54 protein-coding genes (1 of these 54 only partly in view) are annotated in these 56,475 nt (G+C 64.1%); 24 read left to right on the top strand and 30 right to left on the bottom strand.

The annotated features are described in order from the left end of the window. Positions 1-374: 374 nt before the first annotated feature. From FHS02_RS19630 to FHS02_RS19640, 3 genes are all read left to right on the top strand, one after another. Positions 375-1,784 (top strand): sensor histidine kinase, encoded by a 1,410-nt coding sequence (locus FHS02_RS19630; RefSeq protein ID WP_137316708.1) that lies wholly within the window; start codon positions 375-377, stop codon positions 1,782-1,784. An 88-nt stretch (positions 1,785-1,872) separates the two neighbouring features. Then, positions 1,873-2,634, top strand: a complete 762-nt coding sequence (locus FHS02_RS19635; protein ID WP_137316707.1) for a LytR/AlgR family response regulator transcription factor — start codon at positions 1,873-1,875, stop codon at positions 2,632-2,634. Between the two features lie 100 nt (positions 2,635-2,734). After that, positions 2,735-3,496 (top strand): sensor histidine kinase, encoded by a 762-nt coding sequence (locus tag FHS02_RS19640; RefSeq protein WP_307722179.1) that lies wholly within the window; start codon positions 2,735-2,737, stop codon positions 3,494-3,496. Between the two features lie 131 nt (positions 3,497-3,627). Here FHS02_RS19640 and FHS02_RS19645 read toward each other — a convergent pair whose 3' ends face one another. The 3 genes from FHS02_RS19645 to FHS02_RS19655 all read right to left on the bottom strand — a co-directional run bounded on the left by FHS02_RS19645 (position 3,628) and on the right by FHS02_RS19655 (position 6,441). Next, positions 3,628-4,713, bottom strand: coding sequence for a porin (locus FHS02_RS19645; protein ID WP_137316705.1), 1,086 nt, complete (start codon positions 4,711-4,713; stop codon positions 3,628-3,630). A gap of 130 nt (positions 4,714-4,843) precedes the next feature. Continuing rightward, the gene (locus FHS02_RS19650) at positions 4,844-5,503 is read right to left on the bottom strand and encodes a class I SAM-dependent methyltransferase (RefSeq protein ID WP_137316704.1); all 660 of its coding nucleotides are present in this window, start codon (positions 5,501-5,503) and stop codon (positions 4,844-4,846) included. Further along, complete coding sequence (locus FHS02_RS19655; protein ID WP_137316703.1) at positions 5,500-6,441, bottom strand: CysB family HTH-type transcriptional regulator; 942 nt, start codon at positions 6,439-6,441, stop codon at positions 5,500-5,502. The genes FHS02_RS19650 and FHS02_RS19655 overlap by 4 nt, the downstream gene beginning before the upstream one ends. 195 nt (positions 6,442-6,636) lie before the next feature. Here FHS02_RS19655 and FHS02_RS19660 point away from each other — a divergent pair, with 195 nt between their 5' ends. The 6 genes from FHS02_RS19660 to cobA all read left to right on the top strand — a co-directional run bounded on the left by FHS02_RS19660 (position 6,637) and on the right by cobA (position 12,723). Beyond that, positions 6,637-8,328, top strand: a complete 1,692-nt coding sequence (locus tag FHS02_RS19660) for a nitrite/sulfite reductase (RefSeq protein WP_137316702.1) — start codon at positions 6,637-6,639, stop codon at positions 8,326-8,328. Continuing rightward, positions 8,321-8,875 (top strand): DUF934 domain-containing protein, encoded by a 555-nt coding sequence (locus tag FHS02_RS19665; protein WP_137316701.1) that lies wholly within the window; start codon positions 8,321-8,323, stop codon positions 8,873-8,875. Before FHS02_RS19660 ends, FHS02_RS19665 begins: the two co-directional genes overlap by 8 nt. Positions 8,876-8,892: 17 nt before the next feature. Further along, positions 8,893-9,609 (top strand): phosphoadenylyl-sulfate reductase, encoded by a 717-nt coding sequence (locus FHS02_RS19670; RefSeq protein WP_137316700.1) that lies wholly within the window; start codon positions 8,893-8,895, stop codon positions 9,607-9,609. Between the two features lie 25 nt (positions 9,610-9,634). After that, positions 9,635-10,576 (top strand): sulfate adenylyltransferase subunit CysD, encoded by a 942-nt coding sequence (gene cysD / locus FHS02_RS19675; RefSeq protein WP_137316699.1) that lies wholly within the window; start codon positions 9,635-9,637, stop codon positions 10,574-10,576. Then, positions 10,576-11,877, top strand: a complete 1,302-nt coding sequence (locus FHS02_RS19680; RefSeq protein ID WP_137316698.1) for a sulfate adenylyltransferase subunit 1 — start codon at positions 10,576-10,578, stop codon at positions 11,875-11,877. The genes cysD and FHS02_RS19680 overlap by 1 nt, the downstream gene beginning before the upstream one ends. A 126-nt stretch (positions 11,878-12,003) precedes the next feature. After that, entirely contained in the window at positions 12,004-12,723 is a 720-nt protein-coding gene (cobA, locus tag FHS02_RS19685; protein WP_137316697.1) for a uroporphyrinogen-III C-methyltransferase, read from the top strand. A 60-nt stretch (positions 12,724-12,783) separates the two neighbouring features. Here the strand turns inward: cobA and FHS02_RS19690 are convergent, their stop codons facing one another. After that, positions 12,784-13,518 carry a CPBP family intramembrane glutamic endopeptidase gene (locus tag FHS02_RS19690; RefSeq protein WP_175424932.1) on the bottom strand — a complete coding sequence of 245 codons (735 nt, stop codon included), beginning with the start codon at positions 13,516-13,518 and terminating at the stop codon, positions 12,784-12,786. A 106-nt stretch (positions 13,519-13,624) separates the two neighbouring features. Between FHS02_RS19690 and FHS02_RS19695 the strand changes: the two genes are divergently transcribed. From FHS02_RS19695 to FHS02_RS19705, 3 genes are all read left to right on the top strand, one after another. Next, positions 13,625-14,098 carry a DUF6328 family protein gene (locus FHS02_RS19695; RefSeq protein ID WP_137316695.1) on the top strand — a complete coding sequence of 158 codons (474 nt, stop codon included), beginning with the start codon at positions 13,625-13,627 and terminating at the stop codon, positions 14,096-14,098. Positions 14,099-14,166: 68 nt separating this feature from the next. Continuing rightward, positions 14,167-14,913, top strand: coding sequence for a hypothetical protein (locus tag FHS02_RS19700; RefSeq protein WP_137316694.1), 747 nt, complete (start codon positions 14,167-14,169; stop codon positions 14,911-14,913). Further along, positions 14,913-15,665, top strand: a complete 753-nt coding sequence (locus FHS02_RS19705) for a hypothetical protein (protein WP_137316693.1) — start codon at positions 14,913-14,915, stop codon at positions 15,663-15,665. Before FHS02_RS19700 ends, FHS02_RS19705 begins: the two co-directional genes overlap by 1 nt. Before the next feature lie 3 nt (positions 15,666-15,668). On the opposite strand, the gene FHS02_RS19710 is transcribed toward FHS02_RS19705, so the two are convergent. Genes FHS02_RS19710 through lptF form a run of 4 tightly spaced genes read right to left on the bottom strand, consistent with a single transcriptional unit; the run spans position 15,669 to position 19,082 of the window. After that, the gene (locus tag FHS02_RS19710; protein WP_221403909.1) at positions 15,669-16,427 is read right to left on the bottom strand and encodes a carbon-nitrogen hydrolase family protein; all 759 of its coding nucleotides are present in this window, start codon (positions 16,425-16,427) and stop codon (positions 15,669-15,671) included. Further along, positions 16,424-16,804: a sirohydrochlorin chelatase gene (locus tag FHS02_RS19715; RefSeq protein WP_229422407.1), complete on the bottom strand. Its 381-nt coding sequence runs from the start codon at positions 16,802-16,804 to the stop codon at positions 16,424-16,426. Before FHS02_RS19715 ends, FHS02_RS19710 begins: the two co-directional genes overlap by 4 nt. Next, on the bottom strand, positions 16,804-17,967 hold the full coding sequence (gene lptG, locus FHS02_RS19720; RefSeq protein WP_137316692.1) for an LPS export ABC transporter permease LptG: 1,164 nt from the start codon (positions 17,965-17,967) through the stop codon (positions 16,804-16,806). Before lptG ends, FHS02_RS19715 begins: the two co-directional genes overlap by 1 nt. Further along, on the bottom strand, positions 17,964-19,082 hold the full coding sequence (gene lptF, locus FHS02_RS19725; RefSeq protein WP_137316691.1) for an LPS export ABC transporter permease LptF: 1,119 nt from the start codon (positions 19,080-19,082) through the stop codon (positions 17,964-17,966). Before lptF ends, lptG begins: the two co-directional genes overlap by 4 nt. Before the next feature lie 266 nt (positions 19,083-19,348). Between lptF and FHS02_RS19730 the strand changes: the two genes are divergently transcribed. Then, positions 19,349-20,842 carry a leucyl aminopeptidase gene (locus FHS02_RS19730; RefSeq protein WP_137316690.1) on the top strand — a complete coding sequence of 498 codons (1,494 nt, stop codon included), beginning with the start codon at positions 19,349-19,351 and terminating at the stop codon, positions 20,840-20,842. 178 nt (positions 20,843-21,020) lie between these two features. Here FHS02_RS19730 and FHS02_RS19735 read toward each other — a convergent pair whose 3' ends face one another. Both FHS02_RS19735 and FHS02_RS19740 read right to left on the bottom strand, forming a co-directional pair. Next, positions 21,021-21,596, bottom strand: a complete 576-nt coding sequence (locus tag FHS02_RS19735; protein ID WP_175424931.1) for a hypothetical protein — start codon at positions 21,594-21,596, stop codon at positions 21,021-21,023. 7 nt (positions 21,597-21,603) lie between these two features. After that, complete coding sequence (locus FHS02_RS19740) at positions 21,604-21,999, bottom strand: phiTE_015 family protein (RefSeq protein ID WP_137316689.1); 396 nt, start codon at positions 21,997-21,999, stop codon at positions 21,604-21,606. Between the two features lie 414 nt (positions 22,000-22,413). Between FHS02_RS19740 and FHS02_RS19745 the strand changes: the two genes are divergently transcribed. After that, positions 22,414-23,178, top strand: a complete 765-nt coding sequence (locus FHS02_RS19745) for an exodeoxyribonuclease III (protein WP_137316688.1) — start codon at positions 22,414-22,416, stop codon at positions 23,176-23,178. A gap of 15 nt (positions 23,179-23,193) precedes the next feature. Here FHS02_RS19745 and FHS02_RS19750 read toward each other — a convergent pair whose 3' ends face one another. The 5 genes from FHS02_RS19750 to prpB form a co-directional block, all read right to left on the bottom strand. Further along, the gene (locus FHS02_RS19750; protein ID WP_137316687.1) at positions 23,194-26,142 is read right to left on the bottom strand and encodes a sensor domain-containing protein; all 2,949 of its coding nucleotides are present in this window, start codon (positions 26,140-26,142) and stop codon (positions 23,194-23,196) included. A 135-nt stretch (positions 26,143-26,277) separates the two neighbouring features. Beyond that, entirely contained in the window at positions 26,278-27,471 is a 1,194-nt protein-coding gene (gene prpF / locus FHS02_RS19755) for a 2-methylaconitate cis-trans isomerase PrpF (protein ID WP_371861440.1), read from the bottom strand. Further along, on the bottom strand, positions 27,468-30,080 hold the full coding sequence (gene acnD, locus FHS02_RS19760; RefSeq protein ID WP_137317743.1) for a Fe/S-dependent 2-methylisocitrate dehydratase AcnD: 2,613 nt from the start codon (positions 30,078-30,080) through the stop codon (positions 27,468-27,470). The genes prpF and acnD overlap by 4 nt, the downstream gene beginning before the upstream one ends. A gap of 91 nt (positions 30,081-30,171) precedes the next feature. Further along, entirely contained in the window at positions 30,172-31,317 is a 1,146-nt protein-coding gene (prpC, locus tag FHS02_RS19765; RefSeq protein ID WP_137316686.1) for a bifunctional 2-methylcitrate synthase/citrate synthase, read from the bottom strand. 10 nt (positions 31,318-31,327) lie between these two features. Then, a complete protein-coding gene (prpB, locus tag FHS02_RS19770) occupies positions 31,328-32,215 on the bottom strand; it encodes a methylisocitrate lyase (RefSeq protein ID WP_137316685.1) in 888 nt (295 codons plus the stop codon). Positions 32,216-32,381: 166 nt separating this feature from the next. On the opposite strand from prpB, the gene prpR reads away from it, so the two are divergent. The 6 genes from prpR to FHS02_RS19800 all read left to right on the top strand — a co-directional run bounded on the left by prpR (position 32,382) and on the right by FHS02_RS19800 (position 38,545). Further along, positions 32,382-33,995 carry a propionate catabolism operon regulatory protein PrpR gene (prpR, locus tag FHS02_RS19775; RefSeq protein ID WP_137316684.1) on the top strand — a complete coding sequence of 538 codons (1,614 nt, stop codon included), beginning with the start codon at positions 32,382-32,384 and terminating at the stop codon, positions 33,993-33,995. A gap of 104 nt (positions 33,996-34,099) precedes the next feature. Next, positions 34,100-34,957 carry an alpha/beta fold hydrolase gene (locus FHS02_RS19780; RefSeq protein WP_137316683.1) on the top strand — a complete coding sequence of 286 codons (858 nt, stop codon included), beginning with the start codon at positions 34,100-34,102 and terminating at the stop codon, positions 34,955-34,957. Between the two features lie 76 nt (positions 34,958-35,033). Next, positions 35,034-36,077 (top strand): sensor histidine kinase, encoded by a 1,044-nt coding sequence (locus tag FHS02_RS19785; RefSeq protein WP_229422406.1) that lies wholly within the window; start codon positions 35,034-35,036, stop codon positions 36,075-36,077. After that, the gene (locus tag FHS02_RS19790) at positions 36,074-36,790 is read left to right on the top strand and encodes a LytR/AlgR family response regulator transcription factor (protein ID WP_229422405.1); all 717 of its coding nucleotides are present in this window, start codon (positions 36,074-36,076) and stop codon (positions 36,788-36,790) included. Before FHS02_RS19785 ends, FHS02_RS19790 begins: the two co-directional genes overlap by 4 nt. Before the next feature lie 122 nt (positions 36,791-36,912). After that, on the top strand, positions 36,913-37,728 hold the full coding sequence (locus FHS02_RS31635) for an NF038132 family protein (RefSeq protein ID WP_137316682.1): 816 nt from the start codon (positions 36,913-36,915) through the stop codon (positions 37,726-37,728). A gap of 121 nt (positions 37,729-37,849) precedes the next feature. Further along, positions 37,850-38,545, top strand: a complete 696-nt coding sequence (locus FHS02_RS19800) for a PEP-CTERM sorting domain-containing protein (protein WP_229422404.1) — start codon at positions 37,850-37,852, stop codon at positions 38,543-38,545. An 81-nt stretch (positions 38,546-38,626) separates the two neighbouring features. On the opposite strand, the gene clpA is transcribed toward FHS02_RS19800, so the two are convergent. Both clpA and clpS read right to left on the bottom strand, forming a co-directional pair. Then, positions 38,627-40,927 (bottom strand): ATP-dependent Clp protease ATP-binding subunit ClpA, encoded by a 2,301-nt coding sequence (clpA, locus tag FHS02_RS19805; RefSeq protein WP_137316681.1) that lies wholly within the window; start codon positions 40,925-40,927, stop codon positions 38,627-38,629. After that, complete coding sequence (clpS, locus tag FHS02_RS19810; RefSeq protein ID WP_130185626.1) at positions 40,924-41,226, bottom strand: ATP-dependent Clp protease adapter ClpS; 303 nt, start codon at positions 41,224-41,226, stop codon at positions 40,924-40,926. The genes clpA and clpS overlap by 4 nt, the downstream gene beginning before the upstream one ends. A 328-nt stretch (positions 41,227-41,554) precedes the next feature. On the opposite strand from clpS, the gene cspE reads away from it, so the two are divergent. Then, complete coding sequence (cspE, locus tag FHS02_RS19815) at positions 41,555-41,758, top strand: transcription antiterminator/RNA stability regulator CspE (protein ID WP_107141363.1); 204 nt, start codon at positions 41,555-41,557, stop codon at positions 41,756-41,758. A 112-nt stretch (positions 41,759-41,870) separates the two neighbouring features. Here cspE and icd read toward each other — a convergent pair whose 3' ends face one another. Then, on the bottom strand, positions 41,871-43,124 hold the full coding sequence (gene icd, locus FHS02_RS19820) for an NADP-dependent isocitrate dehydrogenase (RefSeq protein WP_137316680.1): 1,254 nt from the start codon (positions 43,122-43,124) through the stop codon (positions 41,871-41,873). Positions 43,125-43,311: 187 nt separating this feature from the next. Here icd and FHS02_RS19825 point away from each other — a divergent pair, with 187 nt between their 5' ends. Both FHS02_RS19825 and FHS02_RS19830 read left to right on the top strand, forming a co-directional pair. Then, positions 43,312-43,869 (top strand): pseudouridine synthase, encoded by a 558-nt coding sequence (locus FHS02_RS19825; RefSeq protein WP_137316679.1) that lies wholly within the window; start codon positions 43,312-43,314, stop codon positions 43,867-43,869. 97 nt (positions 43,870-43,966) lie between these two features. Then, positions 43,967-44,413, top strand: coding sequence for a DUF192 domain-containing protein (locus FHS02_RS19830; protein WP_137316678.1), 447 nt, complete (start codon positions 43,967-43,969; stop codon positions 44,411-44,413). Positions 44,414-44,520: 107 nt separating this feature from the next. On the opposite strand, the gene rpsT is transcribed toward FHS02_RS19830, so the two are convergent. Continuing rightward, positions 44,521-44,787: a 30S ribosomal protein S20 gene (gene rpsT / locus FHS02_RS19835; RefSeq protein ID WP_131147094.1), complete on the bottom strand. Its 267-nt coding sequence runs from the start codon at positions 44,785-44,787 to the stop codon at positions 44,521-44,523. A 269-nt stretch (positions 44,788-45,056) separates the two neighbouring features. Here rpsT and murJ point away from each other — a divergent pair, with 269 nt between their 5' ends. Next, positions 45,057-46,607: a murein biosynthesis integral membrane protein MurJ gene (gene murJ / locus FHS02_RS19840; protein ID WP_137316677.1), complete on the top strand. Its 1,551-nt coding sequence runs from the start codon at positions 45,057-45,059 to the stop codon at positions 46,605-46,607. A gap of 106 nt (positions 46,608-46,713) precedes the next feature. Here the strand turns inward: murJ and FHS02_RS19845 are convergent, their stop codons facing one another. From FHS02_RS19845 to FHS02_RS19895, 11 genes are all read right to left on the bottom strand, one after another. After that, complete coding sequence (locus FHS02_RS19845; RefSeq protein ID WP_137316676.1) at positions 46,714-47,217, bottom strand: FxDxF family PEP-CTERM protein; 504 nt, start codon at positions 47,215-47,217, stop codon at positions 46,714-46,716. A 308-nt stretch (positions 47,218-47,525) separates the two neighbouring features. Next, positions 47,526-48,332, bottom strand: a complete 807-nt coding sequence (locus tag FHS02_RS19850) for a type II secretion system protein (RefSeq protein WP_137316675.1) — start codon at positions 48,330-48,332, stop codon at positions 47,526-47,528. Then, the gene (locus FHS02_RS19855) at positions 48,298-48,687 is read right to left on the bottom strand and encodes a type II secretion system protein (protein ID WP_137316674.1); all 390 of its coding nucleotides are present in this window, start codon (positions 48,685-48,687) and stop codon (positions 48,298-48,300) included. Before FHS02_RS19855 ends, FHS02_RS19850 begins: the two co-directional genes overlap by 35 nt. Before the next feature lie 19 nt (positions 48,688-48,706). Continuing rightward, entirely contained in the window at positions 48,707-49,192 is a 486-nt protein-coding gene (locus FHS02_RS19860) for a type II secretion system protein (protein ID WP_137316673.1), read from the bottom strand. After that, entirely contained in the window at positions 49,192-51,270 is a 2,079-nt protein-coding gene (locus FHS02_RS19865; RefSeq protein WP_307722178.1) for a secretin GspD/PilQ domain-containing protein, read from the bottom strand. Before FHS02_RS19865 ends, FHS02_RS19860 begins: the two co-directional genes overlap by 1 nt. Beyond that, on the bottom strand, positions 51,267-51,824 hold the full coding sequence (locus tag FHS02_RS19870; protein ID WP_137316672.1) for a hypothetical protein: 558 nt from the start codon (positions 51,822-51,824) through the stop codon (positions 51,267-51,269). Before FHS02_RS19870 ends, FHS02_RS19865 begins: the two co-directional genes overlap by 4 nt. Then, positions 51,821-52,384 (bottom strand): hypothetical protein, encoded by a 564-nt coding sequence (locus FHS02_RS19875; protein ID WP_229422403.1) that lies wholly within the window; start codon positions 52,382-52,384, stop codon positions 51,821-51,823. Before FHS02_RS19875 ends, FHS02_RS19870 begins: the two co-directional genes overlap by 4 nt. Further along, positions 52,381-52,926: a hypothetical protein gene (locus FHS02_RS19880; protein ID WP_137316671.1), complete on the bottom strand. Its 546-nt coding sequence runs from the start codon at positions 52,924-52,926 to the stop codon at positions 52,381-52,383. The genes FHS02_RS19875 and FHS02_RS19880 overlap by 4 nt, the downstream gene beginning before the upstream one ends. Next, complete coding sequence (locus tag FHS02_RS19885) at positions 52,923-53,732, bottom strand: hypothetical protein (protein WP_137316670.1); 810 nt, start codon at positions 53,730-53,732, stop codon at positions 52,923-52,925. The genes FHS02_RS19880 and FHS02_RS19885 overlap by 4 nt, the downstream gene beginning before the upstream one ends. Further along, positions 53,725-55,431: a GspE/PulE family protein gene (locus tag FHS02_RS19890; RefSeq protein WP_217496865.1), complete on the bottom strand. Its 1,707-nt coding sequence runs from the start codon at positions 55,429-55,431 to the stop codon at positions 53,725-53,727. The genes FHS02_RS19885 and FHS02_RS19890 overlap by 8 nt, the downstream gene beginning before the upstream one ends. Beyond that, positions 55,428-56,475 carry the 3' portion of a type II secretion system F family protein gene (locus FHS02_RS19895; protein ID WP_137316669.1) on the bottom strand. Its footprint extends 137 nt past the window's final position, so 1,048 of the gene's 1,185 nt are visible here — the last part of the coding sequence; its start codon lies off the right edge, out of view; its stop codon occupies positions 55,428-55,430. The genes FHS02_RS19890 and FHS02_RS19895 overlap by 4 nt, the downstream gene beginning before the upstream one ends.

The raw sequence follows: 56,475 nt of genomic DNA on the forward strand, positions 1-56,475 counted from the left end.
CGCCCACACTTATCGACTGTTGATTGTTAAAGAATTCTTCGCTTTTCAGCGGTGCCGCGTTGTCGACAAATCGTTGTGTTTGTCAGCAGCAGAGAAGCGAGATTATCGGGTGTTTCTTACGAACCGTCAACCCCACTTCTGCCTCACATCAACTTGCTTGTTTCACTTTCGTGACAGCTGCGTTGCTGTGAGGGACAGAACTATAACGGCCCATCAGCAGTCGCGCAAGTGCTTTTTTTGCGCCGCCGGCCATCCGCCCCGTTTTCGTTCCAGCCCTGCGATTGCGCAGACTGTCGCACGCCCCTCGCGCCAGTGGACAGTTTTGCGTAACGTTATCTACACTTGCTGCCCTATATAGAGAACGGAAGCCTTCGATGTTCCCCACGCCGAAAACACAAGAGCTCCTGAAGACCCTCCTGGCCTCGCTGCACACGGGGTTCGACCGGACCGCCACCTGGGTCACCCAATTGTCCTGGTGGAAGTTCTTCCTGTTTGCCGCACTGGCGCTGATCGCAGCGTCGATCCTTCAGGATGAGCTGTTCTCGCCCAATGTGGATGAAGATGTGGTCATTCGCTCGCACAAGCGGCCGAGTGCCGGCAGCGATACGAGCATCGTCATCGATGACAGTGGCATCCACTTCAACCCCCGCGGAGGGAAGCTGCGCAATCCGGCGCCGGCCGACGTCCCTGACGCCCCTGAAAGTGCGGGAGCCGAGGGAGCCGCGGGTGCCGAAGGAGTTGCGGGAGCACCTGGAGCACCTGGAGCCCCTGAAGCCGCCGAGGCGCCAGCAGCCCCTGAAGCACCTGAAGCACCTGAAGCACCTGAAGCCGGCGGTGTAGCACCCGTCGCCCCCGTCGCCCCCGTCCCACCCGTCGCAAAAGCCCGGTCAACCCCTGTCATTACCGCACTACCGGGCGAAGAAGTGCACATCGAACTGCCGCCGCAGATCGGCGAAGAACTGTCGAACGCGCTTGAGGAAGCGGTCGACAACGCAGCAGAAGAAAAAGTGTCGCGTTACCACGAACAGGCATCGACGTGGTTCCAGAGCTTCATCTTCCTGCTCGTGCTGACACTGTTCGGCATGAAGGCACTGATGGGCGGGAAGAAAAAGGCGGAAGCTGAAACACAGACCGCCAACGCCGCCGCCGAGCGCGCCGCCATGCAGCGCCAGCTGTCCGAAGCCAAGATGCAGATGATGCAGGCCCAGGTCGAGCCGCACTTCCTGTTCAACACGCTTGCCTCGGTTGAGCACCTGATCGAGACCGATCCGCCGCGGGCCTCCGCGATGCAGCGCAGCCTGATCAAGTACTTGCGCGCCGTGCTGCCGCAGATGCGCGACAACACGCTGATCACCAACCTCGGCCGTGAAGCGGACATGGTGCTGGCCTACCTCGCGCTGCTGAAAATGCGCATGGAAGAACGGCTGACGATCGACTTCGACATCCCCGACGGCCTGCGCAGCGCGGCATTCCCGCCGATGATGCTGCAATCGATGGTGGAGAACGCCATCAAGCATGGCCTGGAAGGCAAGCCCGAAGGCGGCACGCTGACGGTGCGCGCGGATGTGGCGCACAGCAAGCTGCGCGTGATCGTTGCCGATAACGGCCTCGGCTTCGGTGCCAAGCCCAGCGACGGCACCGGCCTGGGCCTGATGACGATCCGCGAGCGCCTCAAGCTGCTGCATGGCGATGCCGGCCAGCTGCGCATCGAGCCGAACCAGCCAAGCGGCGTGATCGCCACGATCGAGGTGCCCTACCAGCTGTCCGAAGGAGCGCGCAAATAAGCCGCGACACGCGGCACTCAGAGAGCCATTGCGCGGTACACCGATTCATTGAATAATTGGCACCCACTGCCCCTTACTTCTGCCAATTATGCCTACCGCGATTTTAGCCGACGACGAACGTTTGATGCGCGACCAGCTGCGCATGCGCCTGGGCCAGGTGTGGCCGGAACTGGAAATCGTGGGCGAAGCGAAGAACGGCGACGAAGCGATCGAACTCGTCGACGAGCTGAAGCCGGACTTCATCTTTCTCGACATCCGCATGCCCGGCAAGACAGGCATGGAAGCAGCCGCGATCATCGGCAACAAAAGCCACGTCGTGTTCGTGACGGCCTACGATGCGTATGCGGTGGAAGCCTTCGAGCGCGGTGCCGTCGATTACGTGCTCAAGCCGCCCGAGCAGGAACGGCTGAAGATCACCGTGGAGCGCCTGAAGGAAAGACTCAACAAGCCGGCAGGCGACGTCAATGCCAGCGTGAGCGCCATGCTGTCGCAACTGGCGGAAAAGATCGCAGCCCCCAAGCCGAAGTTCCTGCAATGGATACAGGCCAGCATTGGCCAGGACCTGCGCATGATCCCGGTCGAAGAAATCCTGTTCTTCCGGTCGGATGAAAAATACACGTGCGTGCAGACCGACAAGTTCGAAGCACTGATCCGCAAACCGGTGCGCGACCTGGCCGACGAGCTCGACCCATCGCTGTTCTGGCAGATCCACCGTGCCACGCTGGTGAACGTGAATGCAATCGAAGGCGTGACGCGCGACATTCGCGGCCGCCACCTGGTAATGGTCAAGGGCCGGCCGGAGAAGCTGGAAGTCAGCCGCAGCTTCCTGCACCTGTTCAAGCAAATGTAGATCCGCCGGTGCGATTGCGCCACATCAATCCTTCCAAGCCCAGCTGTAATAGGGTCTTCGAGCGGCTGTCCGCCATCAGCCGAAGGGAGAACCGATGTCCATGCCACGACCATTACTGGTGGCCGCGTTGCTCATTGCCGCGCGCATTGCCTGCCGTCTCGATGCACGGCCGGCCACGATCGCCGAGCAGCGCGAGGCCGATGCCCGCGCACGCATGGCCGGGCGGCGCGCCACCGACTATGCGCTGGAAAACATCCGCGAAGAAGAGCGCGCCCATATCGCGCGCGAGCTGCACGACGACCTGGGCCAGTTGCTGGCCACGCTGCGCGTGGATATGAGCCTGCTGATGCGCCAGCCGGTTGCCGACGAGGCCACGCGCGAACTGCTGGCCGGCATGGATGGGCGCCTGCTGTCGGCGATCACGTCGCTGCGGCGCATCGCCAGCAACCTGCGACCGCACGCACTCGATGAAGGGGGGCTGTACTTCGCGCTGCAGTCGCTGCGGCACGAATTCGAAGAGCGGCATGGCGTGGCCTGCGAGCTTGTCGGCCGTGAAGACGAGCTGGTGCTGAACGACCGCTACAGCACCGCGATCTTCCGGATCGTGCAGGAATCGCTGACCAACATTGCGCGCCATGCACAGGCCCGGCGCGTGCGCATTACGCTGCGGCGGCAGAGGGCCACGCTGTTCCTGACGATCGAGGACGATGGCCGCGGCATCGCCCAGGCCGATATGGAGAAGCCGTCGTCGTTCGGCCTGCTCGGCATGCGCGAGCGGGTCTGGGCGATCCGTGGCGACATCTCGATCTCCGGCAGCTGCCGCGGCACGAAAATCGAGATCCACCTGCCGTTGCCGGAGTGAGCATGGCTTCGCCGCGACTGCGAACCCGAACCGCATGGATCGGCTGCCTCGCCATCAACCGACCGGCCGCAGAATAAAAAACGCCCGGCTGGTGCCGGGCGTTTTTCGGTCATGCGGTCAGGCGTCCAGCATCAGAACGTGTGACGGATACCCAGGTTGAAGCCGGTATCGCCGCTGCCCACTTCGTTGTTGTTACCCACGGTATAGCCGGCGCCGTTCTTGTTGTCGATCTTTGCATAGGCGACATAAGCGCTGGTGCGCTTCGACAGCGCGTGCGTGTAGCCCACGGCCCACTGGCGCGCATCCTGGTTGCTGACAGTCTTGTCGTTCTTGTTCATCCACGATGCGATGATCGTGCCGGCGCCCACCGGCACCTGCACGCCCAGCAGCGCGTCGTCGGCTTCGGTCGAAGCGCGCGGCGCCACGGCGTAGCCGAACGCGTTGGCAACCGGAATCGGCGAGCTGTTCAGGCCCTTGTCGCGCTCGAAAGCGGCAAACACCTTGACGACCTTGAAGTCGTAGTTGACGGCCAGCAGCGTATTCTTGCCGTCCTCGCGGCTGGCAGCCGGGGTGGTGCCGGAAGCAGCAACATCGTTATTGCGGTTGTTGTACACCAGGCTCGCGTTCAGCGGGCCCTGCGAGTAGTTGAAGCCCACCGAGAACAGGCGGCCAGCTTCGCTGTCGCCGGCCTGTTCGCCCAGTGCGTACATACCTTCGATCGAGAAACCGGACCATTTCGGAGTGGTGTACACGATCGCGTTCGACACGCGGGTGTTCACGCCACCGGCCGGGAACAGGTTCTTGGCGCTGCCTGCGTAGCCGGCGCCGAACGGATCGGCAACCTTCGACAGTGCGTTGTACAGCGGGTTGTACTGGCGACCCAGGGTCAGCGTACCCAGCGTCTTGCTGGACAGGCCGACGAAGGCCTGGCGGTTGAACAGCGTGCCCGAGCTGTCGATCGTGCCATCGTCCACCTTGTAGCCCGATTCCAGCGTGAAGATCGCGGACAGGCCATTGCCCAGGTCTTCGGTGCCGCGGAAGCCGATACGCGACTGGCTGCCGATGCCGCTCGTCACCTTGGTGACGTCGCCGGCCGCGCCGCCGGTCTCGCGAACGATACCCGCATCCACGATACCGTAGATGGTCACGTTCGACTGGGCGGAAGCAGTGGCTGCGAAGCTGCCGGCGATGAGTGCGGCCAGGGTAAGTTTTTTCACTTTGATGTTCTCTTGTTGAGTTGGTCGGACTGTGAGACCGCTGGGGGTCTGACGCGGCGTATCATGCCTTCCAAATACTTCAACAATATGACATCAATAACTTGTTACCAAAACACAACAGCCATTGCGTTTACTTCAGGCGTGCCGTCAGCAGCCAATAATATTGCCAGCGTTCGATGCGGATTTCCTTGACTGCCGCCGCCAGTTTCTTGCGCAGGTAGCTGTCGGTCGGGAAGTTCTTGACGATCTCCAGGCGCTCTCCGGACGGCAGCGTGCGGAACTGGTAAGTATTTCCCTCCAGGTCCGTGCGGGCGATGACGGTGCTGCTGCCGTCGACATAGACGTTATCGAGCAGCACCAGCAGCACATCCTTGCCCAGCTTCGCGCGCAATTGCGCCAGGAAACGCTCCTGTTCTTCGCGTTTTACATGCGACCACCAGAAGCCGGCGAAGACGGCGGTGTATTCGCCGATCGCCGCCGGCAGGTCGAACGCATCGGCCTGCGCGAAGGTGACGTTACCGCCTTCGTCATTGGCCGGCTGCCGCGCGCGGGCCAGCGCCAGCGCTTCCTCATTGACGTCGATGGCATGGACCGACGCGGCGCTTGCGCCGATCAGCCGTGTCCAGTAGCCGGTACCGCAGGCGATTTCCAGCACCTTGTGGCCGCGCAGCAGCTCCGGCAGTTTCTGGCGCAGCACGGCCAGGTCGGCCTGGCGCTCCGGCTTGTCATAGACGTTTTCGATGGCGGCCGCGTTCAACGCGTAAAACCGCTGTAAAGTTTCATGATTCATAATTCGTAGTTTTCCTGCTCGCCGCGCATCGCCTGCTCCACCAGCTTGCGGTTCAGCGTGGGCGCGAGCAGCTCGATGAACGTATAAATATAAGAGCGCAGATAAGCGCCCTGCTTCACCGCCACGCGCGAGACGTTCATGCCGAACAGATGCCCGACCGAAATCGCGCGCAGGTTGCGGTCCCGCTCGGCATCGAATGCCATGCCGGCAATGATACCGATACCCATGCCCAGTTCCACGTAGGTCTTGATCACGTCGGCGTCGATCGCTTCCAGCAGCACGTCCGGCTTCAGGCCGCGCAGCGAGAAAGCATGGTCGATCTTGCTGCGGCCGGCAAATGCGCTGTCATAAGTGATGATCGGATAGGTAGCGATGTCTTCCAGCGTGACGGACTTACCTTTAAGCAATGGATGTTCGGGCGGCACCACGACCACGTGTTCCCATTGATAGCACGGCAGCGTGATCAGGTTATCGACACCGGCGATCGATTCGGTGGCAATCGCCAGGTCCGCCTGGTCGCGCTGGACCATTTCGGCGATCTGACGCGGATTACCTTGCAAAAGCGACAACCTTACCTTTGGAAACTTCACCATAAAGGCCTGCACCACCTTCGGCAGCGTGTAGCGCGCCTGCGTATGGGTGGTGGCAATCGTGAAGCTGCCGCTGTCCTGTGCGGCATACTCCTTGCCGATGCGTTTCAGGCTGTCGATCTCCTGCATGATCAGTTCGACCGACTCCAGCACCAGCCGGCCTGGTTCCGTCAACCCGCGGATACGCTTGCCATGGCGGGTGAAGATATCCACCCCCAGTTCCTCCTCCAGCTCGATGATGGCCTTCGACACGCCCGGCTGCGATGTAAACAGCGCCTTGGCGGCATCGGTCAGGTTGTAGTTCTGGCGGACGGCTTCCCGTACGAAACGAAGTTGATGAAGATTCATGTAGTTCCTGGCGGTAAGTCCGCTATTTTACGCTGAAGCTTATACCGCCCACGCATATAAGCAAATAAAGACTAAGTAGTTTGGAATAAAGCGTGAGTTTATTACGATACGGCCTACCTTGGGGACAACCTGCCGGTAGAGCCCCGCTGGCAAGCCCTGCCGGTAAGCTCTCGCTTTTGCGATTATAGGAACGCTATGTACCAATACGATCAATACGACCATCTCATCGTGCGGGAGCGCATCGCGCAGTACCGCGACCAAGTGCAGCGCCGGCTGTCCGGTGAGTTGACCGAAGAAGAATTCCTGCCGCTGCGCCTGCAGAACGGCCTGTACATGCAGCGCCATGCCTACATGCTGCGGATCGCCGTGCCCTATGGCCTGCTGTCCTCCGCGCAAATGCGCATGTTCGCCCATATTGCCCGCAAGTACGACCGCGGCTATGGCCACTTCACCACGCGCCAGAACATCCAGTTCAACTGGATCGAGCTGGAACACACGCCGGACATCCTGGCCGACCTGGCTTCCGTCGAGATGCACGCGATCCAGACCTCCGGCAACTGCATCCGCAACGTGACCTCGGACGAGCTGGCCGGCGTGGCCGCCGACGAGATCATCGATCCGCGCCCTTATGCGGAAGTGCTGCGCCAGTGGTCGACCTTCCATCCGGAGTTCATCGCCCTGCCCCGCAAGTTCAAGGTGGCAATCAACGGCGCCCTGGAAGACCGCGCCGCGATCGCGATCCACGACATCGGCCTGACGGTGGTGAAGAACGAGGCCGGCGAGATCGGCTTCAAGGTGATGGTCGGCGGCGGCATGGGCCGCACCCCGATCATCGGCACCACGATCCGCGAGTTCCTGCCGCGCGAACACCTGCTGACGTACACGGAAGCGATCATGCGCGTGTATAACCAGTACGGCCGCCGCGACAACAAGTACAAGGCGCGCATCAAGATCCTGCTGAAGGCCATCGGCGCCGAGGAATTCACGCGCCAGGTCGAAGAGGAATGGACGGACCTGAAGGGCACCGAGGAAACGCTGACGCTGGAAGAAATGGAGCGCGTGATCGCCTACTTCCAGCCGCATCCTTATGAAGCGCTGCCGGCCATCGACCCGCGTGCCGGGCACGAAGACAACAAGGCCTTCGCCAACTGGCTGAACCGCAATGTGAAGGCCCACAAGCAGCCGGGCTATGCCGCCGTGATCCTGTCGCTGAAGAAGACCGGCGTGCCGCCGGGCGACGCCACCGCGGAACAGATGGACTTCATGGCCGACCTGGCCGACCGCTACAGCTTCGGCGAACTGCGCGTGACGCACGAGCAGAACATCGTGCTGGCGGACGTCAAGCAGGCGCAGCTGTTCGACCTGTGGCAAGAGATCAAGGCGCATGGCCTGGCCACGCCGAACATCGGACTGCTGACGGACATCATCTGCTGCCCGGGCGGCGACTTCTGCTCGCTGGCGAACGCGAAATCGATCCCGATCTCGGCTGCCATCGCGGAACGCTTCGACCACCTCGATTTCCTGCACGATATCGGCGACATCGAACTGAACATCAGCGGCTGCATCAACGCCTGCGGTCACCACCACGTCGGCAATATCGGCGTGCTGGGCGTCGACAAGGATGGCAGCGAATGGTATCAGGTGTCGATCGGCGGCGCGCAGGGTAACGCGACGGCCATCGGCAAGATCATCGGCCCGTCGTTCTCCGCGCACCAGATGCCGGAAGTGATCGACCGCCTGCTGCAGGTCTACCTGCGCGAACGCACGCCGGACGAGAAATTCGTCGACACCGTGCAGCGCCTGGGGATCGCCCCGTTCAAGGAACATGTTTATGCCACGCCAATCAACGAACCGGGCCGCCTGGTAGGAGAAGACGAGTATGCCTGATCAAAAAATCATCAAGGGTCAACAGATCGTCAATGACGACTGGACCGTCTTGCGCCTCGAGGAAGGCCAGGAAGCCGCCACCGTGGAAGTCGCCGAAGGCAAGGTCATCGTGCCGCTGAAAGTATGGCAGGCGCAAAAGGATGCGCTGGCTGCCCGCCCCGACATCGGCGTGTGGCTGCAGTCCGACGAACGGCCCGAAGAACTGAAGGGCGAACTGGACAAGTTCGGCGTGATCGCCGTGAACTTCCCGAAGTTCACCGACGGCCGCGGCTACTCGATCGCCTACAACCTGCGCATGCGCCTGGGCTACCAGGGCGAGCTGCGCGCCATCGGCGACGTGCTGCGCGACCAGCTGTTCCAGATGAAGCGCACCGGCTTCGACGCGTATGCACCGCGCCCGGACCGCAGCATCGAGGATGCGCTGAAAGGCCTGACCGTGTTTTCGGAAACGTACCAGGCTTCGGTCGATGACAGGCTGCCGCTGTTCCGCCGCCATCCCCGCGTGGCAGGCGTGCGCGAGCACAAAGACATCGGCTCCGGCATCTGAAAGGCTGGGGAAATCACATGAGCAAGCTCGATTCTCTCGTTGCGTCCACCAGGCAGACCCTGGAGCTGATCGCACGCGAGTACACGCCAGCCGTGTTCGCCTCCAGCCTCGCCGCCGAGGACATGGTGCTGACCGACCTGATCCTCAAAGCGAAACTGCCGATCGGCATCTTCTCGCTGGAGACGGGCCGCCTGCACAAGGAAACGCTGGCGATGCTGGACCGGGTGAAGGACCACTACGGCTACGAGATCGCGCTGTATCGCCCGCAGCAGGACGCGGTCGACCAGTACGTGGCGCAGAACGGCCTGAACGCTTTCTACGACAGCGTGGACATGCGCAAGGAATGCTGCCGCATCCGCAAGGTGGAGCCGCTCGGCCGTGCGCTGGCCGGCAACAAGGCCTGGATCACGGGCCAGCGCCGCGCGCAGTCGAACACCCGCACCACGCTGCAGGTCCACGAGGACGATCCCGGGCACCTGATGGACAAGTTCAACCCGCTGGCCGACTGGTCCGAGGAAGACGTGTGGGAATACCTGCGCGCCAACGATGTGCCGACCAACGCGCTGCACGAGCAGGGCTTCCCGTCGATCGGCTGCGAACCGTGCACTCGCGCGATCCAGCCCGGCGAGGATGTCCGCGCCGGCCGCTGGTGGTGGGAAAATCCCGAATCGAAGGAATGCGGGCTGCACGTCGTCGACGGCAAGCTCATTCGAATCAAATCCGTGGCGGCGTAAAGCGGGCCACAACAAGAGAAAACAAATGAACGCACTGGCAGAAAATCAGATTACCGGGCTGGAGGACGTGAACGCGCGTCACCTGGATGCCCTCGAATCGGAAGCAATCCACATCCTGCGCGAAGTGGCGGCGGAATGCTCCAATCCGGCCCTGCTGTTCTCGGGCGGCAAAGATTCGGTCGTCCTGCTGCGCCTGGCCGAAAAGGCTTTCCGTCCCGGCAAATTCCCGTTCCCGCTGGTGCACGTCGATACCGGCCATAACTTCCCGGAAGTGATCGAGTTCCGCGACCGCCGCGTGGCCGAACTGGGCGAGCGCCTGATCGTGGGTTCCGTCGAAGAGTCGATCCGCAAGGGCACCGTGCGCCTGCGTAATCCGGCAACGGACTCGCGCAATGCCGCGCAAGCCGTCACCCTGCTGGAAACGATCGCCGAACACGGCTTCGACGCCTGCATCGGCGGCGCCCGCCGCGACGAGGAAAAGGCCCGCGCCAAGGAACGCATCTTCTCGTTCCGCGACGAATTCGGCCAGTGGGATCCGAAGGCGCAGCGTCCGGAACTGTGGGACCTGTATAACACCCGCGTGCATCCGGGCGAAAACATGCGCGTGTTCCCGATCTCGAACTGGACGGAACTGGACGTGTGGCAGTACATCGCCCGCGAAAAACTGGCGCTGCCGTCGATCTACTTCGCACACGAACGCCAGGTCATCCCGCGCAACGGCCTGCTGGTGCCGCTGACGGACATCACGCCGCCGCGCGAAGGCGAAACGGTCGAGACCCAGGTGGTGCGCTTCCGCACCGTGGGCGATATTTCGTGCACCTGCCCGGTCTCCTCCGATGCGGCGGATGTCGATGCGATCATCGCCGAGACGGCTGTTACCCAGGTCACCGAACGGGGCGCGACGCGGATGGACGACCAGACCTCCGAAGCCTCGATGGAAAAACGCAAGAAAGCCGGATACTTCTGATGAACGCCATGAACGAAAAACTGTCCCAATCATCCCTGCTGCGCTTCATCACCGCCGGTTCCGTCGACGACGGCAAGAGCACGCTGATCGGCCGCCTGCTGTTCGACAGCAAGGGCATCTTTGCCGACCAGCTGGCCGCCGTGTCGCGCGCCAAGCACAAGCGTACCGTCGGCGACACGATCGACCTGTCGCTGCTGACGGATGGCCTGGAAGCGGAACGCGAGCAAGGCATCACGATCGACGTGGCCTACCGCTACTTCGCCACGCCGAAGCGCAAGTTCATCATCGCCGACACGCCGGGCCACGAGCAGTACACCCGTAACATGGTCACCGGCGCGTCCACGGCCGACGCCGTGATCATCCTGATCGACGTGTCGAAAGTGAAGCTGCGCGAAGATGGCGGCGTCGATCTGCTGATCCAGACCAAGCGCCACTCGACGATCGCGCACCTGCTGCAGATCGAGCACGTGGTTGTGGCCGTCAACAAGATGGACCTGGTGAACTACGACCAGGACGTCTATGACCGCATCGTCAAGGCGTACGGCGAATTCGCGCAGACGCTGGGCCTGAAGGACATCACGCCGATCCCTCTGTCCGCCCTGACCGGCGACAACGTGGTCGAGAAGAGCGCCAACATGGCCTGGTACGAAGGCCCGACCCTGATCGAGCTGCTCGAGTCGCTGTCGGTCTACGACGAATCGCACGCCTCGCCGTTCCGCTTCCCGGTACAGCTGGTGGCGCGCCACAACGGCCACGAAGCCAACGACTTCCGCGGCTACATGGGCCGCATCGAAGCCGGTAAAGTGTCCGTCGGCGACAGGCTGGTGGTACAGCCTTCCGGCCATACCGCGACGGTCAAGGAAATCGTCACGTTCGACGGCGCGCTCCAGTCGGCGACCGCCGGCCAGTCGGTGACCATCGTGCTGAACGAATACGTGGACGTATCCCGGGGCGACGTGCTGGCCTCCGCCGAACAGCCGGCCACGCTGCTCAAGCAGGTCAGCGCGGACGTGTGCTGGCTGTCCGAAGAGCCGCTCGACCTGCGCCGCAAATACTGGCTGAAGCACGGCACCAAGCAGACCGCCGCCAAGATCACGAAGATCGACTCGATCCTTGACATCAACACGCAGCAGCGTCACGATGCCGAAGCGCTGAAGCTGAACGACGTGGCCCGTATCGGCCTGACCGTCCAGCAGCCGCTGGCCGCCGATGCCTATGCCGACATCCGCGCGACGGGCGCCTTCATCCTGATCGATGAAGTCACGCACCAGACCGTGGCGGCCGGCATGATCAGGCTCTGATTCTCAGCTCTGATTCACAGCTTTGGATCGCGGCCTTGATTCGCGGCCTTGATTCGCGGCTTTGATTCGCGCCTCGGCGACCAGCCGGTCCAGTAATTTTCACAAACGCCAGCACGGGAGTCCGCTTTGCCAGCAGTCGGAAAAGTTTATTTGGTGGGCGCCGGTCCCGGCGCCGCGGACCTGATCACGGTACGCGGTGCACGCCTGCTTGCCGAAGCGGAAGTGGTGCTGTACGACGCACTGGTCACGCCCGAGATGCTGGCGCTGTGCCCGCAGGCCGACCTGATCTCGGTCGGCAAGCGCGCCGGGCAGCGCTCGGCGGCGCAGGACTTCATCAACAGCCAGCTGGTCGAGTGCGCCCGCAAGTACCAGCGCGTGGTGCGCCTGAAAGGCGGCGATCCGATGCTGTTCGGCCGCGCCGACGAGGAATTGACGGCGCTGGAAGCGGAAGGCATCGAGGTCGAAGTAGTACCCGGCATCACCACAGCCGTTGCGGCGGCGGCGGCGGCCAAGCAGCCGCTGACGAAGCGTGGCATCGCCCGAAGCGTGGCCTTTTTCACGTCGAGCACCGCCCCTGGGGAGGACGACCTGTCCGGCATTCCTTCCACCGACACCCTGGTGCAGTACATGGGCGGCCGAGAGGCCATCGCCACGGCGCAGCGCCTGCTGCTGCAGGGCCGCCGGCCGGAAACGCCGGTGCTCGTGCTGGAGAATGTGAGCCGCCACGACCAGCGCATCGAGCGCATCACGCTGGCGAAACTGGCGCACGGTCTCGACACGCCCCATGGTCCCGTGCTCGTGATGCTGGGCGAGGCGATGGAAGCGCGGCCGCTGCAGGGCGCCTGATCCGCGCCCCCTCCACCGTGCTTTTCACCGTGCTTCTTACCGTGCTTCTCACCTGGCCGGTTACACCGGTACCGGCCAGAGCACGCCGAAAATCGCCCCGTTCATGACGCCGTTGAAGGCCATATGCGCTGCAATGGCCGGATAAAGCGAGCCGCTGCGCCGGCGCAGCGTGGCAAACAGCCACGCGGTGCAGAACATCAGCAGCATCCATAACGTTGCCGAGAGCGGCATCCACTCCAACCCCGTCGCGGTACGCACGACGCCGTGATGACACAGGTGCACGACCGCGAACAGCGCGCACTCCAGCGCCGTGGCCTTGTGGGCGCTCATCCTCTGCTCGAGCGCATCCTGCAGCACGCCGCGAAAGAAAATCTCTTCGCCGACCGGGCTGAAAACCAGCGCCGGCAACGTAAACACGAGGTGCAGCATCAGCGGCGAAAAGGCGCTGGTGTCCATCATGCCCGCATAGCTGCGGCCGATGGTTACGTACCAGTTTCCGTGGCCAATGCCGAACAGTGCCAGGCCAACGGCAAAGCACAGCAGCGCGGCCAGCATGCCGCCCGCCAACGCCCAGCCATACCAGCATCCTGCGGCACTGCGCACCAGGCCGATACGCCGCCGCCCCGCCGCATCGAGCAGCAGCCAGGGTGTCGCGGCCATCAGCAGGAAGCAGGCTGGCAACAAGGGCCTCAAGCTGGCGGGACCTTGCGTTCCCACTAATCGAAGCGCTGCGAACGCCAGTGCAAGCGCCAATGCGGCAACGAGGATTCGGGGTCGGCTTGCAATGGAATGCATGGTGGATGCCCGTGGTATGGCGGATCGGCAATATTGACACGGACGGTTCCGTACTGCAATCGAAGGTGGCGCCACTGTCGCGCAGCGATGCCTATAATGAAACGTCATGAAAGCCGATCCCGCACACAATACCGATGCCGACCTCCCCGAGGACGGCGACTTCTCCGACATGCTGAGCGAAATGCGCATCGTGCTGCCCGGTGCGCAGACGCTGGCCGCGTTCCTGATCATCCTGCCTTTCAACGGCGGTTTCCAGCACATCGTGAAGTCGGAAAAATATGTCTTCCTCGCAACGCTGTTCTTTGCGCTTTCCAGCCTGATCCTGCTGTCGGGACCCGCGGTACAGCACCGTGTGATGCGTCCACTGATGAATCGCGAACGCTTCAAGCGTTATGCGACGCGGCAGATCGTCGCCGGCTCGGTTGCCCTCGGCATCGCCCTCGTGCTGGGCACGAACCTCGTCGTTTCCGAAGTATTCGGCAATCGCGTCGGCCTCGGCGTGGCCGGGGCGATCGGCTTGATCGTTGCCTCGGTTTGGTGGCTGCTGCCGCTCTGGCTCAAGCGCAACAAACATCTCTAGTCCAGCGGGCGGATACAGGGCAGATACAGCGCTGCTAGAATATCGCCTTTCAATTTCGCGGGGGCAGCATGGGACAAGCACACGACGTACTGGAGCGGGCGCGTACGGCGCGGCTGGAGGGCCGGTACGAGGATGCGTTGCGCGACCACCTGTGGTTCCACGAGAATGCGCTGGCCGTCGAGCCGGGCCTGGCCGGCGTGCGCCTGTCGTTCGCACTGCGCGACTGGATCTACCTGGCCGAGCAATTCCCGCTGGCGCGCCGCGCCCTGCAAGGCCTGCGCGATCGCGACACGGCGCGCATGCTCGATGGCGGCCAGACGCGCGAGCTGTTCCGCGACATCGTCGCCATCAACAGCGCACTGGGCGAGGAACGGGCCACGCACGACCTGTTCGTGCGGATGGATATCCAGATGCCGGAACTGGCTCGGCAATGTGCCGATTTCGCGCTGCCGGCCCTAGTTGCCGCGGAGGACTTCACACTGGCGCGCCGCTACCTGGGCGACCCGGCCAAGCGCGTGCAGGCGCTGGCGGCCAACCTGAACGCCTACACGGCAGAGCTGGTGAAGACCGCGGGCACGTCGTCCGCCCCTGCCCTGCTGTCTTTCGTGCTGAACTACACGAAGGAAGTAAGGCTCGTGGTGGAAGTTCTCCGGCGCCAGGACGAGGAGGACGTGGCGGAACGGGTGTCGCGCGCCGCGCTGGACGAGCTGAAATCCGATGCGCTGCGCGACGCCGTGGAGCGCGAGTTCGAAACCCCGGGTGCGACGATCCAGGCCATGGTGGCGCACGCGCGCGCCAACGTGACGGAACACTGATGGAGCCGGTCAGGCAGGCCATTGCGGCGCGCGATGCCGGCGATTACGCCGAAGCCCTGCGCGTGCTCCAGGGCATCGCCGATGACCTGCGCCGCGAGAACCCGGGACTGCCGCCCCTGCCGTTCCGCGTGATGTTCGAATGGGGCCGGTTGATCGAGGTCCACCCGCCCGCCCGCGCGGCACTGGAGGCATTGCGCGACGAGCATGTACACCGATTGCAGCAGGGCGACGCGGACAGCGCCCAGGTCGAATTCGACGGCAGCCGGCATTCGCGGTTCTGGGATATCGCCTGGTTCAACGACACGCTTGCCGATTCCCGCTCCACCTACGAAGTCTTTCTCCACCTGCTGCGTGCAACGCCCGAGGTGGCAGCACGGTGTTCGTCCCGGGCCCTGCCCGCGATTGTCGAACAGGGCGACTATGCACTGGCCGGGCATTACCTGCCGGATCCTCTGGCGCGACTGGGCGAACTGAATGCCACCGCGCAGTGGTCACCCTTGCTGCCAGCCGGCTCAAGAGCGCCACACCTGGCGGCAATGTTGACGGGTTACACGAACGATCTGCGGCTGCGCAGCGCGATCCTGCATGGCCTGGGGCGCCATGCCGAGGCTGCGGCGTTACGCGTGACCGGGCTGGCCGGCATCGAATCGGAGGAGTTGCGGGCATTGGCGGAGAGGAATCTGGCCGATCCGGACGCGATCGGCCGCCTCATCGGCGAACACCAGGTATCGCTGCCCCCGCCCACGGAGTAAATGTCAGGTGGCCGGATCGATGGCCTTGCCGTGCCAGCCATCGCGATCGCGCCGCGCCAGCAGCAGGCATTCGCCGGCACCGCCGGCGGCGATGACGATATTGCCATTCTCATCCCACAGCGCGCTGCGCCCGGCGCAGGCCCAGCCACCGGTCGGGCCGCCATGGTTCGCCATCGCGACCGGCATGCGGTGTTCGCGGGCGTAACCGCGCAGCAGGCCTGCGTCGGTCTCATAGCCATTTTCGGACACCAGCATGCTGGCGGCATACAGGTCGGCCCCGCAATGGGCCGCCGCGGCCGCGTGGTCGCCATGCGCGATGTCGGCGCAGACGGCCAGCGCAACAGATGCGCCGCCCAGCCGCAGGCCTGCACCGCCGTCGCCCGCGGCAAAGGCGGCTTCCTCGCCCGCATGCAGATACTGCTTCGTGTACACCTGCAGCGTGCCGTCCGGAAGGAACGACAGCGCGGCGATACGCGGCAGGCCGGCCGTTTTCCACGGCGCACCTGTAACGACCGCGATACCGAGCCGCACAGCGGCCTCGCGCAGCGGCTCGAGCGCGGGAGCCCCGGCATCCAGAGCCAGCGCCGCCGCCAGCGAAGGCTCGTAGCCGGTCAGCGCCAGTTCGGGAAACAATACCAGGCGCGCGCCCTGGCGTGCCGCCGCTTCCACCAGCACCAGGTGGCGCGCGACGTTGGCCGCGATATCGCCGCGGGCGACGACCGGCTGGGCAATCGCGAAGGGACCGATGTCAACGGGCGTCAAGGCACCGATCCGCTGCAGTAATCGGCAATCGCCTGCAGCACGGCGGCATTCTCGCCTGCCGCCTCGGCAACGCGCACCGTCAGTTGCGGATGGTCGGCGCGCACCTGGTCGATCATCAGCGGCAAATCACGCAGCACGTGGCCGCCCTGCCCCAGGAATACCGGCACCACCGTCAAGTCGGTGACACCTTGCGCCACCAGCTCGGCGGCCCGCTCCGGCAACCGCGGCGTCATCAGTTCGAGGAAAGCCAGCGACACATCCACATCCGGCTCGCGCGCGGCCACCAGGCCGCGCAGTCGCTCGAATGGCGCTGCCCACCCGGCGGCGCGGGCGCCGTGGGCAAACAGGATCAATGCACGTTTCTTTTGCTGTTCCACTAATGTCTCTCCACCCAGTAAAGCGCCCCCACCGCGAGCGCAAGGAAAATCAGGCTCGGCATCACTGCGATCAGGTACGCAGGCAACGTGGACAGTGCGCCCACGTGCGAGAACAGCGTATTCACGAGCAGGAAGCTCACGCCGATCATGATGCCCATGAAAATCTTCAGGCTCACGCCGCCGCTGCGCGTGTGCAGGTAACCGAACGGCAGTGCCAGCGCCATCAGCACGAAGATCGCCAGCGGATCGATCAGCTTCTTCCAGAATGCGATCTTGAAGCGCTCGGTCTGCTGGCGGTTTTCCTGCAGGTGGCGGGTATATACGGCCAGCTCGTTGGCCGACATGCGTTCCGGATCGGATGCAGCGACGGACAGGATCTTCGGCGTGATTTCGGAAACGAGTTCCTTCGTCGCATGCCGCCGGGTTTCGATCGCGCTGGTCTCCTGCGCGAAATTGTTCTGCGGCGTGGCCTCGCCCTTCAGCAATCCCGGATTGGTGAAATGGTTCTCCGTCACATCCTGCAGGCGCCACACATTGTTGCCCTGGTAGGTGCCGCTTTTCGCCACCGTCAGCGTGCGCAGGCGATAGCTGTTGTCGAATTCGTAGAGCTTGACGTCCACCAGGCTGCTGTCCGGACGCACCTGGCGCACGTTGAAGAAGCGCGACCCCTGCACGCTGCCGGTCAGGCCTTCGCTCTTGACGATGTCCTTCGTCCACAAGCCGGAACGGAATTCGGACGACACCGTCGTTCCCCGCCCCGTCAGGTGCAGCCGCTCGGCCATCAGCGCCGTGCGCGGAGCGATCAGTTCGCCGAAGATGAAGGTGACGACGACGAACAGGATGCCGGTCTTGAACAGCATCCAGCCCGCCATCCGCGTCGACATGCCGGCGGCGCGCATGATCGTGAATTCGGACGACGACGCGAACTGCGCCATCGTGTAGATCGTGCCGATCAGCGCGGCGACCGGCATCACTTCGTACACGTGCTGCGGAACCATCACCAGTACGAACAGCAGCGCATCCTTCAATGAATACCCGTTGCGGCCCACCGACGACAGCTCGTTGGTCAGGTCCATGAAGGCCGTCAGTCCGAGGAAGGCCAGCAGCACCATCACGACCGCTTTCGTGATGGAGACGGTGAAATAGCGTTGCAGGACACTCATGGCGCCACCTTGCCGCGCTTGTGCGACGAGAACAGCGCGCGTGGATGCCAGCGGCTGTTCACGTTCAGGCGCCACAGGAACAGCGCGACGACCGTCAGCAGCGCCGCCACGTGCAGCGGCCACCAGCCCATCATGAAGCTGAACCTGCCCTGCTCGACGCCCTTCCTGAACAGTTCGGTCAGGTTGTAGTACGTGAAGAAGATCAGGATCGCGATGATCAGGTTCGTCGAACTGCCGGCGCGGGGATTGACGAAGCCCAGCGGGATCGCCAGCAGCATCAGCACCAGGCAGGTGATCGGTGCGGAGATGCGCCACAGCAGTTCGGCACGCGCCTGGTTGGTCGGAATCTTGACCAGCGTGGCCGTCGGGATCGCGTTCACCTTCTGGATCGCTTCGAGCTTGGTTGCCTGCTGCGCCACGCGCATCTTGTAGCTGTCGAATTCCATCGTCTGGAAATCCGCCTGGCCCGGCTCGCCCTGGTAGCGGCGGCCGTTCTTCAACACCAGATAGCGCTGGCCGTTGTCGCCCGTCTCGATGACGCCTTCCTTGGCCACGATGACGGAGGTGCCGCGCTCATCGATCTGGTTGACGAACACGTTCTGCACCGAAGCCGTCTGGCCGGACGTGCCTTCGACGAAGAAGATGCGGTTGCTGGATCCCGATTCCTTGAACTGCCCGGGCGAGACCTTCTGCAGGTCTTCGCGCTTGGCAAAGCGCTCCACGTACTCCGCATACTGCTGCTTGGCCCACGGCCCCGCATAGAATGCCAGCGCCGCGGTAGCCACGATGATCGGAAAGCCGAATGTCAGCACGGGGCGGATCCACGCCGTCAGGCTCTGGCCGGAAGCGAACCACACCACCATTTCGGAGTCGCGGTAGCTGCGGGTCACCACCATCAGCACGGCGATGAAACTGGTCAGGGCCAGGATCAGGGGAAGATAGTTCAGCGAAGTGAATGCGATCAGCGCGATGACATCGCCCGATGCGACCTTGCCGCCGGCGGCCTGGCCGAGGATCCTGATCAGGGTCCACGTCAGGATGATGGTGAACAGGATCGTGAAGGTAGCCCCGGCGGAGCTGAGCAGCTCACGCCTCAGGGCGCGTTGGAAAATCATTCGAAGCTTATAATTCGATTAGTAAGGTCATGTGACCGGCTCAATCGAGCGGCTGATGCAGCCGGCTCGATTCACCGGATCACGTAACTGGGTTAAGCTACCGCGCTTTGGTGTTCGTCCATGAGACGAACATTCAACGAACACTCAACGAACACTCGACGAACATTCGACGAACATTCGACGAACATTCAGCGAACACTCGAAGAACTCTCGAAGAACATTCGGCGACATTCCGACGAACATCGGCGCACCTACGGAGAACAAAAATGGACTTTAGCATAAAAGCATTCGACAACAAGAACACCATCGCATCGGCCAAGACCGGCTGCGTCGCCGTGGCCGTATTCGAAAACAGGAAGCTCTCGCAGGCGGCCCAGGCGCTCGATGGCGCCGGCGCCATTACGCAGGCACTGAAGTCAGGCGACATCACCGGCAAGCCCGGCTCCACCCTGCTGCTGCGTGGCCTGGATGGCGTGGCCGCCGAGCGCGTGCTGCTGGTCGGCCTGGGCAATGCTGACGGCGTGACCGAAAAAGCCTTCACGAGCGGCGTGCAGGCAGCACTGAAGGTGTTTGCCACGCTGGGCGCGGCGGACGCCTTTATCGCATTGCCGCTGGCCGAACTGAAGGAGCGCGACGTGAACTGGGCGATCCGCGCAGTGGTGGTGTCCGCGCGCGACAGCATCTACCGCACCGATGCGCAGAAGTCGAAGAAGGATCCGGCCCCCGCCGGCGTGAAGAAGATCGCCCTGGCCGTACCGAACAATGCCGGCACCAAGCTGGCGCTGGCGCAGGCGATCGCCGTGGCCAACGGCATGCAGCTGACGAAGGACCTGGCCAACCTGTCGGCCAATGTCTGCACCCCGACCTACCTTGCCGAGACCGCGAAGAGCCTGGGCAAGGAATACAAGTTCAACGTGGAAGTGCTGGAGCGCAAGCAGCTCGAAGCGCTGAAGATGGGCAGCTTCCTGTCGGTGACGAATGGCAGCGAGCAGCCGCCGAAGTTCATCGTCCTGAAACACATGGGCGGCAAGCCGAAGGATGCGCCGGTGGTGCTGGTTGGCAAGGGCATCACGTTCGATACAGGCGGCATCTCGATCAAGCCCGGCCCCGGCATGGATGAAATGAAATACGACATGGGTGGTGCGGCTTCGGTGCTGGGCACCTTCCGCGCGATCGGCGAAATGGGCCTCAAGCTGAACGTGATCGGCATCGTGCCGGCGTGCGAAAACATGCCATCGGGCCGCGCCACCAAGCCGGGCGACATCGTCACGTCGATGAACGGCCTGACCATCGAGGTGCTGAACACGGATGCCGAAGGCCGCCTGATCCTGTGCGACGCGCTGACCTACGCCGAGCGCTTCAATCCCGCCGCCGTGATCGACGTGGCCACGCTGACCGGCGCCTGCATCGTGGCACTGGGCCACCACCATAGCGGCCTGTTTACTCGCGACGACGACGAGCACAACGCGCTGGCCGAGGAAATCGCCGCGTCTGGCCGCGCCACCGGCGATACCGTGTGGCGCCTGCCGATCGGCGAGCAGTACAACGAGCAGCTGAAGTCGAACTTTGCCGACCTGGCCAATATCGGCAGTCCGGGCGGCGGTTCGTGCACCGCCGCAGCGTTCCTCGAAAACTTCACCCGCAAGTATCCGTGGGCGCACCTGGACATTGCCGGCACCGCGTGGAAATCGGGCGCCGCCAAGGGCGCTACCGGCCGGCCGGTGCCGCTGCTGGCGAACTTCCTGATCAATAGGGCCTGAATCGTCAGGGCTTGAATCGGCAAGACCTGCATTAAATAAAAACGCCGCCGGGCTTGCGCCGGGCGGCGTTTTTTACATTGGCAGACCGGTTGCCGCGCAGCGCCATTCTTTACTCTCGACGCCACGGCGCGCAACGGGACCGCGGTCCCGTGGGCTCGCAGGCAACCCGTGAAAACAGTCAATAAATAGCGGAACCGCCCGGCGGCTGTGGCGCCGAAGGCGGAGGCGGCGGTGCCGCGGCAGGCGGTGGTGCCGGCACGGTTGGCGGCTTTGCCGGCGCGACCCGCTTCAGCAATACAGTGAGCGTGCCGGGATAGTCGAACCCCGCGCCGGTCTGGCGATCGACGAACTGGCCAGTGCCGGCGGTGAGCAGGATATTTCCCCAGCGGGAACTGTTCTGCTTCGGGCCGATCTGGTCATAGGCAACCACGTCATCGAGGCGGCAATCGACAGTCAACGGCTGCGTGCTTTTTCGAATGCGAACGCGGCCTGGGGACGTGACAAACCATCGGCCGGTGTCGTTGCTCAGGACACAGCCGATACCGGCCACCTGTTGGTGGTCCAGCACGGTTTGCACCATCACATACTGTTCGGTCGATTCCGTGAGCGTGGCGCAACCCGCCAGCAACCCTGCCAGCGTGGCAGGCAGCGAAGAACGCAAGTGCGTGCGCAAGGATTGACGCAACCCGGCCGGGACTGATCCGGCAAGGTGCGCAAGCACCTTGCCGGCCGTCGTCGTTAGCCGGTTCGGCATCGAGCGGTCAGTCGCCGTTTTTGGCGGCCTGTTGCTTCTGCTTCAAGCCCTGGATGACATGCATGATGTCGTCCATTGCCGTGTTGTCCCTGCTTTTCAGTGCCGAGAAAGCATCCAGCACTTCGTTCAGCACCTGGTTGCGCACGGCTGCCTCGTCCGAAGCAATCACTTGCGGACGTGTTGCGGTTGCCGTTGCAGTGGCGGTCGCGGTACGGCTGCCGACCTTTTCCACGGCTTCCTTGGCGGACTTCCGGCCGCCTGGAGTTTTGCCGTGTTCCAGCGCTGCCTGCCAGATCAGCCAGCGGCGCTGCGTTTCATACACCAGATATTCTTCTGGCTTGTCTTCGCGGCGGCGGACAATGTGCCCGTCCTTCTGAGCCCATGCTTCGAATGCAGATCGCATTTTCTTCCTTTACAAATGCTTTGCATGTTTAAACCAAACATTTCCCAATAGTACCATCTATTGATGTACGACAACACAATAGGTGAAGCAATTTTGTGTGTCACACATTGTAGATATTTCAGCAGGCCAGGGCGCGAGGTGCTCATGATGAACAGCCAAGTAAGAAGTATATTGCCCTTTTAAGACGACGCTAACCGAATTTTAGTACTATTTTGATAACTGTGAGGCAAAAACAGCAATAAATTTTCAAAGTGGTCGCATTTTGCAACGAAGTTGCGTCTGAGAGTAGTCTTATTATTTCCAATTGCTGACGCAGCGCAATTGAACTTCCGTACATTGTATTAGGTTTTTGCAACTCGTGGAGTACTCATTGCGGTAATATGCGGCCCGAAATGAAACGCCACAAGGAGTACTATGCAACTGGCTACCTGGAACGTCAATTCCCTGAATGTCCGCCTGCCACACCTGCTGCAATGGCTGGAAGCGAATCCGGTCGACATTATCTGCATTCAAGAAACGAAACTTACCGATGATAAATTTCCTGTCGCCGCCATTGAAGCGGCAGGCTACCAGGTGGAGTTTTCCGGGCAAAAGACTTATAACGGCGTGGCGATCCTGTCGCGCCTGCCGATGACCGATATCGTGCGCAACAATCCGTTGTATCCGGACGAACAGCAGCGCATCCTTGCCGCGACGATCGCTGGCATGCGCGTCGTTTGCGCTTATGTGCCGAATGGTCAGGCGGTCGACTCCGACAAGTATCTGTACAAGCTGGGCTGGATGGCGGCATTTCGCGAGTGGCTGGCCGGCGAGCTGGCGCGCAATCCCGGTCTTGCTGTGCTGGGCGACTACAACGTGGCACCGGAAGATCGCGACGTGCACGATCCCGCCGCGTGGGAAGGGGAAGTGCACGTGTCGCCGCGCGAACGTGCGGCATTCCAGGCCTTGCTCGATATCGGCCTGGCCGATTCGTACCGCCTGTTCCCGCAACCGGAAAAAACGTACAGCTGGTGGGATTACCGGATGTTGCGCTTCCAGAAGAACCAGGGCTTGCGGATCGACCACGTCCTGCTGTCCGCCCCGCTGGCGGCGCGCTGTACCGGCTGTACCATCGACCGCACGCCGCGCAAATGGAAACAGCCATCCGACCACACGCCGGTGATCGCCACGCTGGCGTAGCACACTGCCTTGACTTCAGCCCAGGCGTTCCAGCATGTTCGCCGCATTGACCCGCGGCACCGGCGGCGAGAACAGGTAACCCTGGGCGAACTGGCAGCCCTGCTCTTGCAGCAGCGCGTAATGCCCTTCCGTTTCGACGCCTTCGGCCACCACCGACAGTTGCAGGCTGTCCGACAGTGCGATGATCGCGGCGACGATGGCCCGGTCCTCGGCGCTTCTTTCCAGGTCCTTGATGAACGCACGGTCGATCTTGATCTTCTTGACGGGGAAGCGTTTCAGGTAGGCCAGGCTCGAGTAGCCGGTGCCGAAATCGTCGATCGACAGGCGGATGCCCATCGCATTGATCTGGCCGAGAATGTCCAGTGTCTGCTCGCCTTGCTGCATCAGCGCGGTTTCCGTGATCTCGAATTCCAGCAATGCCGGATCGATGCCCGTGTCGTCGAGAATGCGCCGGATCGCCGGCACCAGGCCGCGGTGCATGAACTGGCGCGGCGACAGGTTCACGGCCAGCGGCACCGGCTGCAGGCCCTGCCGCTTCCACTCCATGCTTTGCTCGCACGCGCGGCGGATCACCCATTCGCCGACCGGCACGATCAGGCCGTTTTCCTCCAGGATCGGGATGAACTTGTCGGGCCCCACCAGGCCGCTGCCCGGCCGACGCCAGCGCAACAGCACTTCGAGCGAATGCAGGCGCCGCGTGCCGATGTCGATGATCGGCTGGAAGTGCAGTTCGAACTGGCTCTGCGCCAGCGCACTGCGCAGGCTGGTTTCCAGCTCGAAATGCGAGGCGGCGGAATTCATCTTCTGCGTGAAGAACTGGTACGTGTTGCGGCCCGCCGCCTTGGCATGGTACATCGCCGCATCGGCATGGCGCATCAGCGTTTCGACGTCCTGCCCATCGTCCGGGCACACGCAGATGCCGATCGACGGCGTGATGTGCAGCGTGTGCCCGTCCAGCGGGAACGGCTGCGCCAGCGCATCGATGATCTTCTCGGCCACGTGCGCGGCCTCGTCGCTGTCGCGGATGTGCGGCGCGAGCACCACGAATTCGTCACCGCCCAGCCGCGCCACCGTGTCGCTGGCCCGCACCGCCCGGCACAGGCGCCCCGCCACTTCCTTCAGGAGCGCATCGCCCGTCACGTGGCCCAGCGAATCGTTGATCGTCTTGAAGCGGTCCAGGTCGAGGAACATGACCGCCAGTAACCGTTCGGTGCGCTGTGCATTGAGGACGGCGCGCTCGATCCGGTCGGTCAGCAGTGCACGGTTCGGCAGCCCGGTCAGGCTGTCGTGGTATGCCATGTGGTGCACCCGCGCTTCGGCCTGCCGGCGCTCGACGATCTCGCCCTGCAGCATGGCGTTGGCGCCCGCCAGCTCGGCGGTGCGCTCCAGCACCCGTATTTCCAGCTCGTCGCGCGCGCGGCGCACCGAATCGGCTGCCTGGCGCAGCGATTTCTCGACAGCCTTGTGCTCGGTACGGTCCTCGGCGATCCAGATCGTGCCCTGCGCCGGCGCCTCCGGATTCACCACGTAGGCGATCAGCTGGGCCCAGAACGTGCTGCCATCCTTGCGCCGAAGTTCGATCTCGGTCTGGAACGGCCGCGCGGCCGAAAGCAACGGACCGGCCTGCGCGCTGATCGCGTCGTAGTCAGCCCGAGACGGATACAGCGCCTCCCCTGCCATGCCGATCGCCTCGTCGGCGTCATAGCCGAACATCTCGGCAAAACCGCGGTTGTGGCGGGTGATCGTGCGCTCGCGCGTGAACAGGATGCTGATCGAGGCGTTGTTCATCAGCGCCTCGGTTTCCATCTGGTCCTGCCGTGACTGCGTCACGTCTTCCAGGATCCAGATCGTGCCGCCATCGTTCTGCTCCTGGTCCACGGCCTTGGCGCGCACGCGGCACCAGAACAGCGTGCCATCCTTGCGCTGGAACTGGAACTCCTTCTTCTCGAACGGACGGCCGCTGGCCAGCACCGGGCCCGCCTCGCCGCCGAACTCGCGGTACACCTGCTCGGACGGGAACACGGCTCCCGCATGCATGCCGGTCATCTCGTCCGGCAGGTAGCCGAACATCGCGGCGATGCGCGGATTAGAGCTCAGCATGCGCTGGTCCTTCGTGAACAGGATGCCGACCGAAGCGTTGTCGAGAATCGCCTTCTGCTCCAGCAGCACTTTGCGGGTGGCCTCGCTGGCGGCGCGCTGCTCGCTGATGTCCTCGACGATCCAGACCATCCCGGCCTGCTCGTCGGACGGATCGACCGCGCGGCCATGCGCGCGGCACCAGAACAGCGCGCCATCGCCGCGCCGCATCGGCGTTTCCAGCGTGACCGAGCGGCCCTGGGCGAGCACCGGCATCCACTGGCCGCGCAAGGCGTCGAAATGCGCCACGTCGGGGTACAGGATCCGGCTCGGCTTGCCTTCCATCTCGCCGCGCGCATAGCCGAACATCTCCGCCGCGCGCATATTGCATTCGTGGACGTGATCGTGCTTGCTGAAGATGATGCCGACGGCCGCGTTCTCCAGGATCGCGCGCTGCTCCAGCAGTGCCTTGCGCAGTGCGCGCTGGTCGCGCTGGACGGTGCCGATGTCATGGAACAGGATCGTGCCGCCGCGCCGCGCCGACGTGGCGGGGAACGGCTTGACGGTGACCTGCACGGCCACGTACCGGCTACCGGCGGCCGACACGCAACTGTCCCACGCAACGGTGTCGCTGCCGCCCAGCGCGGCCGCCAGGGTCGTGCCGCTGTCGGCGCGCATGTGCCGCGCGAACAGGTCCGCCATTGCCAGGCCGCGTGGATCGCGCGCCAGCAATGCCTCGAGTTCCGCGTTCGATGCCACGACGATGCCGCTGCCGTCGCATGCGCAGGCAGGCATGCCGATCAGCTGCAGCGCGTCGGCAATGGGATCGGCAATGGGATCGGCAATCGGGCCGGCAACCGTATCGGCGATAGCAGGGGCGTCGTTCATGGAATTATCATGCGCAATGATAGGTGCATTAAGGCAACTAAACGACCCATCATAAACCAGCCTCCCCCCAATAGCTATTCACAATGCAAGAAGCCCGGCGGTGCCGGGCTTCGATACAACAGGTGGTGACAGGAATCAGCAGGCCTGTTCCTGCCGTGGAACGCGCACGCGGCCTTCCATCAGCACGCGGGCACTGCGGCTCATGACCGCCTTCGTGACGCGCCACTGCCCGCCGGCCTCGAGCGCCTCGGCACCCACGCGCAGCGTGCCGGACGGATGGCCGAACCGTACCGCCGTGCGCACGCCGCCACCAGCGGCCAGGTTGACCAGCGTGCCGGGGATCGCCGCGGCGGTGCCGATCGCGACGGCGGCGGTGCCCATCATGGCATGGTGCAGCTTGCCCATCGACAGCGCACGCACCAGCAGGTCGATGTCCCCGGCCTGCACGGTCCTGCCGGAAGAGGCGGCATAGGTGGCGGGCGGCGCCACGAACGCCACTTTCGGCGTGTGCTGGCGCCGTGCCGCTTCGTCGACATGCGCGACCAGGCCCATGCGCACGGCGCCGTGCGCGCGGATCGCCTCGAACATCGCCAGCGCGTTCGCATCGGCATTGATCGCATCCTGCAGTTCGGTACCCGTATAGCCGATGCTGGCAGCGTCGACGAAGATGGTCGGGATGCCGGCATTGATCATCGTGGCGCGCAGCGTACCCACGCCGGGCACGTCGAGCTCGTCGACGACCCGGCCGGTCGGGAACATGGCACCGCCGGCGCCCTCCTCGTCCGCCGCCGGGTCCATGAATTCAAGCTGCACCTCGGCCGCGGGGAATGTCACACCGTCGAGCTCGAAATCGCCGGTTTCCTGGACGGCGCCGTCCGTCACCGGCACGTGAGCGATGATCGTCTTGCCGATATTGGCCTGCCAGATGCGCACCACGGCCAGGCCGTTGCGCGGTACACGCCCAGGCTCGACCATGCCGTTGGCTATCGCGAACGGGCCCACGGCGGCCGACAGGTTGCCGCAATTGCCGCTCCAGTCGACGAAAGGCTTGTCGATCGACACCTGGCCGAACAGGTAATCGACATCGTGGCCGGGCCGCGTGCTTGGCGACAGGATCACCGCCTTGCTGGTACTCGAGGTGGCGCCGCCCATGCCGTCGATCTGCTTGCCGTACGGGTCGGGGCTGCCGATCACGCGCAGCAGCAGCGCATCGCGCGCCGGTCCCGGCACGCGGGCTGCCTCGGTCAGGTCTTCCAGCCGGAAGAACACGCCCTTGCTGGTGCCGCCGCGCATATAGGTAGCGGGAATGGCGATTTGCGGGGCCATCATGCCGCCTCCGCGCCGGTCAGTTGGACGGTGGCCGCCAGGAAGTCCTGCGCGAAGCGCTGCAGCACGCCGCCCGCCTCGTAGATCGCCACCTCCTCGGCCGTATCGAGCCGGCACATCACCGGTACGGTGACGTTTTCGCCGTTCTTCCGGTGGATCACCAATGTCAGCGTGGCGCGCGGCTTGCGCTCGCCCACCACGTCGAACGTTTCGGTGCCGTCGATGCCCAGCGTGAGCCGGTTGACGCCACCGGTGAATTCCAGCGGCAGCACGCCCATGCCGACCAGGTTGGTGCGGTGGATGCGCTCGAAGCCTTCGGCGACGATTGCTTCCACGCCGGCCAGGCGCACGCCTTTCGCGGCCCAGTCGCGCGACGAGCCCTGGCCGTAATCGGCACCGGCGATCACGATCAGGGGCTGCCGGCGTTCCATGTAGGTTTCGATCGCTTCCCACATGCGCGTGACGGTACCTTCCGGCTCGATCCGCGCCAGCGAACCCGCCTTGACCTTGCCGCCAACGACGACCATCTCGTTCTGCAATGTCGGGTTGGCGAACGTGGCGCGCTGCGCGGTCAGGTGGTCGCCCCGGTGCGTGGCGTAGGAATTGAAGTCTTCTTCCGGCAGGCCCATCTTCGCCAGGTACTCGCCGGCCGCGCTGTCCAGGAGAATGGCGTTCGACGGCGACAGGTGGTCGGTGGTGATGTTGTCGCCGAGCACAGCCAGCGGGCGCATGCCGGCCAGCGTGCGCGCGCCGGCCAGCGCCCCTTCCCAGTAAGGCGGGCGGCGGATATAGGTACTCTGCGGCCGCCAGTCGTACAGCGGGCTGACGCTGCCGCCCGCGTCGTCCTGGCGCGCGAACATCGGGATGTACACCTTGCGGAACTGCTCGGGTTTCACGCTCGCCGCCACCATGGCATCGATCTCCTCGTCGCTCGGCCACAGGTCCTGCAACCGGATGGCGTTGCCCTGCGCATCATGGCCCAGCACATCCTTTTCGATGTCGAAACGGATGGTGCCGGCGATCGCATAGGCCACCACCAGCGGCGGCGAGGCCAGGAAGGCCTGCTGCGCATACGGATGGATGCGCCCGTCGAAATTGCGGTTGCCGGACAGGACCGCCGTCGCGTACAGGTCGCGTTCGACGATCTCCTGCTGGATTGCCGGATCGAGCGCGCCGGACATGCCATTGCACGAGGTGCAGGCATACGCGACGACACCGAAACCCAGCTTTTCCAGCTCGGGCAGCAGCCCGGCTTCTTCGAGGTACAGCGTGACGGCTTTCGACCCCGGCGCCAGCGAGCTCTTCACCCAGGGTTTGCGCAGCAGGCCGAACCGGTTGGCGTTGCGTGCCAGCAGGCCGGCGGCGATCATGTTGCGCGGGTTGTTCGTGTTGGTGCAGCTGGTGATCGCGGCGATGATGACGGCGCCGTCCGGCATCCGGCCGGGCTCGTTCTCGACCACGCCGGCGATGCCGCGCGCGGCCAGCTCGGAAGTCGGCACGCGCCGGTGCGGATTCGACGGCCCGGCGATGTTGCGCACCACGGTCGACAGGTCGAAACGCAGCACCCGCTCGTAATCGGCATGGGCCAGGCTGTCGGCCCACAGGCCGGCCTGCCGGGCATACAGTTCGACCAGTGCCACCTGCTCGTCCTCGCGGCCGGTGAGCCGCAGGTACTTGATGGTCTGCTCGTCGATGGCGAACATGGCCGCGGTGGCGCCGAATTCGGGCGCCATGTTCGAGATCGTTGCGCGGTCGCCCAGCGTCAGCGCGGCGGCGCCGGTGCCGTGGAACTCGAGGTACGCCGACACGACTTTTTCCTTGCGCAGGAATTCGGTCAGCGCCAGCACGATGTCGGTGGCCGTGATGCCCGGCTGCGGCCGCCCCGCCAGCTCGACGCCGACGATGTCCGGCAGCCGCATCCACGAGGCGCGGCCCAGCATCACGGTTTCCGCCTCCAGCCCGCCGACGCCCACCGCGATGACACCCAGCGCATCGACCATCGGCGTGTGCGAGTCGGTGCCCACCAGCGTATCCGGGTAGGCGACGCCGCCGCTCACCTGGATGACCGGCGACATGCGCTCCAGGTTGATCTGGTGCAGGATGCCGTTCCCCGGCGGGATCACGTCGACATTGTGGAATGCCCGTTTGCTCCATTCGATGAAATGAAAGCGGTCTTCGTTGCGGCGATCCTCGATGGCGCGGTTCTTGGCGAACGCATCGGGATCGAAGCCGCCGCATTCGACGGCCAGCGAGTGGTCGACCACCAGCTGCGTGGGCACCACGGGATTGACGAGCGCCGGGTCGCCTCCCTGATCGGCGATCGCATCGCGCAGGCCGGCCAGGTCGACCAGCGCGGTCTGGCCGAGGATGTCGTGGCATACGACGCGCGCCGGGAACCAGGGAAAGTCCAGGTCACGCTTGCGGTAGACCAGTTGCTGCAGCGAGCTCGTAAGCTGCGTGGCATCGCAGCGGCGGCACAGGTTTTCGGCCAGCACGCGGGAGGTGTACGGCAGCCTGTCGTAGGCACCTGCTTCGATCGCATCGACGGCGGCGCGCGCATCGAAGTAATCGAGCGTGGTGCCCGGCAGGTTCTTCCGGTACGCGGTATTCATGAGCGTGTTCACGGGCGAGTTCACGGGCGTGTTCATGGGCGTGTTCAAGTTGCTTCCTTCACGTTGATTCCCTGCTTCGTCTTGCTGTTCTTTACTTGCGCTCGGCGATGGGCACGAAGCGCAAATCTTCCGGGCCAACGTAGTTGGCGCTTGGGCGGATGATCTTGTTGTCGATGCGCTGCTCGATGATGTGCGCGGCCCAGCCCGACGTGCGGGAGATGACGAACAGCGGCGTGAACATCGCGGTGGGCACGCCCATCATGTGGTACGACACGGCGGAAAACCAGTCCAGGTTCGGGAACATGTTTTTCACTTCCCACATCACCGATTCGAGGCGTTCGGCGATATCGAACATCTTCATCGAACCGGCTTCCTCCGACAGGTGGCGCGCCACTTCCTTGATCACCTTGTTGCGCGGATCGGAAACCGTGTAGACGGGGTGGCCGAAGCCGATCACCACTTCCCGGTTCGCCACGCGCGCGCGGATGTCGCTTTCCGCTTCGTCGGCATTCTCGTAGCGCTTCTGGATGTCCAGCGCCACTTCGTTGGCGCCGCCGTGCTTCGGACCGCGCAGCGCGCCGATCGCGCCGGTGACGGCGGAGTAGATGTCGGAGCCGGTGCCGGCGATCACCCGCGACGTGAACGTGGAGGCATTGAATTCATGCTCGGCGTACAGGATCAGCGACGTGTGCATCGCCTTCACCCACGACGCCGACGGCGGCGCGCCATGCAGCAGGTGCAGGAAGTGGCCGCCGATCGAATCGTCGTCGGTCTCCACCTCGATGCGGCGCCCGGCATGGCTGTAGTGGTACCAGTACAGCAGGATCGAGCCGAACGACGCCATCAGGCGGTCGGCGATGTCGCGCGCGCCGGCCAGGTTGTGGTCTTCCTTCTCGGGCAGCACGCAGCCGAGCACCGAGGCGCCGGTGCGCATCACGTCCATCGGATGGGCACCGGCCGGCAGCGCTTCCAGTGCCAGCTTCACCGCCTGCGGCAGGCCGCGCAGCGATTTCAGCTTGGCCTTGTAGCCCTTCAGTTCACCGGCGGTCGGCAGCTTGCCGTGCACCAGCAGGTAGGCGATTTCCTCGAACTCGCAGGTGTCGGCGACATCGAGGATGTCGTAGCCGCGGTAGTGCAGGTCGTTGCCCGTCTTGCCGACGGAGCACAGCGCCGTGTTGCCGGCGGTGACGCCGGACAGCGCGACGGATTTCTTCGGTTTGAACGTGGTCTCGGTCATGCCTGTCTCCTTATTTTTTCTGTGCCGCGAACAATGCATCGAGCTTTTGTTCGAAGTCATGATAGTTGATGCGCTCATACAGTTCCGCGCGGGTCTGCATCGTGTCCAGTACGTTGCGCTGCGTGCCATCGCGGCGGATGGCGCCATAGACATTCTCCGCCGCCTTGTTCATCGCGCGGAAGGCCGACAGCGGGTACAGCACCAGGCCCACGTCCGCCGTGCGCAACTCATCGACCGTGAACAGCGGCGTGGAACCGAATTCCGTGATGTTGGCGAGGACCGGCACCTTTACCGCGCCGGCAAACTGCCGGTACATCGCCAGTTCCGTCATCGCCTCGGGGAAGATCATGTCGGCTCCCGCTTCCACGCAGGCGATGGCCCGGTCGATCGCCGCCTCCAGGCCTTCGACGGCCAGCGCATCGGTGCGCGCCATGATGACGAAGTTCTCGTCGGTACGGGCATCGACGGCCGCCTTGATGCGGTCCACCATTTCCGCCTTGCTGACGATTTCCTTGCCCGGCCGGTGGCCGCAGCGCTTGGCGCCCACCTGGTCTTCGATATGCAGCGCGGCGGCGCCGGCCTTGATCAGCGACTTGACGGTGCGTGCCACGTTGAAGGCCGAAGCGCCGAAGCCGGTGTCGACGTCGACCAGCAGCGGCAGGTCGCACACGTCGGTGATGCGGCGCACGTCGGTCAGTACGTCGTCCAGGTTCGAGATGCCGAGGTCGGGCAAGCCCAGCGATCCGGCCGCGACGCCACCGCCGGACAGGTAAATGGCGCGAAAGCCAGCGCGCTGCGCCAGCAGTGCATGGTTGGCGTTGATGGCGCCGACGACCTGCAACGGGGACTCTTCGCGGACGGCCTGGCGGAACGCGGCTCCGGCGGAACGGATACTCATGATGACCTTTCAGGAATGACGGTAAATACCATCCCGGTTTGCAAGGCGCGTGCCAGGCTGGCGAAACGCCGCAATATGCATGGAATCAAGAACTTGCCATTCTTGCCGACGGCGTTCTAGCGTTCCATCTGCAACAAATGAAACATCGTTGAACTATAATTGAAACATGACCTACCTTTCCCAGGCAGAGCAGGACAAGCCCGTCATCTGGACGGTTTCCATGTCGCGCCTGTCCGACCTGTTCCGCGACATCACGCCCGAATACGATGCGCTGGCCACCATCGAACCGATCCATCTCGGCTTCGACGAAGCAGTGCGCCATCTCCGCGAGCGCCTGGCGACAGAGCGCTGCGATGCCGTCATCTCGGCCGGTTCGAATGCGGCCTACCTGAAGGGCCGCCTGCCGGTCCCGGTAGTGGTAGCCAAGGCCAGCGGCACGGACATGATGCGCGCGCTGGCACGGGCCCGCCGCGTATCGGAACGGATCGCCGTTGTCACCTACCAGCAACCGATGCCGGAACTGGCCGAATTCGCGGCCACGTTCGGTATCGACGTTGCGCAGCGTACCTACGTGACGCGCGAAGATGCGCTGGCCCAGGTGCACGAACTGAAGGCCTGCGGCATCCGCGCCATCGTCGGCGCCGGCCTGATCATGGACCTGGCCGAGGATGCAGGGCTGGCCGGTGTGTTCGTCTACTCGTCGGCCTCGATCCGGCAGGCCTTCGACGACGCGCTCGAGGTCGCCCGTCTGGCACAGCTGGAAACGGGATGGCCGGGCCGGCGCCGGGGCCGCGGCGGCGCGGCGCAGGATTCGCCGCGTGCGCGCCACGGGCTGGCGGACCTGCGCGGCGAATCGGCGGCGATGGAACAGGTACGGCAGATGGTGGTGCTGTACGCGCGCTCGAATGCCACGGTGCTGATCCAGGGCGAAACCGGCAGTGGCAAGGAACTGGCCGCCCAGGCGATCCACCGCGCCGCGCCGCACGGCCGGGTGGACGAACTGCGCCGCCCGTTCCTGGCGGTGAACTGCGGCGCGATCGCCGAATCGCTGCTGGAAGCGGAACTGTTCGGCCACGAGGAAGGTGCGTTCACCGGCGCGCGGCGCGGCGGCCGTGCCGGCCTGTTCGAGGCGGCCAATGGCGGCACGCTGTTCCTCGACGAGATCGGCGAGATGCCGCTCCCCCTGCAAACCCGGCTGCTGCGCGTGCTGGAAGAGCGCGAGGTGGTGCGCGTGGGGGGCACGCGGCCGGTACCGGTGGACGTGCGGATCGTCAGTGCCACGCACTGCGACCTGGCGCAGCGGGTGCGCGACGGACGCTTCCGTGCCGACCTGTTCTACCGGCTGGCGGTGCTGCGGCTGGCACTGCCGCCGCTGCGCGAGCGCACGGCCGACATCGTGCCGCTGGCGGAATGGCTGCTGCGCAAGGCGCTGGCCGCGTTGGAAACGCGCGCCCAGCCTAACCTGCAGGCCCAGTTGCAAGCCTGCGCGCCACTGCTGGCGCGGCATGCGTGGCCCGGCAACGTGCGCGAATTGCGCAACCTGTGCGAACGCCTGGCGCTGTTCCTGGCTGCCGAACCGCTGCAGGCGCTGACGCCGGCATTCGTGCTCGCCGTGGGACCCGAGCTGGCGGCCGGCGCCGCTGGCGCCGCGCCGCCTGCCGAGGAGCGCGCCACCGACGTGCTGCGCCGCTTCGGCGGCCGGCGCGACGCGGCCGCGGCTTACCTGGGCATCAGCCGGACCACGCTGTGGCGCCGCCTGCGCGACGAAGCGGGCGGCTGAGCTGCCGTTCACCGTTACCGTTCATCATTGTTTCGCGCCGCTTGTCACCCGGGCGCTGCCCGCGCGCGATGCAGGTGCGACGATGCGTTTCAAGGAGGAACACCATGAAACGATATCGATCGATCGCGGCCGTCGCCGCTGCCCTGTTTGCCACCCTTCCCGCCCACGCCGTTTCCGCCTTCAAGGCCGACGTCACCGGCAGCGGGCCCGCCGTGATCCTGATCCCCGGCCTCGCCTCGTCCGGCGAGGTGTGGCAAGGTACCGTGCGGCACCTGTGCGGTCCGCGCCAGTGCCACGTGCTGACCCTGGCCGGCTTTGCTGGCCAACCGGCCATCGAAGGCGAACTGTTGCCGCAAGTGGAGCGCCAACTGGCCGACTACATCGCCACCAACAAGCTCGGCAAGCCCCTCGTGATCGGCCACAGCCTGGGCGGCTTCGTGGCGATGAAGCTGGCGGCCAGCCACCCGGACCTGGTGAGCAAGCTTGTCATCGTCGACGCGCTGCCCGCCCTGGGGGCAACGCAGGTACCGGGCATCACGGCCGATCAGTTGCAGCAGATGGCCAGCGCCACCCGTGAGCGCATGCTGGCCAGCGACGACACCAGCTACGCCGCCAGCCAGCGCCGCGCCGTGATGACAATGGCGAGCAAGCCCGAGGATGTCGACCGGATCGCCGGATGGGGCCAGCGCTCCGACCGCAAGGCGGTTGCCGGGGCGATGTATGCATTGATGGCGGAGGACCTGCGCAACGAGGTGGCCCGCATCAAGGCACCGACACTGGTGCTGGGCACCTGGGTCGCCTACAAGGACTATGCGCCGCGCGGTGCGATCGAACAGGTGTACAAGGCACAGTACGCGAGGCTGCCCGGCGTGCGCGTGGAAATGGCCGACACTGCGCGCCACTTCATCATGTACGACGACCCGGCCTGGATGTATGATCGCATCGACCAATTCTTGAAGTGAACGGCCAGTGAAGAACGTGACAGCATCACGCGTGACAGCACCGCCCGTGACACCGCCGCCTGTGACAGCGCCACCATTGGCAGCATCGCGCCCCCTGGCGGCACCGGGTCCGCTGATAACGCGCCTGAACTGGTACTGGATCTTCCAGCTGCTCGGGTGGGCGGGCGTTGCGCTGTTCAACCTGTCGCTGGCCGCCGGCATCGTTGTCACGCCCGCCTTGGCGGGGGTGTGCTTGTGGAGTGCCGCGGGCGGACTGCTGCTATCGGACCTGTGGCACCGTTACCTGAAGCGTGCCGGCGCCACGCCCTTGCCACTGCTGGCCGGTGGCATTGCCGTGCTGACGGTGCTGCAATGCGCGATCGCTTATGCCGGCTTTGCGGTGCTGCAGCCGTTCGGCAAGCCTCACGGCTTTGCATGGGTGCCCAGTGCGCTGCTGTTCTGGCTCGGCTGTTTCGTCGCATGGACCATTTTCTACACGGCGGCGCAGACATTGCGCCGTGCCCACCGGGCCGAAGCCGAAACGCTGCGGCTCGAACTGCACGCGAAGGACATCGAACTGCGCGCGCTGCAGGCGCAGGTCAACCCGCATTTCTTTTTCAACAGCTTGAACAGCGTGCGCGCACTGATCTATGAAGACCGGGACAGCGCGGCGCGCATGATCGACCAGCTAGCCGGCCTGATGCGCTATGCACTGCAATCTGGCCACGTGGAGACGGTGCCGCTGGCGGTGGAACTGGAAGCGGTGGAAGCCTACCTGGCGATCGAGAAGATCCGCTTCGAGGAACGCCTGCGCGTGCAGGTACAGATCGAACCCGGACTGGAAGGCGTGCTGGTGCCGCCGATGGCGCTGCAGACCCTCGTCGAGAACGCCGTCAAGTACGGCGTCGAACTGAGCACCACCGGCAGCGACATCTGCATCCGCGCGTGGCGCGGCGACGGCATGACGCTGATCGAGATCGCCAATGCCGGCGCGATCCGCCGCCTCGGCCAATCCACGCAGGTCGGGCTGGCCAATGCCCGCAAGCGGCTCGAGCTGGCGGTAGGCGGTGGCGCCAGCCTCGACCTGGCGGAACGCGACGGCTGGGTGCGTGCCACGCTGCAGTTGCCGGCGGCCGCATGACGCCGGCCCCCATGCGCGTACTGATCGTCGACGATGAGCGCCTGGCGCGCGCCGAACTGCGGCGCCTGCTGGCCGCGCATCCTGGCATCGACATCGTCGGCGAAGCCGCCAATGCCGAGCAGGCCGTGGTGCAGGTGGCGGCCCTGCAGCCCGACCTGCTGCTGCTCGACGTGCAGATGCCGGGCGCCAGCGGTTTCGACCTGCTTCAGGCACTCGATACCACGCCGGAAGTCATTTTCACAACCGCGTTCGACCAGTACGCACTGCAGGCGTTCGAGGTGAACGCGCTCGACTACCTGCAAAAGCCGATCCAGGCGACTCGGCTGGCCGCAGCGCTGCAACGCGCCGCGCTGCGGCTCGGCATGCCGGCGGCGGGCGGCGCGGCCGCTCCGCGCAAGCTGTTCCTGCGCGATGGCGAGCGCTGCTGGTTCGTGGCGCTCGACCGCATTCGCCTGTTCGAATCCGAGGGCAATTACACCCGCGTCTACTTCGACGATGCCCGGCCGTTGATGCTGCGCTCCCTTACGCAACTGGAAGAGCGCCTGGACGCGCAGCGCTTCTTGCGCGCCAGCCGCCGGCACATCGTCAACCTGGCGTTCGTCGAACGGATGACGGCCAACGACACGGGTGGTTTCGACCTGCTGCTGCCCGGCGATGTGACGGTGGAGGTATCGCGGCGGCGGGCCGCGCAGATCCGCAGCCTGGGGCTGTAATGGCGCCGCATGTCGGAATCCTTTACATTTGCCTGAGTTTTCGCGCCGTCCCCGTCTCACGGCGGGCATAGGCATAGTAAATGCTGGTCGTTTGAGGTATCTCAAACCGATGGAGACCAGTCATGAAAACCCCGATACATTCTCTTGCTGCCGCAGCCGCGATATTGCTCGGCGCTTCCGGCGCCGGCCACGCGCAGGTGTTCGACAGCGGACTTCCCGCAGGCTGGCAGTGCGCCGGCGACTGCGGCACGGCGCCGGAGGACGGCAGTGTCACCCTGGCGCCGACCGGCGGCACGCGGTATGGCTGGGTATCGACCAACGGCGGCGTGGCCGGTGTCCGGCTGCCAGGCGTCGGCGCTCCAGCCGATTCGTTCGCCGGCAGTACCTTGCGTTCCCATCTGTTTTCGGCGCAGGGCGGCGACGCGCTGCACTTCGCATTCAACTACGTGGCGACCGACGGCGGCGACTTCAGTGATTACGCCTGGGTGCGCCTGCTGAATGCGGACGGCAGCCAGGCGGCGGTGCTGGCGACAGCGCGCACGTCGCCGGGCGGCGGCGCCGTGCCGGGCTTCGGCATGCCGGCTGGCGCGGCCACGCTGGATCCGCCCTTCTCCAGTGTCGAAGGCCTGATTCCGACGTGGAGCCCGCTGGGGGACGATTCGGGCGGCTGCTATGTGGAGCCCTGCGGGCAGACCGGCTGGATCGGCGCGCAATACACGATCGCGGCAGCGGGCCAGTACTCCCTGGAGTTTGGCGTCGTCAACTGGGTCGATCACAGCGCGGACAGCGGGCTGGCATTCGATGCGATCACGCTCGATGGCCTGCCGCTGGCGCCCGTGCCGGAACCGGCAGCGGCGGCAATGCTGCTCGCCGGCCTTGGCCTGATGGGAGTCGCGACCAGGCGCCGTGCCAGTGCACGCGCAGGCGCGCGACGCTAGCACAACCATAAAACGTTGGCAGGGATCGACGCACGGGATGCAGATTTGTAAATGTCATTGATGGGCTGTTCGACCGACTTCTACGATGGATGCATCCCCACCACCGCAAGGAGAATCGCCCATGAAGCGCACGACCCCTGTCACGTTTGCCCGCTTGGTTGTCCATGTCGCCGCCTGTACTGTCGCCCTCGCCGCGGCCCTGCCCGCACACGCCGAATCCATCAGCACGACCGCACAGCTGCAGGGCTGGGTCAACAGCAATGGCGGCAGCAACGAAGCCACGCCGCTTGGCAATACCTACACGGGTAACGAAACGGGCATGCGTTTCAACAGCTGGGCGGCATTCTTCATTCCGGCCGGTACGACGTGGGAAGCGGCCACGCTGTCGCTGTCGCCTTCCGTGTATGGCAACGCTCCGCCAAGCGTCATCGGCCTGTTCGACGTCGATGGCGGCCTGCAGCCGTTCCTGAACACGTTCCATCCGGGCACCGATGTGTTTGCCGACCTGGGCAGCGGCACCCAGTACGCCGCCGCCACCCTGTACGACAGTCCCGCCACTATCACCCTGAGCGGGGCGGCGCTGGCTGACATCAATGCCGTCTCGGGGTCCTATTTCGTCATCGGCTTCACGAATCAGACACTGAACGCGGTAGCGGTCGAGGCCGGCGATCAGGGTATCTACCTGGGCGGGATTCGCGCCGAGCCGTACATCGAGCTGACGCTGTCGACCATTCCGGCCGTGCCGGAGCCGGGTACGTATGCAATGCTGCTGGCAGGGCTGGCGGTGGCCGGCGTCGCGGCAAGGCGCCGCGGTTGAGTATCCCGAGCAGGTACGGCTAGCGAGAGCTGGCGAAAAAAAACCCGCTCTCGCGAGCGGGTTCTTGTCTGCTGAAGCGGATTACTCCACTTCGACCGTTTCCGGCGGCGGCAACGGAGCCGCATCCGGTTCCGGGAAGTCCAGCTTGATCTGGTCTTTCTCGTCCAGGTCCACCGTCACCTTGCCGCCAGTGACGAGGCGGCCGAACAGCAGTTCGTCGGCCAGCGCCTTGCGGATCATGTCCTGGATCAGGCGCGACATCGGCCGCGCGCCCATCAGCGGATCGAAGCCCTTCTTCGCCAGGAACTTGCGCAGGTGCTCCGTGAAGATCGCTTCCACTTTCTTCTCGTGCAACTGCTCTTCCAGCTGCATCAGGAACTTGTCCACGACGCGCAGGATGATCTCCTCGTCCAGCGCGCGGAAGCTGATGATCGCATCGATCCGGTTGCGGAATTCCGGCGTGAACATGCGCTTCAGGTCGGCCATTTCGTCGCCGGTTTCCTTGGTGTTCGTGAAACCGATCGGCGCCTTCTGCAGTGCTTCCGCTCCCGCGTTCGTGGTCATGACGATGATCACGTTGCGGAAGTCGGCCTTGCGGCCGTTGTTGTCGGTCAGCGTGCCATGGTCCATCACCTGCAGCAGGATGTTGAAGATGTCCGGATGCGCCTTCTCGATCTCGTCCAGCAGCAGCACGGCGTGCGGCTTCTTCGTGATCGCTTCGGTCAGCAGGCCGCCCTGGTCGAAACCGACGTAACCCGGCGGCGCGCCGATCAGCCGCGACACGGCATGGCGTTCCATGTACTCGGACATGTCGAACCGGATCAGTTCGATGCCCAGGATGAAGGCCAGCTGCTTCGCCACTTCCGTCTTGCCGACGCCGGTCGGGCCGGAGAACAGGAACGAGCCGATCGGCTTGTCCTGCTTGCCCAGTCCGGCACGCGACATCTTGATCGCCGACGCCAGTGCTTCGATCGCCGGATCCTGGCCGAACACCACATTGCGCAGGTCGCGGTCGATCGTCTGCAGCTTGCTGCGGTCGTCCTGGTTGACGGTTTGCGGTGGAATGCGCGCGATCTTCGAGATGATCTCTTCGATCTCCGTCTTGCCGATGGTTTTCTTCTGCTTCGACTTCGGCAGAATGCGCTGGGCGGCGCCGGCTTCGTCGATCACGTCGATGGCCTTGTCCGGCAGATGGCGGTCATTGATGAAGCGGGCCGCCAGCTCGGCCGCCGTCGACAGCGCCGACGACGAATACTTCACGCCATGGTGTTCCTCGAAGCGCGATTTCAGGCCGCGCAGGATCTGCACCGTCTGCTCCACGGTCGGTTCGTTGACGTCCACTTTCTGGAAGCGGCGCGACAGCGCATGATCCTTCTCGAACACGCCGCGGAATTCCGTGAACGTGGTTGCGCCGACGCATTTCAGCTGGCCATTGGCCAGTGCCGGCTTCAGCAGGTTCGATGCGTCCAGCGTGCCGCCGGAAGCGGATCCGGCGCCGATGATCGTATGGATCTCGTCGATGAACAGGATGCCGTTCGGGTTGTCCTTCAGCTGCTTCAGCACTGCCTTCAGCCGCTGCTCGAAGTCGCCGCGGTACTTGGTGCCGGCCAGCAGCGCGCCCATGTCCAGCGAATACACGACGGCATTCGACAGGATTTCCGGCACGTCGCCCTGCGTGATCCGATAGGCCAGGCCTTCGGCGATGGCAGTCTTGCCCACGCCGGCCTCGCCCACCAGCAGCGGGTTGTTCTTGCGGCGGCGGCACAGGATCTGGATCACGCGGTCGACTTCCTCTTCGCGGCCGATCAGCGGATCGATCTTGCCTTCCGCGGCGGACTTGTTGAGGTTTTGCGTGAACTGATCCAGCGGGCTTTCCTTGGCCTGGCCTTCTGCCTGCGCGCCTTCCTCGACACCTTCCGATGCCTTGGCCGCTTCGCCGGACTGGTCCTTGCGAACGCCGTGCGAAATGAAGTTGACGACGTCCAGCCGCGTTACGCCCTGCTGGTGCAGGTAATAAACCGCGTGGGAATCCTTCTCGCCGAAAATGGCCACCAGCACGTTCGCCCCGGTGACTTCCTTCTTGCCGTTCGAGGCCGACTGCACGTGCATGATGGCGCGCTGGATCACGCGCTGGAACCCGAGCGTGGGTTGCGTGTCCACTTCGCCGGTTCCGGGCACGGTGGGAGTGTTGTCGCCGATGAAGTTGGTGAGTGTCTTGCGCAGGTCTTCGATATTGACCGCACAGGCACGCAACACTTCGGCTGCCGAAGGATTGTCCAGCAGCGCCAGCAGTAGATGCTCAACCGTGATGAATTCATGCCGTGCCTGCCGAGCTTCGACAAACGCCATGTGCAAACTTACTTCCAATTCCTGCGCGATCATACTTCCTCCATCACGCACTGCAGGGGATGCCCCGCCTTGCGCGCATGCGTTAAAACGAACTCCACCTTGGTTGATGCAATATCTTTTGAGAACACACCGCAGACGCCTTTGCCGTAGCGATGCACACTCAGCATTATTTGCGTAGCCGTTTCGCGATCCTTGTTGAAATATTCCTGAATGATCGCGACCACAAATTCCATCGGAGTGTAGTCGTCGTTCAACAACGCCACCTGGTACATGGGGGGCGGCTTCAGCGTCTGCCGCTCCAGGACGGTCTCGGTGTCATGCTTGGTTGCCATACGCTTATATTCTAATGCTTTCGTGGTCGATGCAACGCCCGTTTAACCCGACGTTTCCATTTGTCCTCAATCTTACGCGCTTTCCCAACTGCGCGCAGATGGCGGCCCCCGGCGCAAAATCAAGTCCTTTCATCATTTCTCATGTTGCAAAAATCTTACTATTGCCGCGACAAAGCGCTTGACATAGAAAATTGGCTCGCCAACAATGCCATATCGACTCGTGCAGAAATGTACATGTTGGTAAGAAGTGAGTTGTCGAGGAGGGGGCAGGAAGCTTCTTGCTTTTATGGCTCGTGTGATTCGTTATTATTTGAAAGTTCTTTTTATTATGGCAACTGGTACCGTTAAGTGGTTCAATGACTCCAAAGGTTTCGGCTTCATCACCCCTGATGATGGTGGCGAAGATTTGTTCGCGCACTTCTCCGCAATCAACATGAACGGCTTCAAGACCCTGAAAGAAGGTCAAAAGGTGCAGTTCGAAGTCACGCAGGGCCCGAAAGGCAAGCAAGCTTCCAATATCCAGGCTAGCTGATCAGCTCCTCGACTAAAAAAGCCCCGCTGAAGCGGGGTTTTTTTTCGCGTGTACCCGGCAGGCCCGACAGTCGTGAAAACCCGCAGCGCTGCGGGTTTCCGCGGTATTGCCATTACATGTTATCAATCATCACTTCGCCGAAACCGGAGCACGACACCTGGGTTGCCCCTTCCATCAGGCGGGCAAAGTCATACGTGACGCGTTTCGACGTGATGGCTTTTTCCATCGACGCAATGATCAGGTCGGCCGCTTCAGTCCAGCCCATGTGGCGCAGCATCATCTCGGCGGACAGGATCAGCGAACCCGGATTCACATAATCCTTGCCGGCATATTTCGGCGCGGTGCCGTGCGTGGCTTCGAACATGGCCACCGAGTCGGACATGTTGGCGCCCGGCGCAATGCCGATGCCGCCGACCTGCGCCGCCAGCGCGTCCGAAATATAGTCGCCGTTCAGGTTCAGCGTGGCGATCACGCTGTACTCGGCCGGGCGCAGCAGGATCTGCTGCAGGAAGGCATCGGCGATCGAATCCTTGACGACGATATCCTTGCCCGTCTTCGGATTGCGCACCTTGCACCACGGACCGCCATCGACCAGTTCCCCGCCGAATTCCTTCTGCGCCAGCGCGTAGGCCCAGTCGCGGAAGCCACCTTCGGTGTACTTCATGATATTGCCCTTGTGGACGATCGTGACGGACGGCTTGTCATTCTCGATCGCGTACTGGATCGCCTTGCGCATCAGCCGCTCGGTGCCTTCACGCGACACCGGCTTGATGCCCAGCCCGGAAGTTTCCGGGAAGCGGATCTTGCGCACGCCCAGCTCTTCCTGCAGGAACTTGATCAGTTTTTTTGCGCCTTCCGAACCTTCCGCATATTCGATGCCCGCATAGATGTCTTCCGAGTTCTCGCGGAAGATCACCATGTCGGTCTTGTGCGGCTCCTTGACCGGCGACGGGACGCCGGCGAACCAGCGCACCGGCCGCAGGCAGACATACAGGTCCAGCTCCTGGCGCAGCGCCACGTTCAGCGAACGGATGCCGCCCCCCACCGGGGTTGTCAGCGGCCCCTTGATCGACACCACGTAATCCCTGACCGCCGCCAACGTTTCTTCCGGCAGCCACACGTCCGGACCGTAGACATTGGTGGATTTCTCGCCGGCATAGATTTCCATCCAGCTGATCCGGCGCTCACCGCCATAGGCCTTGGCCACGGCCGCATCGACCACCTTCAGCATGACCGGCGTGATGTCGATGCCGGTTCCGTCGCCCTCGATGAAAGGAATGATCGGCTGGTTGGGCACGTTCAGCGAAAAATCCGCGTTGACGGTAATTTTCTCGCCGTCGACCGGCACTTTGATATGTTGGTACATCGAATTCTCCGAAATGAAGCGACGCTGGCGGCGCCATGGACGTGTCGGCTGCAATCACCAGGGGCAAAAGACCCGGTGCAAAAACCAGCAGCAAATGTCTTCTATAAGATATAAGACAAGTACTGCGACTGTCGATTATGCATCAGTATTTCAATGCCCGCCATGGTTTAGTCGGTACAATCCCGCAATGCTGATCCTACTTAATAAGCCATTCGGGGTATTGTGCCAGTTTTCCCCGCAGCCCGAACGCCTGACACTGGCTGATTGCGTACCGGTACCGAACGTTTATCCGGCCGGGCGTCTCGATGCCGACAGCGAAGGCCTGCTACTGCTGACCGACGACGGCAAACTGCAGCACGATATCGCCCACCCGGACCGCAAGGAAGCGAAAACCTACCTGGTACAGGTCGATGGGATTGCCGATGTGCCCACGCTGGCACGGCTGCAGGCACCGCTCGACCTGGGCGATTTCACGACGAAGCCCTGCAGCGCCATGCGCATCGCCGAACCGGCATGGCTGTGGCCACGCAACCCGCCGATCCGTGTGCGGGCCGACAAGCCGACTTCATGGCTCGCGATCACGCTGCAGGAAGGAAAAAATCGCCAGGTACGACGCATGACAGCGGCAGTCGGCCTGCCCACGCTGCGACTCGTGCGCAGCGCTATCGGCGCGGTATCGTTGGCATCCCATCCGCTGATGCCGGGTGAGTGGATCGAGATCGATCCGGCGGAACTGAAGGCTTAAGAAGACCTTAGAAGGAATTCATTTCCGTAGCGGCCCGGCTATCATTGCGCCGTGCCCGCGCCGCCCCCCCGTGCGCTCATCCAATTGCCCTATATACATGAAGACTGTCCCAGCCCTCGTTGCCCTTGCCATTCTTTGCGCCGCTACCGGCGCCGCCACCGGGAATGAACGCTTCGGCACCACCACGCTGACCGCCGGCATGCACTTGGTCAAGGCCGAGGTTGCGGCCACCGACGCCCAGCGTGCGCAGGGATTGATGTTCCGCGAGGCGATGCGCGCCAATGCCGGCATGGTGTTCGTGTTCGACGCGCCGGCCACGCAATGCATGTGGATGAAAAACACGCCGCTGCCGCTGTCGGTGGCATTCATCGATGCCGAGGGCAAGATCGTCAACATCCGCGACATGCAGCCGCATACGCTCGACAGCCACTGCTCGACGAAAGGCGTGCCGGTCAAGTACGCCCTCGAGATGAACCTCGGCTGGTTCCAGCAAAAGCACATCAAGCCTGGCATGAAGATCGGCAACCTGCCGGCGCGGAAATAACCGGCCTCCGGACAAACTGCCGGCGCAAAGCGAAAAACCCGCAATGGCTGCGCCATGCGGGTTTTGTGTGCACACCTGTCTGGCGGCCATTGCCGCCGCACGCGAACTTAGGCGGACAGTGCCTTCAGGGCAGCTGCCAGGCGGCTCTTGTGGCGAGCGGCCTTGTTCTTGTGGATGATTTTCTTGTCGGCGATCGAGTCGATGGTCGACACGGAGGACTGGAAGATCTGCGTTGCAGCAGCCTTGTCGCCAGCCTGGATTGCCTTGCGAACGGCCTTGATCGCGGTGCGCAGGGTCGAACGCTGTGCCGAGTTGTGTGCGTTTTGCTTGACTGCTTGACGAGCGCGTTTGCGCGCTTGTGCGGTATTTGCCATGGAATTTCCTAAATCGTTGTCAAAGTTCGTTTGCAAACAACAGCGTTTGCCAAACCGGTGCGTTCAGTCGACCAAGCAGGCCAACGCAGAGCTGGTCAACATCGATGTCTGCGTCACTGAATTCTGTACAGCCTTAAATTATAACGAGCTTTTGATGCCGGAGCAATTCAAAAAGCAGGAACGTCGCGAAAACTTGCCAAAACCATACACGGGGCGCTTCATAAAATTGTAAGACTTGCATCAAGGCAGCACGGCTATAATCACGCCCCATGAACCTGCTCAGAACCCTTGCCGCCGTTTCCAGCATGACCATGCTGTCGCGCGTTACCGGGCTGCTGCGCGAAAGCCTTTTCGCCCGGGCTTTCGGTGCCGGCGCCTATACCGACGCCTTCAACGTTGCCTTCCGCCTTCCCAACCTGCTGCGCCGGCTGTTTGCCGAAGGCGCCTTCTCGCAGGCCTTCGTGCCGATCCTTGCCGAGTACAAGAACCGCGAAGGAGCCGAGGCCAGCAAGACGCTGTCCGATCACGTCGCAAACTGCCTGGTGTGGGCCACGCTGCTGGTGAGCGCCGCCGGCATTGTCGGCGCGCCCCTGCTGCTGGCCGTGATCGCCGGCGGGCTGAAGCAGGATACCGGCGCATTCGACGCCGCCGTCTGGATGACCCGGCTGATGTTCCCTTATATAGCCTGCATGTCGTTCGTGGCGATGGCGGGCGGCATCCTGAATACATGGCGCCAGTTCAAGATTCCGGCATTTACGCCGGTGCTGCTGAACCTGTCGATGATTTCCGGGTCGCTGTTCCTGGCGCCGTACATGGAACAACCCGTCTATGCGCAAGCGATCGGCGTGTTCGTCGGCGGCCTGCTTCAGGTGGCGATCCAGGTTCCGGCGCTGGTGAAAATCGGCATGCTGCCCCGTTTGTCGATCAATCCGCTCGCCGGCCTGCATGATGCCGGCGTGCGCCGCGTGCTGAGGAAAATGGGGCCGGCCGTGTTTGCCGTGGGCGCCGCCCAGATCAGCCTGATGATCAACACGGCCATTGCCTCGCACCTGCGCGAAGGCAGCATTTCCTGGCTCACGTATGCCGACCGGCTGATGGAATTTCCTACCGCACTGCTGGGCGTGGCATTGGGAACGATCCTGCTGCCCAGCCTGTCGAAGGCCAGCCTCGACGGCGATCCGCAGGAATATTCCGCGCTCCTCGACTGGGGCTTGCGTCTCACATTCATGCTGGCAATGCCCGCCGCCGTCGGTATGGCCGTGCTCGCCTTGCCGCTGATCGCCACGCTGTTCCACTATGGCCATTTCAGCGACGAGGCAGCCCGCATGTCGGCGCAGCCGCTGATGGCTTACGCGGTCGGCCTGACCGGCATCATTCTCGTCAAGACGCTCGCGCCCGCATTCTATGCCAAGCAGGATACCCGCACCCCGGTGAAAATCGCGGTGGGCGTACTGTTTGCCACGCAGTTGATGAACCTGGCCTTCGTACCGTTCATCGAAGTGGCCGGGCTGGCGCTGTCGATCGGCCTGGCCGCGTGCGTCAACGCCACGTTCCTGTATACGGGCCTGCGCAAGCGCGACATCTACCGCCCGCTGCCTGGCTGGGGCAAGTTCTTCGCCAGGCTGATTGCCGCGGTCACGGTGATGGGTGCCGTGGCCTGGTTCGGCAGCCAGCAGTTCGACTGGCTGGCCATGCGCGCGACCCCTCTGCTGCGCGCCGGCGCCCTGTTCCTGGTCATCGGCGTTTGCGGTGCTGTGTATTTCGGCGCCCTGCTGGCACTCGGCTTCCGCGTGCGCGACTTCCGGCGCACCGGCAAATAAGGCAAGCAAGCGGGCGAACCGAGCACGCATCTCGCGCCGTGCGGCGCATATGGTCGAAAAAAAACCCGCTGCCGAGGCAGCGGGTTTTTCATTCTGGAAACTGCAATTACGCTTGCTTGGACTTGCGACGGGCCAGGAAACCCATGATGCCCAGGCCGCCCAGCAGCATGCCGTAGGTCGTTGGTTCCGGCACTGCCGACACCGAGATCTCGCCGGAGTAGTTGGCCTTCGCGGCATTGGTCACGACGCCAGCCAGGTTCAGCGCGAACGGTGCCGCGGTGGTCGAATTCACGTAACCGAAGGAAACGGTCTGCTTGAATTTGCCTTCACCCAGGTCTTGGGTCTGCGTCCATACGCCCAGGTTCGAGCCGTTCAGGGTCGTGCCAGCCGAGTCGAACTTCAGGTATTGGCCGCTGAACGTGACCAGCACTTCGTACAAGCCTGCCGGAACGCCGGTGAAGGTCAGGACGTCCGAACCGCCATCCAGCAGGGAACCGGTGCCGATGAACGACTGCGTGCCGTTTGCATCGAGGACCAGGTTCTGGTCAGCGGCGAAAGCACCCATCGAGGCGATGGTAAGCATGGAAGCGACGGCGAATTTGAGTTTCATAGAATTATCCTTGGGAGAGTAGTAGTAGTAGTACTTGTCGCTGGTTCGGTTCAGTACATTGCTGAACTTGTGATATGGATCATAGCATATTGGCATCAGAACATTACAGAAAAAATTGTAAGATTCTTATTACACCTATACTTGTTACAACATTTTTTCGTGACGACAGGTACTCTACAGAAGATTACCAGCTCGTGCATTGCAAATCCGTCTATCGTGCGGCCGGGACACGTTAATTACACTACTGCAGTGGATTGTCGCGAAAAGAACGGATTCCAGACGGCAGGAACGTAGTGCCGGCGCAACATTCAGGAGTCGTTCGTCGCGCCGGGTGGTTGCTGTGCGGGGACCCCGGCCGGTTCTGCCTGCACGGGGTCGGCTTGCTCAGGTTCGACCGGTTCAGGTTCGGCCGGTTCAGGCTCGGCCGGCTCCGCTTCTACCGGCGGCGTTTCGACAGGAGCGTCGTCCACGGCATCCGGAGTAGCGGGGGGCGCCGGCGGCTTCGATGTCTGCGTCCCCGGGAAAAGGCTGCCGGTGCCTGGCGTTGCTGGCGCCTCGCCCGGTCGCGGCGCCAGTTGACCCGGTTGGCCAGGCTTGACCTGGGCTGGCGGCAGCGGCTCCTGGCCGTCGAACGTGAAGACCCATTCGGAGATCTTCTGCTTGCCGTTGAACGCCTGGAAGCGCGCCGAAAAATTGCTGATCTTGATCGGTTGCGCAGCGGACAGGCTGTAGATGCCCAGGATGCCCTTGTTGTCAGCCAGATAGATAATGCCCCACTCGGCCTTGCCGGTCATCGGATCGACGAAGATCTTGCGCAGGTGCCGACGGATGCCGGGGAAGCGCGGATCCTTCAACAGCTCCTTCAGCGTGGCGGGCTGCCGCGGCTGCCCGGCAGGCGTGGCGGCGGCATAGCTTTTCAGCGCATTGCTGAACTGTTCGCCGATGTGCAGCAAGTCGCGCTCGGCCTGCGCGCGCTGCAGCGTGACCCCGACCCGCACGGTGGTGGCCGCCACGAGCCCGATGATGGCCACCAGGATGATCAGGCCGACATAGGTGAAGCCGCCGGCCGCGCGCGGCCGTTCACCATTCGGAATATGGCTTGCCGCTGCGGTCATTGCCCGGTGCTCCACTCTTGATATCGGCAATGCCGCCCTGGGCCGGATCTTCCGGCGGCAGCAATTGCCAGCTGTCGGTGGTTTCCGTGATCGGGTCGACCGGCAGCGCGCGCAGGTATTTTTTCTCGACCAGCTGTTCCAGCGATTCCGGGTAGCGGCCGGTGTCGCCATAGAACTGGTCGATGACCATGCGCGTGCTGCGCAGGTTCTCGGCCAAAATCGTTTCCTTTGTCTTGTCGACACTGGGGAAGTAACGGGGCACGGCCAGCGTCAGCAACAGCGCGACGATGCCCAGCACCACCAGCAGCTCGATCAGCGTGAATCCCCTGCCATGCTTGCCGGACGCTTTTGCCATTGGTTGGATTACCATTGGATTACCATTTTCGATAGGCAATGCCATTCAGGCCCACCCTGTCGGAATTCGAATACACGTCGTAGACGTCCTCGCCCTCGCGCGGCTCCTCGGGCTCGCTGGCATAACTGCGCTTGCCCCAGGTCTGCGCGGCGGAGAGTTCGCTGTCGAAGGCGAACGGATCGCGCGGCACGCGGCGCAGGAAAAAGATCTTGCCACGTTTCGGATCGCGCAGGTCCACCACGCCATCGGCCAGCGTTTCCAGGTTCTTCGGATACCCGGTGCTGCCGATCGTCTTGGCGATACGCCCATCGTCGTAGGCCTGCTTGTAATCGTCGATGGCCTTGCGGATCTGGTACAGCGCCGTGCGCAATTCCGTCTCGTTGCGGCGCTGCACGGTCACCTGCGCCGTCGGCACCACGAGCGCCGCCAGCAGGCCGAGAATGGCCACGGTGACAAGCAGCTCGATCAGCGTGAAGCCGCGCCGCCGGCAAGGCAAGCCGTTCATCACTGGTTCTGCACGGGCGGCGGCGCCGTGGTCGCGGGCGGCGGCAAGGTGGTTGGCGGCGGCGGCGGCACCGGCAGCACCTGCACCGGCTGCTGGGTGACGCTCGTTGCCGGGCCCGGTTGCGATGTCGACAGCGGTACGCCGACCGGCGTGCCGGTTTCCTGCGGCGTCGGCTGGGTCGCCGGCGGGCCATCCGCACCGGGCGTTCCCGGCACGCCCGGCGTGCCAGGTATGCCCGGCGTACCATTCACGGGTGCACCGCGCTGCGGCAACAGCACCGGCGCCCGCACCGACAACTCCGGCTTGCGGCGGAAGTTCGCCTCGGTACCGGCGGAGAATTCGGTGGCCTCCGCTGGCGGCCGTTGCAGGTTGCGCACCAAGCGCGGCGTGATCGACAGCACGATCTCGGTCTTCTGTGTCTCGTCCCGCTGGTTGCCAAACAGGCGCCCCAGGATCGGCAGGTCGCCCAGCGCCGGCACGCGGTTGCCGCCGTTGCGTTCCTCGTTGTTGATCAAGCCGGCCAGCACCTGGTTCTCGCCATCCTTCAGTTGCAGCATCGTCGAGGCCTGCCGGGTACCGATCTGGTAAGCCGTCGTGCCGGACTTGGTCTCGATGGTATTGACCAGGTTCGACACCTCGAGCGAGATGCGGATCGCCACTTCGTTGTTCAGGTAGATCGTCGGTTCCGCGTTCAGGGTCAGGCCCACGTCGATGTAGCTGACGCTTTCCTGTGCGAAGCCGGCAGTCCCCGGCGACACCGTGGTGGTGATGACCGGCACCTTGTCGCCGATCAGGATCTTGGCTTTTTCCTTGTTGCGTACGCGGATGCGCGGGTTGGCCAGCAGGTTCGAGTCCGACGCATTGCGGTTCGCCGTGGCCGTCGCGCTGATGCCCGTGATGCCGAGCGTGCGCCGGTTCAGGTTGTCGAGATCGTTCAATGTCACTCTCGTCCCCTCGCCGGTAACCAGCGGCGCCAGCGTGACGTTGGTGGGCCAGGCAATGCCCAGCTGCAGCAGGCTGCTGCGCTTGACCTCGAGGATCTCGACTTCCAGCATCACTTCCGGCTCGGCCATGTCCTGTACCGCCACGATCTTTTCAGCCAGCCGGATCGCATCGGCGTTGTCGCGCATGATCACGAGGTTGAGCTTTTCATCGGCCACCACGTCGCGCGATTTCAGGATGGTCTTGAGTGTGTTGGCAACCAGTTTTGCTTCCGCGTTGGCCAGGTAGAACGTCTTGACGACGGTTTCCTGGTATTCCTTCAGCTTGGCGGCGATATTCGGATAGATCAGGATCGTGTTCGCGTCCATCACCTGCTGTTCCAGCTGGTTCGTCATCAGCAGGTAGTAAACCGCCGACTCGACGGTGCTGTTCCTCAGCATGATGGTGGTGCGGGTATCGGCCTTCACATCCTTGTCGAATACGAAATTGAGGCCCGAGCGCCGTGAAATCACATCGAACACCTGCTTCAGCGGCGCTTCGCGGAACTCGATCGTGATCGGCTGCTTGTAGGCCTTTGCCAGTGCGGTCTCGCCGGCGTTCGGCGGATTCCGGTCGGCGATCTCGCGCTGCAGCAGCTTTGCGCGCGGCTGGTCGGGCTTTTCGGCCAGTACAGCGTCGAGCTTGGCCGTAGCGCCCGCGAATTCCTTTTTCTCGACCAGCGCGGTAGCCTCGGCCAGCAGCCTGTCATGGCGCTCGGCCATATCCAGCGTGCGCAGCGCCATGCGGGCACGCTCGTTCTGGGGATTGAGCGCCAGCACGCGCTGGATGTTCTGCAGCGCCAGTTCGCGCTGGTCTTCGGCCATCTGCCGCTCGGCCTGGTCCAGGTAGCGCATGATCGCGCGGTCGCGCGCCTGCAGGTACGTGGCCCGGTACTGCGCATTGTCCGGATCCTGCGCGATCGCTTCCTGCATCTTCAGCAGGCCCGCCTCCACCTGGTCTTTCTCGATCAGCGCGGTGCCGTCGCGATATGCCATCTGGCCGGCGCAGCCTGCCAGGGCCAGGGCCAGTGCGGACAGCGCCAGCACGTGGCCCACCCGGCCACCACGTATCCGGCCTCCATTAGCGTGCGTGTTCAATCCATGACTCCAATATTTAACTGTTGCACCTGTTTCAGGGGCAGGTAGGTGACCGTCAGCGTCGGCGGCGCAATGGTATCGATGCGGTACATCCCGTCGATCACGGTGCCGACCCGGGCCACATAGGTGCGGTCCGGGCGGGCCAGGTAAACTTCCCAGGCACCGTCCGCCACGCCCTTGCCCAGCACGGTGAACGGCAGCGGCGGCGCAGTGGGCGCCGGCGGTGGTGGTGGCGGGCCGCTCGGCGCCTCGGCCGCCGCCGGCGGTGGATCCGGGTTCTGGCCGGCAAACACGCCCGCACTGCCCTTGAATGCGTCATCACCGGTCGCGCCGATCAGTTCGGCGCGCGGGATCAGCCGCAGGATCGTTCCGCTGGCCGCGGGTCCGGTCACCGCTTCGGCCGGCGTCCTGACGGCAGCCACCGGCGCGGCGCGTGGTGCCTGGGCCCTTTCGACAGGTTCGGCCACGTCGCTTTCCGGCGCGTTATCGCCGAACAGCACGAGCCCGGCCGCCAGCGCCAGCCCGGCTCCCATCAGCAGGTGCCGGGGCTTCACTGGCCTTCCTTCAGGTACAGCGTGATACGCAGTCGTGCCTCGACGACGGGGTCGGCGATCGTGTCGCGCCGGAAGCTCACCTCATCGAGCGCGGCAAACGGCACCGCGGCCAGCACCTCCAGGGCGAACTGCCAGATGTTCGGGTAGCTGCCTTTGACGGGTAGTGCGATCTGGTAGGAGGTCACGCCGCTGGCCTTGTCGTAGGCGAATTTGTATTCGCCCTGGTTGAGCGCAAGGCCAGCCTTGCCGGCCAGGTCGAACAGCGTCCTGACCTGCTGCTCGGCGTAGCGTTTCTCGCCCAGCGTGGCATAGAACAGCGACAGGTTTTCGTTGGCGGTGGGCGGCGGCGGTGCTTCGACAAGCGTCGACGCCTTCGGCAGCGGCCGCGCCAGCTCTTCCTGTAACGCGGCCCGTTGCGGCAGCAGCCAGGCCCACGTGGCCAGGCCGGCCGCGAACAGCGCCACCGCGAGGCACGCCGCGCCGCCCGAGCGCATCGCGAACAGGCGCAGCGCCAGCATCAGCGGCGCCAGCCGGATCTCTTTCATTGCGCCGTTCTTCATTGCGCCCTCCACTGTACTTCGACCTGGAAGCGGATCGGATGGTTCGGATCCTGTTCGCCGATTTCATGGCGCACCAGCGCCGCGCCGGTAAAGAACTCCTGTTGTTTCAGCACCTGCACATAGCTCACCATGTCGTCGCTGTTGCGCGCCTCGGCGGTGATCTTCAGCAGGCGCTTCCTCGGATCGGGATCGAGCGCCAGCAAGGCGATACTGGCCGGCGTCGCGGCACCGATTGCATCCTCGAGTTCGCGCCATGGCACGTTCAGGCGCAGGATCGCGGCATTGACGGCGCCGGCCTGCGCTTCCGGAATCGCCACCTCGGCCACGCGCGCGGGGCGCTTCGACAGCGCGGCCTGGCTGGCGCGCAACTGCTCGATCTGCTGCTCGCGCGCGGCGCGCTGCTCGGCCATCTGCATGGCGAACCAGATGCCGCCGGCGCACAGCGCAATGCCGGCGATGCCGGCCGCCAGCAGCGCCGGATGCAGCCGGTAGAGCGCACGGCGCCATGTGACCGGGGCAAAGTCGATCTGCATCGGCTTCATGGCGCACTCCCGGCGACGGCGAGGCGGCAGGCGGTGGACAGCTCGTCGCCCTGCCCCGAGCCGAGCCGCGCGACAGTCACCTGCCCTGTGCCGGCCGGCCTGACCAGCGCGGCCGGCAGCGCGCCGCACAGCTGCACTTGCGCGGGCACTTCAAGCCCCAGCAGCAGCGCTTCGCGTCCCATCATCTGCGTCAGCCAATAATGATCGGCCCCCGGCGGTACCTGCAGCGCGCGCACTGCGCGCAGTTGCCGGCCCTCGATCGCGGCCACGGTCAGCAGGCTGTCGTGCAGCTGGCCGAACCAGGCGCCGGGGCGGATCGCACGGCACCAGCGGTTCCACGCGGTGACGAAATGCGGCACCACCTGCACCACGTGCAGCCGGTGTTCGAGCGCCACGGCATCGATCAGCGCCAGCAGCGCGCGCGGCACCGCGGCGGCAAAGAACGGTTCGGTGGAATGCCAGTCGGCCGTGACCTGCCATGCGGCCGGCCCTTCCCCGTACAAGGCATGGAAGCGCAGCGCGGCGGCGGCTTCGATGTCCGGCAGCCGGGCAGCACCCGGCGGCGGAGCCACCTGCCACAGCCGGCAAAGCTCGTCCGCGAGGACCACCGTCACCGGCCAGCCGGCCACGTCCTGCCCGGCCAGCAGTGCGCGCAGCGCCACGCCCAGGGCCTCGTTGCCGGTCCCCATCACCGTCTGCTCGCCCAGCGCCGTCACCTTGTCGCCGCGCCAGCGCGATGCCGCCAGCAGGCCGACCGTACCCGTGGCGACGCCGAGACGCAATACCTGTCCGAGGGCTCTACGCATGCAGGGTCACCCGCTTGATCTCGGCCAGCGTGGTGCCGCCGCGCTTGACCACCTCCAGGGCGGCGTGGCGCAGGCTGCGCGTGCCGTTCGCATACGCGGCCTGCTTGACCTGGCGGATCGGCCGCTTCTCGACGATCAGCTCGCGGATCTCGTCGTTCAGCGTGAGGATCTCGGCGATCGAGCGGCGGCCCTTGTAGCCGGTGCCGCGGCAGTCGCCGCAACCCTTGCCGGCCTTGAAGTGGTAATCGAATACGTCGGCGCGGGCCAGGCCCACACTGGCCAGTTCATCGTCGTCCGGCGTATATTCGACCGCGCAGTGCGGACAGTTGATGCGGACCAGCCGCTGTGCCCAGATGCCGTTCAGCGCCGACACGAATGCATACGGATCGATGCCCATGTGCGTGAAACGGCCGAATACGTCGAATACATTGTTGGCGTGCACCGTCGTCAGCACCAGGTGGCCCGTGAGTGCCGACTGCACGGCGATTTCCGCCGTTTCGCGGTCGCGGATCTCGCCGACCATGATCTTGTCGGGGTCATGCCGCAGGATCGAACGCAGGCCCTTGGCGAATGTCAGGCCCTTCTTCTCGTTGACGGGGATCTGCAGGATGCCGGGCAGCTGGTATTCGACCGGGTCTTCGATCGTGATGATCTTTTCGCGGCCGTTGTGGATCTCGGTCAGCGCCGCATACAGCGTAGTGGTCTTGCCGGAACCGGTCGGTCCTGTCACGAGCAGCATGCCGTAGGCTTCCTGCGCCAGCGTGCGCAGCGTGGCCAGCGATGGTGCGTCGAAACCCAGCGACTCCAGCGACAGCGAACCGTAGGATTCGATCATGGCGCGCTTGTCGAGCACTCGGATGACGGCATCCTCGCCGTGGATACTGGGCATGATCGACACCCGCAGGTCGATCTCGCGCCCCGCCGACTCGACGCGGAAGCTGCCGTCCTGCGGCACGCGGCGCTCGGCGATATCCAGTTCGGCCAGCACTTTCAGCCGCGAGATGATCTGCTCGGCGACCTCGACGCCGCTGACCGCGGTGGCATGATCGAGCACGCCGTCGACACGGTATTTGACAGCCAGCCCGTTGGCCGTGCTTTCCAGGTGGATGTCGGATGCACCGGCCTTCAGCGCATCGTACAGCGTGGAGTTCACCAGGCGCACCGCCGGGCTGGCCGCCTCGGATACCGAGGCGAACGACAGCACGGCGGCTGTCTTGCCGTCCCTGCGGCCGTTCTCGGTGCCGGGCAACAGCGAGTCGGTGGCGCGCGCGCCCTCTTCCTGCTTCGACAGGTAGGCGGCGATATCGGCCTGCAGCGCCAGGCGCATCTGCAGCGGCGCATGCGGCGTGGCGCGCGCCTGCGCCGACAGCCACGTCTGCAGATCGAGGTCGAAAGGATCGGCGATCACGCCGATCACCACGCCTTCGTGCGTGCGCAGCAGCACGCATTTCTTAGCCATCGCCTGCGACAGCGGCAGCAAATCGAACGCCGGCGTAAAGGCCAGCATCTCGACAGTTTCCAGTACGGCGAGCCCGAACGGCAGCGCCAGCGCGCGCACCACCAGGCGCGGCTCCATGCCGCTCAGCGTTTCCAGTTCTTCCACCAGCGTGCGTTTCGAGGCGGCCTGGGCGAGCCGCGCCCGCGCCAGCAGCGCATGATCGAGGGAAGCAATGGCGGTCTGCAAGGCCGGATCGTTCACGACATTTCTCCGGCAAGGTCAAAGATGGGCATGTACAGCAATACCACGATGGCGCCCACGATCAGGCCGATGCCGGCCATCAGCAGCGGTTCGAAAGTGCGCGTGAAACGGTCGATCCAGCGGCTGATCTCGCCGTCGTAAAAAGCCGCCGACTGCGTCAGCATCGGCCCCAGGTCGCCGGTGCGCTCGCCTACCCGCAGCATGCGCAGGGAGATCGGCGTGGTCAGTCCATGGGCCTCGAAGGCGGTGGACAGCGGCAGACCCGATTCCACGGCGCCCTTGGCCAATTGCAGGCCGCTTTTCACGTTCGCCGACACCATGCCCTGCACGGTCTCGATGGCCTGCACGATCGTGATGCCGCCTTCGTTCAGCATGCCGAGCGTCAGGTACAGCCGCGACAGTTCATAGATCTTGACCCGTTCGCCAATGCCGGGCAACTTGCCCAGCAGGCGCACCAGGCCGCCGTTCCCCATCAGCCGGCGTACCGCCGTGATCGCCGCGAGCAGTGCGAGCACCAGGCCAGCCAGCAGCGCGCCGGTGTGCGCGCCGGCGAACTGGCCCCACGACAGCATCACTTGCGACAACCATGGCAAATTGCGCCCGGCTCCCTGGTAGACCTCGGCAAAACGCGGCACCACGTAACCGATCAGGAACATCGACACGCCGCCCCCCACCAACAGCAGGATACACGGGTAGATCGCGGCGCTGACGATCTTCGAGCGCACCGTATCGATGCGTTGTTGATAGTCGATGTAGCGCTCCAGCGAGCGCGGCAGATCGCTCGTGCCTTCCGCGGCGCGCACGATGCCCACGTACAGCGGCGGGAATAACTGGGGCTGCTCGGCCAGCACGGTGGAAAAACGCTGGCCTTCGCGCAGGCCGCCCAGCAAGCGCTCCAGCACGCCCCGCGTGGCGGGGCTCGATTCTTTTTCAAGCAGCGCCTCGAGCGCTTCGACGATGCCCAGGCCCGCCTTGAGCAGGGCCAGCAACTCCTGGCTGAACAGCACGAGCGACAGGGCCTTGCCCTGGCTGCGCCGCAGCCCG

This window comes from Pseudoduganella umbonata, assembly GCF_014192225.1.
Taxonomy (GTDB): domain Bacteria; phylum Pseudomonadota; class Gammaproteobacteria; order Burkholderiales; family Burkholderiaceae_D; genus Rugamonas; species Rugamonas umbonata.

Bases quoted from the DNA above. Each gene is read 5' to 3' on its own strand.
- FHS02_RS19880 (WP_137316671.1), bottom strand. From the start codon at position 52,926: ATGAAGCCGATGCAGATCGACTTTGCCCCGGTCACATGGCGCCGTGCG.
- FHS02_RS19740 (WP_137316689.1), bottom strand. From the start codon at position 21,999: ATGCGATCTGCATTCGAAGCATGGGCTCAGAAGGACGGGCACATTGTC.
- FHS02_RS19680 (WP_137316698.1), top strand. From the start codon at position 10,576: ATGAACGCCATGAACGAAAAACTGTCCCAATCATCCCTGCTGCGCTTC.
- FHS02_RS19705 (WP_137316693.1), top strand. From the start codon at position 14,913: ATGGAGCCGGTCAGGCAGGCCATTGCGGCGCGCGATGCCGGCGATTAC.
- FHS02_RS19650 (WP_137316704.1), bottom strand. From the start codon at position 5,503: ATGAATCATGAAACTTTACAGCGGTTTTACGCGTTGAACGCGGCCGCC.
- FHS02_RS19735 (WP_175424931.1), bottom strand. From the start codon at position 21,596: ATGCCGAACCGGCTAACGACGACGGCCGGCAAGGTGCTTGCGCACCTT.
- FHS02_RS19670 (WP_137316700.1), top strand. From the start codon at position 8,893: ATGAGCAAGCTCGATTCTCTCGTTGCGTCCACCAGGCAGACCCTGGAG.
- lptG (WP_137316692.1), bottom strand. From the start codon at position 17,967: ATGAGTGTCCTGCAACGCTATTTCACCGTCTCCATCACGAAAGCGGTC.
- FHS02_RS19690 (WP_175424932.1), bottom strand. From the start codon at position 13,518: ATGCATTCCATTGCAAGCCGACCCCGAATCCTCGTTGCCGCATTGGCG.
- FHS02_RS31635 (WP_137316682.1), top strand. From the start codon at position 36,913: ATGAAAACCCCGATACATTCTCTTGCTGCCGCAGCCGCGATATTGCTC.
- FHS02_RS19665 (WP_137316701.1), top strand. From the start codon at position 8,321: ATGCCTGATCAAAAAATCATCAAGGGTCAACAGATCGTCAATGACGAC.
- FHS02_RS19730 (WP_137316690.1), top strand. From the start codon at position 19,349: ATGGACTTTAGCATAAAAGCATTCGACAACAAGAACACCATCGCATCG.
- lptF (WP_137316691.1), bottom strand. From the start codon at position 19,082: ATGATTTTCCAACGCGCCCTGAGGCGTGAGCTGCTCAGCTCCGCCGGG.
- FHS02_RS19630 (WP_137316708.1), top strand. From the start codon at position 375: ATGTTCCCCACGCCGAAAACACAAGAGCTCCTGAAGACCCTCCTGGCC.
- FHS02_RS19825 (WP_137316679.1), top strand. From the start codon at position 43,312: ATGCTGATCCTACTTAATAAGCCATTCGGGGTATTGTGCCAGTTTTCC.
- clpA (WP_137316681.1), bottom strand. From the start codon at position 40,927: ATGATCGCGCAGGAATTGGAAGTAAGTTTGCACATGGCGTTTGTCGAA.
- FHS02_RS19640 (WP_307722179.1), top strand. From the start codon at position 2,735: ATGCCACGACCATTACTGGTGGCCGCGTTGCTCATTGCCGCGCGCATT.
- FHS02_RS19845 (WP_137316676.1), bottom strand. From the start codon at position 47,217: ATGAAACTCAAATTCGCCGTCGCTTCCATGCTTACCATCGCCTCGATG.
- icd (WP_137316680.1), bottom strand. From the start codon at position 43,124: ATGTACCAACATATCAAAGTGCCGGTCGACGGCGAGAAAATTACCGTC.
- FHS02_RS19855 (WP_137316674.1), bottom strand. From the start codon at position 48,687: ATGGCAAAAGCGTCCGGCAAGCATGGCAGGGGATTCACGCTGATCGAG.
- FHS02_RS19790 (WP_229422405.1), top strand. From the start codon at position 36,074: ATGACGCCGGCCCCCATGCGCGTACTGATCGTCGACGATGAGCGCCTG.
- rpsT (WP_131147094.1), bottom strand. From the start codon at position 44,787: ATGGCAAATACCGCACAAGCGCGCAAACGCGCTCGTCAAGCAGTCAAG.
- FHS02_RS19700 (WP_137316694.1), top strand. From the start codon at position 14,167: ATGGGACAAGCACACGACGTACTGGAGCGGGCGCGTACGGCGCGGCTG.
- FHS02_RS19655 (WP_137316703.1), bottom strand. From the start codon at position 6,441: ATGAATCTTCATCAACTTCGTTTCGTACGGGAAGCCGTCCGCCAGAAC.
- FHS02_RS19750 (WP_137316687.1), bottom strand. From the start codon at position 26,142: ATGAACGACGCCCCTGCTATCGCCGATACGGTTGCCGGCCCGATTGCC.
- FHS02_RS19780 (WP_137316683.1), top strand. From the start codon at position 34,100: ATGAAACGATATCGATCGATCGCGGCCGTCGCCGCTGCCCTGTTTGCC.
- FHS02_RS19885 (WP_137316670.1), bottom strand. From the start codon at position 53,732: ATGCGTAGAGCCCTCGGACAGGTATTGCGTCTCGGCGTCGCCACGGGT.
- FHS02_RS19695 (WP_137316695.1), top strand. From the start codon at position 13,625: ATGAAAGCCGATCCCGCACACAATACCGATGCCGACCTCCCCGAGGAC.
- FHS02_RS19660 (WP_137316702.1), top strand. From the start codon at position 6,637: ATGTACCAATACGATCAATACGACCATCTCATCGTGCGGGAGCGCATC.
- prpC (WP_137316686.1), bottom strand. From the start codon at position 31,317: ATGACCGAGACCACGTTCAAACCGAAGAAATCCGTCGCGCTGTCCGGC.
- FHS02_RS19800 (WP_229422404.1), top strand. From the start codon at position 37,850: ATGAAGCGCACGACCCCTGTCACGTTTGCCCGCTTGGTTGTCCATGTC.
- acnD (WP_137317743.1), bottom strand. From the start codon at position 30,080: ATGAATACCGCGTACCGGAAGAACCTGCCGGGCACCACGCTCGATTAC.
- prpF (WP_371861440.1), bottom strand. From the start codon at position 27,471: ATGATGGCCCCGCAAATCGCCATTCCCGCTACCTATATGCGCGGCGGC.
- prpR (WP_137316684.1), top strand. From the start codon at position 32,382: ATGACCTACCTTTCCCAGGCAGAGCAGGACAAGCCCGTCATCTGGACG.
- FHS02_RS19860 (WP_137316673.1), bottom strand. From the start codon at position 49,192: ATGAACGGCTTGCCTTGCCGGCGGCGCGGCTTCACGCTGATCGAGCTG.
- FHS02_RS19850 (WP_137316675.1), bottom strand. From the start codon at position 48,332: ATGACCGCAGCGGCAAGCCATATTCCGAATGGTGAACGGCCGCGCGCG.
- murJ (WP_137316677.1), top strand. From the start codon at position 45,057: ATGAACCTGCTCAGAACCCTTGCCGCCGTTTCCAGCATGACCATGCTG.
- clpS (WP_130185626.1), bottom strand. From the start codon at position 41,226: ATGGCAACCAAGCATGACACCGAGACCGTCCTGGAGCGGCAGACGCTG.
- prpB (WP_137316685.1), bottom strand. From the start codon at position 32,215: ATGAGTATCCGTTCCGCCGGAGCCGCGTTCCGCCAGGCCGTCCGCGAA.
- FHS02_RS19875 (WP_229422403.1), bottom strand. From the start codon at position 52,384: ATGAAGAACGGCGCAATGAAAGAGATCCGGCTGGCGCCGCTGATGCTG.
- cysD (WP_137316699.1), top strand. From the start codon at position 9,635: ATGAACGCACTGGCAGAAAATCAGATTACCGGGCTGGAGGACGTGAAC.
- cspE (WP_107141363.1), top strand. From the start codon at position 41,555: ATGGCAACTGGTACCGTTAAGTGGTTCAATGACTCCAAAGGTTTCGGC.
- FHS02_RS19830 (WP_137316678.1), top strand. From the start codon at position 43,967: ATGAAGACTGTCCCAGCCCTCGTTGCCCTTGCCATTCTTTGCGCCGCT.
- FHS02_RS19635 (WP_137316707.1), top strand. From the start codon at position 1,873: ATGCCTACCGCGATTTTAGCCGACGACGAACGTTTGATGCGCGACCAG.
- FHS02_RS19745 (WP_137316688.1), top strand. From the start codon at position 22,414: ATGCAACTGGCTACCTGGAACGTCAATTCCCTGAATGTCCGCCTGCCA.